The 57671-nt window shown below is 61.7% G+C and carries 47 protein-coding genes, 2 tRNA genes and 1 pseudogene (1 of these 50 running past the window's edge); 22 read left to right on the top strand and 28 right to left on the bottom strand.

What is annotated here, in order from left to right:
* From ACSBQQ_RS21040 to ACSBQQ_RS21015, 6 genes are all read left to right on the top strand, one after another.
* Positions 1-954, top strand: partial view of an autoinducer 2 ABC transporter substrate-binding protein gene (locus ACSBQQ_RS21040; RefSeq protein WP_060429265.1) — the 3' portion only. It extends 33 nt beyond the left edge of the window; the window shows 954 of its 987 coding nt (coding positions 34-987); the start codon falls outside the window, past its left edge; its stop codon occupies positions 952-954.
* Between the two features lie 104 nt (positions 955-1058).
* A complete protein-coding gene (locus tag ACSBQQ_RS21035; protein WP_033636380.1) occupies positions 1059-2558 on the top strand; it encodes a sugar ABC transporter ATP-binding protein in 1500 nt (499 codons plus the stop codon).
* On the top strand, positions 2551-3540 hold the full coding sequence (locus ACSBQQ_RS21030) for an ABC transporter permease (protein ID WP_015379367.1): 990 nt from the start codon (positions 2551-2553) through the stop codon (positions 3538-3540). The genes ACSBQQ_RS21035 and ACSBQQ_RS21030 overlap by 8 nt, the downstream gene beginning before the upstream one ends.
* A gap of 1 nt (position 3541) precedes the next feature.
* Entirely contained in the window at positions 3542-4495 is a 954-nt protein-coding gene (locus ACSBQQ_RS21025; RefSeq protein WP_033649382.1) for an ABC transporter permease, read from the top strand.
* Between the two features lie 10 nt (positions 4496-4505).
* Positions 4506-6143, top strand: a complete 1638-nt coding sequence (locus tag ACSBQQ_RS21020; RefSeq protein WP_033649383.1) for an FGGY-family carbohydrate kinase — start codon at positions 4506-4508, stop codon at positions 6141-6143.
* Positions 6143-6742 carry a KpsF/GutQ family sugar-phosphate isomerase gene (locus tag ACSBQQ_RS21015; RefSeq protein WP_039569018.1) on the top strand — a complete coding sequence of 200 codons (600 nt, stop codon included), beginning with the start codon at positions 6143-6145 and terminating at the stop codon, positions 6740-6742. Before ACSBQQ_RS21020 ends, ACSBQQ_RS21015 begins: the two co-directional genes overlap by 1 nt.
* A 28-nt stretch (positions 6743-6770) precedes the next feature.
* Here the strand turns inward: ACSBQQ_RS21015 and rsmJ are convergent, their stop codons facing one another.
* The 5 genes from rsmJ to ACSBQQ_RS20990 all read right to left on the bottom strand — a co-directional run bounded on the left by rsmJ (position 6771) and on the right by ACSBQQ_RS20990 (position 11679).
* Positions 6771-7517, bottom strand: coding sequence for a 16S rRNA (guanine(1516)-N(2))-methyltransferase RsmJ (gene rsmJ, locus ACSBQQ_RS21010; protein WP_033649385.1), 747 nt, complete (start codon positions 7515-7517; stop codon positions 6771-6773).
* Positions 7518-7525: 8 nt separating this feature from the next.
* Positions 7526-9568, bottom strand: coding sequence for an oligopeptidase A (gene prlC / locus ACSBQQ_RS21005; RefSeq protein WP_039569014.1), 2043 nt, complete (start codon positions 9566-9568; stop codon positions 7526-7528).
* Positions 9569-9686: 118 nt separating this feature from the next.
* Entirely contained in the window at positions 9687-10148 is a 462-nt protein-coding gene (locus ACSBQQ_RS21000) for an HIT family protein (protein ID WP_033649388.1), read from the bottom strand.
* A gap of 87 nt (positions 10149-10235) precedes the next feature.
* Positions 10236-10403 carry a hypothetical protein gene (locus ACSBQQ_RS20995; RefSeq protein ID WP_265094590.1) on the bottom strand — a complete coding sequence of 56 codons (168 nt, stop codon included), beginning with the start codon at positions 10401-10403 and terminating at the stop codon, positions 10236-10238.
* Positions 10404-10422: 19 nt separating this feature from the next.
* Positions 10423-11679: an amidase gene (locus ACSBQQ_RS20990; RefSeq protein ID WP_265094591.1), complete on the bottom strand. Its 1257-nt coding sequence runs from the start codon at positions 11677-11679 to the stop codon at positions 10423-10425.
* Between the two features lie 106 nt (positions 11680-11785).
* On the opposite strand from ACSBQQ_RS20990, the gene ACSBQQ_RS20985 reads away from it, so the two are divergent.
* The gene (locus tag ACSBQQ_RS20985) at positions 11786-12691 is read left to right on the top strand and encodes a LysR family transcriptional regulator (RefSeq protein WP_033649404.1); all 906 of its coding nucleotides are present in this window, start codon (positions 11786-11788) and stop codon (positions 12689-12691) included.
* Here ACSBQQ_RS20985 and ACSBQQ_RS20980 read toward each other — a convergent pair.
* The gene (locus ACSBQQ_RS20980) at positions 12686-13090 is read right to left on the bottom strand and encodes an ASCH domain-containing protein (RefSeq protein ID WP_033649389.1); all 405 of its coding nucleotides are present in this window, start codon (positions 13088-13090) and stop codon (positions 12686-12688) included. The genes ACSBQQ_RS20985 and ACSBQQ_RS20980 overlap by 6 nt on opposite strands.
* Before the next feature lie 135 nt (positions 13091-13225).
* Here ACSBQQ_RS20980 and ACSBQQ_RS20975 point away from each other — a divergent pair, with 135 nt between their 5' ends.
* From ACSBQQ_RS20975 to ACSBQQ_RS20960, 4 genes are all read left to right on the top strand, one after another.
* The gene (locus tag ACSBQQ_RS20975; protein WP_004931012.1) at positions 13226-14068 is read left to right on the top strand and encodes a 23S rRNA (adenine(2030)-N(6))-methyltransferase RlmJ; all 843 of its coding nucleotides are present in this window, start codon (positions 13226-13228) and stop codon (positions 14066-14068) included.
* Positions 14069-14198: 130 nt separating this feature from the next.
* On the top strand, positions 14199-15551 hold the full coding sequence (gene gorA, locus ACSBQQ_RS20970; RefSeq protein ID WP_025304617.1) for a glutathione-disulfide reductase: 1353 nt from the start codon (positions 14199-14201) through the stop codon (positions 15549-15551).
* Positions 15552-15707: 156 nt separating this feature from the next.
* Positions 15708-16202, top strand: a complete 495-nt coding sequence (locus ACSBQQ_RS20965; protein WP_033636391.1) for a molybdopterin-dependent oxidoreductase — start codon at positions 15708-15710, stop codon at positions 16200-16202.
* On the top strand, positions 16199-17983 hold the full coding sequence (locus ACSBQQ_RS20960) for an ATP-binding response regulator (RefSeq protein WP_033636392.1): 1785 nt from the start codon (positions 16199-16201) through the stop codon (positions 17981-17983). The genes ACSBQQ_RS20965 and ACSBQQ_RS20960 overlap by 4 nt, the downstream gene beginning before the upstream one ends.
* On the opposite strand, the gene ACSBQQ_RS20955 is transcribed toward ACSBQQ_RS20960, so the two are convergent.
* From ACSBQQ_RS20955 to ACSBQQ_RS20940, 4 genes are all read right to left on the bottom strand, one after another.
* Entirely contained in the window at positions 17973-18824 is an 852-nt protein-coding gene (locus ACSBQQ_RS20955; protein WP_033636393.1) for a helix-turn-helix domain-containing protein, read from the bottom strand. The genes ACSBQQ_RS20960 and ACSBQQ_RS20955 overlap by 11 nt on opposite strands.
* A 455-nt stretch (positions 18825-19279) precedes the next feature.
* Complete coding sequence (locus ACSBQQ_RS20950; RefSeq protein ID WP_435013474.1) at positions 19280-22306, bottom strand: autotransporter outer membrane beta-barrel domain-containing protein; 3027 nt, start codon at positions 22304-22306, stop codon at positions 19280-19282.
* 202 nt (positions 22307-22508) lie between these two features.
* Positions 22509-25532 (bottom strand): autotransporter serine protease, encoded by a 3024-nt coding sequence (locus ACSBQQ_RS20945; RefSeq protein ID WP_060429267.1) that lies wholly within the window; start codon positions 25530-25532, stop codon positions 22509-22511.
* A gap of 478 nt (positions 25533-26010) precedes the next feature.
* On the bottom strand, positions 26011-26649 hold the full coding sequence (locus ACSBQQ_RS20940) for a TetR/AcrR family transcriptional regulator (protein ID WP_033636396.1): 639 nt from the start codon (positions 26647-26649) through the stop codon (positions 26011-26013).
* 264 nt (positions 26650-26913) lie between these two features.
* On the opposite strand from ACSBQQ_RS20940, the gene ACSBQQ_RS20935 reads away from it, so the two are divergent.
* The gene (locus ACSBQQ_RS20935) at positions 26914-28131 is read left to right on the top strand and encodes a Tm-1-like ATP-binding domain-containing protein (RefSeq protein ID WP_060429268.1); all 1218 of its coding nucleotides are present in this window, start codon (positions 26914-26916) and stop codon (positions 28129-28131) included.
* A 94-nt stretch (positions 28132-28225) separates the two neighbouring features.
* On the opposite strand, the gene spy is transcribed toward ACSBQQ_RS20935, so the two are convergent.
* Positions 28226-28714 (bottom strand): ATP-independent periplasmic protein-refolding chaperone Spy, encoded by a 489-nt coding sequence (gene spy / locus ACSBQQ_RS20930; protein WP_033636398.1) that lies wholly within the window; start codon positions 28712-28714, stop codon positions 28226-28228.
* Between the two features lie 535 nt (positions 28715-29249).
* Between spy and pdeR the strand changes: the two genes are divergently transcribed.
* Complete coding sequence (gene pdeR / locus ACSBQQ_RS20925; protein ID WP_033654492.1) at positions 29250-31244, top strand: cyclic di-GMP phosphodiesterase; 1995 nt, start codon at positions 29250-29252, stop codon at positions 31242-31244.
* 16 nt (positions 31245-31260) lie between these two features.
* Here pdeR and ACSBQQ_RS20920 read toward each other — a convergent pair whose 3' ends face one another.
* Positions 31261-32127, bottom strand: a complete 867-nt coding sequence (locus ACSBQQ_RS20920) for a crotonase/enoyl-CoA hydratase family protein (protein WP_033636400.1) — start codon at positions 32125-32127, stop codon at positions 31261-31263.
* Between the two features lie 341 nt (positions 32128-32468).
* Between ACSBQQ_RS20920 and yhjD the strand changes: the two genes are divergently transcribed.
* The 3 genes from yhjD to ACSBQQ_RS20905 all read left to right on the top strand — a co-directional run bounded on the left by yhjD (position 32469) and on the right by ACSBQQ_RS20905 (position 36006).
* Positions 32469-33488, top strand: coding sequence for an inner membrane protein YhjD (yhjD, locus tag ACSBQQ_RS20915; protein ID WP_033636401.1), 1020 nt, complete (start codon positions 32469-32471; stop codon positions 33486-33488).
* A 327-nt stretch (positions 33489-33815) separates the two neighbouring features.
* The gene (locus ACSBQQ_RS20910) at positions 33816-35138 is read left to right on the top strand and encodes an MFS transporter (protein WP_039569733.1); all 1323 of its coding nucleotides are present in this window, start codon (positions 33816-33818) and stop codon (positions 35136-35138) included.
* 100 nt (positions 35139-35238) lie between these two features.
* Positions 35239-36006 (top strand): CDP-diacylglycerol diphosphatase, encoded by a 768-nt coding sequence (locus tag ACSBQQ_RS20905; protein WP_033654494.1) that lies wholly within the window; start codon positions 35239-35241, stop codon positions 36004-36006.
* On the opposite strand, the gene ACSBQQ_RS20900 is transcribed toward ACSBQQ_RS20905, so the two are convergent.
* Both ACSBQQ_RS20900 and pdeH read right to left on the bottom strand, forming a co-directional pair.
* Entirely contained in the window at positions 36007-38046 is a 2040-nt protein-coding gene (locus ACSBQQ_RS20900) for an AsmA family protein (protein ID WP_060429269.1), read from the bottom strand.
* A 90-nt stretch (positions 38047-38136) separates the two neighbouring features.
* On the bottom strand, positions 38137-38928 hold the full coding sequence (gene pdeH, locus ACSBQQ_RS20895; protein WP_033649972.1) for a cyclic-guanylate-specific phosphodiesterase: 792 nt from the start codon (positions 38926-38928) through the stop codon (positions 38137-38139).
* A 240-nt stretch (positions 38929-39168) separates the two neighbouring features.
* Between pdeH and ACSBQQ_RS20890 the strand changes: the two are divergent.
* From ACSBQQ_RS20890 to ACSBQQ_RS20880, 3 genes and pseudogenes are all read left to right on the top strand, one after another.
* Positions 39169-40103 (top strand): annotated as a pseudogene (locus ACSBQQ_RS20890) (sugar kinase).
* A gap of 66 nt (positions 40104-40169) precedes the next feature.
* Positions 40170-40349 carry a hypothetical protein gene (locus tag ACSBQQ_RS20885; protein WP_033649970.1) on the top strand — a complete coding sequence of 60 codons (180 nt, stop codon included), beginning with the start codon at positions 40170-40172 and terminating at the stop codon, positions 40347-40349.
* Positions 40346-41041 carry a LuxR family transcriptional regulator gene (locus ACSBQQ_RS20880; protein WP_060429270.1) on the top strand — a complete coding sequence of 232 codons (696 nt, stop codon included), beginning with the start codon at positions 40346-40348 and terminating at the stop codon, positions 41039-41041. The genes ACSBQQ_RS20885 and ACSBQQ_RS20880 overlap by 4 nt, the downstream gene beginning before the upstream one ends.
* Before the next feature lie 53 nt (positions 41042-41094).
* On the opposite strand, the gene ilvC is transcribed toward ACSBQQ_RS20880, so the two are convergent.
* On the bottom strand, positions 41095-42570 hold the full coding sequence (gene ilvC / locus ACSBQQ_RS20875; RefSeq protein ID WP_038874693.1) for a ketol-acid reductoisomerase: 1476 nt from the start codon (positions 42568-42570) through the stop codon (positions 41095-41097).
* Between the two features lie 168 nt (positions 42571-42738).
* Here ilvC and ilvY point away from each other — a divergent pair, with 168 nt between their 5' ends.
* Positions 42739-43629 carry an HTH-type transcriptional activator IlvY gene (gene ilvY, locus ACSBQQ_RS20870; protein WP_033636409.1) on the top strand — a complete coding sequence of 297 codons (891 nt, stop codon included), beginning with the start codon at positions 42739-42741 and terminating at the stop codon, positions 43627-43629.
* 8 nt (positions 43630-43637) lie between these two features.
* Here the strand turns inward: ilvY and ACSBQQ_RS20865 are convergent, their stop codons facing one another.
* The 10 genes from ACSBQQ_RS20865 to ACSBQQ_RS20820 all read right to left on the bottom strand — a co-directional run bounded on the left by ACSBQQ_RS20865 (position 43638) and on the right by ACSBQQ_RS20820 (position 53982).
* Positions 43638-44339, bottom strand: a complete 702-nt coding sequence (locus tag ACSBQQ_RS20865) for a DUF2461 domain-containing protein (protein ID WP_060388456.1) — start codon at positions 44337-44339, stop codon at positions 43638-43640.
* Positions 44340-44360: 21 nt separating this feature from the next.
* Complete coding sequence (locus ACSBQQ_RS20860; RefSeq protein WP_060429271.1) at positions 44361-44939, bottom strand: hypothetical protein; 579 nt, start codon at positions 44937-44939, stop codon at positions 44361-44363.
* Positions 44939-45934, bottom strand: a complete 996-nt coding sequence (locus ACSBQQ_RS20855) for a hypothetical protein (protein ID WP_033654501.1) — start codon at positions 45932-45934, stop codon at positions 44939-44941. The genes ACSBQQ_RS20860 and ACSBQQ_RS20855 overlap by 1 nt, the downstream gene beginning before the upstream one ends.
* Positions 45935-46046: 112 nt before the next feature.
* Positions 46047-47591 carry a threonine ammonia-lyase, biosynthetic gene (gene ilvA / locus ACSBQQ_RS20850; RefSeq protein WP_033649966.1) on the bottom strand — a complete coding sequence of 515 codons (1545 nt, stop codon included), beginning with the start codon at positions 47589-47591 and terminating at the stop codon, positions 46047-46049.
* 5 nt (positions 47592-47596) lie between these two features.
* Complete coding sequence (gene ilvD, locus ACSBQQ_RS20845; RefSeq protein WP_033649965.1) at positions 47597-49447, bottom strand: dihydroxy-acid dehydratase; 1851 nt, start codon at positions 49445-49447, stop codon at positions 47597-47599.
* Positions 49448-49524: 77 nt separating this feature from the next.
* The gene (locus ACSBQQ_RS20840; protein WP_033636413.1) at positions 49525-50451 is read right to left on the bottom strand and encodes a branched-chain amino acid transaminase; all 927 of its coding nucleotides are present in this window, start codon (positions 50449-50451) and stop codon (positions 49525-49527) included.
* Positions 50452-50474: 23 nt separating this feature from the next.
* The gene (gene ilvM / locus ACSBQQ_RS20835; RefSeq protein WP_060429272.1) at positions 50475-50732 is read right to left on the bottom strand and encodes an acetolactate synthase 2 small subunit; all 258 of its coding nucleotides are present in this window, start codon (positions 50730-50732) and stop codon (positions 50475-50477) included.
* Complete coding sequence (ilvG, locus tag ACSBQQ_RS20830; RefSeq protein ID WP_060429273.1) at positions 50729-52375, bottom strand: acetolactate synthase 2 catalytic subunit; 1647 nt, start codon at positions 52373-52375, stop codon at positions 50729-50731. The genes ilvM and ilvG overlap by 4 nt, the downstream gene beginning before the upstream one ends.
* 142 nt (positions 52376-52517) lie before the next feature.
* The gene (ilvL, locus tag ACSBQQ_RS20825) at positions 52518-52616 is read right to left on the bottom strand and encodes an ilv operon leader peptide (protein ID WP_013814970.1); all 99 of its coding nucleotides are present in this window, start codon (positions 52614-52616) and stop codon (positions 52518-52520) included.
* A gap of 133 nt (positions 52617-52749) precedes the next feature.
* Entirely contained in the window at positions 52750-53982 is a 1233-nt protein-coding gene (locus tag ACSBQQ_RS20820) for an MFS transporter (RefSeq protein WP_033654504.1), read from the bottom strand.
* A gap of 341 nt (positions 53983-54323) precedes the next feature.
* Between ACSBQQ_RS20820 and ACSBQQ_RS20815 the strand changes: the two genes are divergently transcribed.
* Positions 54324-55847: a YifB family Mg chelatase-like AAA ATPase gene (locus ACSBQQ_RS20815; protein WP_060429274.1), complete on the top strand. Its 1524-nt coding sequence runs from the start codon at positions 54324-54326 to the stop codon at positions 55845-55847.
* 27 nt (positions 55848-55874) lie between these two features.
* On the opposite strand, the gene ACSBQQ_RS20810 is transcribed toward ACSBQQ_RS20815, so the two are convergent.
* Complete coding sequence (locus tag ACSBQQ_RS20810) at positions 55875-56213, bottom strand: DUF413 domain-containing protein (RefSeq protein ID WP_004929946.1); 339 nt, start codon at positions 56211-56213, stop codon at positions 55875-55877.
* A 119-nt stretch (positions 56214-56332) separates the two neighbouring features.
* Between ACSBQQ_RS20810 and hdfR the strand changes: the two genes are divergently transcribed.
* Positions 56333-57160 carry an HTH-type transcriptional regulator HdfR gene (gene hdfR / locus ACSBQQ_RS20805; RefSeq protein ID WP_033636417.1) on the top strand — a complete coding sequence of 276 codons (828 nt, stop codon included), beginning with the start codon at positions 56333-56335 and terminating at the stop codon, positions 57158-57160.
* Between the two features lie 261 nt (positions 57161-57421).
* Here hdfR and ACSBQQ_RS20800 read toward each other — a convergent pair.
* Positions 57422-57497 (bottom strand) — tRNA-Trp (locus ACSBQQ_RS20800).
* Positions 57498-57548: 51 nt separating this feature from the next.
* Positions 57549-57625 (bottom strand) — tRNA-Asp (locus ACSBQQ_RS20795).
* Positions 57626-57671: the final 46 nt, after the last annotated feature.

Genomic DNA, 57671 nt, shown 5'->3' with positions numbered 1-57671 from the left:
GTGGTTTCTGCGTGCATGTTATCGACAACACCTGTGTTCGCCGCTGATAAATATGAGATTGCCGTAGTCGCCAAAGTGACCGGCATTCCGTGGTTCAACCGCATGGAAGTGGGCGTCAACGAAGCGGCGAAAAAACTCGACGTCAACGCCTACCAGACCGGCCCTTCTACCCCGGATCCGGCCGCGCAGGTCAAGGTGATTGAGGATCTGATCGCCAAGAACGTCAACGCCATCATCGTGGTGCCGAACGACGCCAAGGTACTGGAGCCGGTGCTGAAAAAAGCGCGCGACAAAGGCATCGTGGTGCTGACCCATGAATCCCCGGACCAGCAGATCGGCCAGTGGGACATCGAGACCATCGACAGCGAGAAATACGCGCAGGCCAACGTCGATGAGCTGGCGAAAGACATGGGCGGCAAAGGCGGCTACGCGATCTACGTCGGCTCGCTGACCGTGCCGCTGCACAACGCCTGGGCCGATTCCGCCATCAAATACCAGAAAGAAAAATACCCGGACATGTTTGAAGTCACCTCACGCTTGCCGGTGGCGGAAAGCATCGACAAATCCTACGCCACCACGCTGGATCTGATGAAAACCTATCCGCAGATGAAGGGCATCATCGGCTTCGGCTCGCTCGGCCCGATCGGCGCCGGCCAGGCGGTGGCCAAGAAACGCGCCAAGGACAAGATCGCGGTGGTGGGCATCGCCATGCCGGCGCAGGCCGCCCCTTACCTGATGCGCGGCGACATCAAAAAAGCGCTGCTGTGGGATCCGAAAGACGCCGGCTATGCGCTGGTGACGGTGGCCGACCAGCTGCTGCAGGGCAAGGAAGTGAACAAGGATCTGGCGATCGAGAGCCTCGGCAAGGCCGACGTCGATATGGAACACAAAGTGATTCGGTTTAACAAGATTTTGGAAGTCACCAAAGACAACGCCCAATCGCTTGGATTCTGATTTTTCGCGTAATTTCGCCACACCGGGAAAGTAGTTAAACCCTCGTAGGGGCGCAGCTTGCTGCGCCCAGGGCTTCGGCCGCTACGCAAGCACAGGTTAACGTTATGACAGCCTCCCCCGCATTTATCACCCTGGAGAATATCAGCAAGCGATTCCCAGGCGTGCTGGCATTAGACCAGATCAACCTGACGCTCAATATTGGCGAAGTGCACTGCCTGGCCGGGCAAAACGGCTGCGGCAAAAGCACCATCATTAAAATCATCTCCGGCGTCTATCAGCCGGAAAAAGGCGCCAACATTTCGCTTGAAGGCAAACTCTTCCACGCCCTGACGCCGCAGCTGTCCGGTTATTACGGCATACAGGTGATCTACCAGGACCTGTCGCTGTTCCCCAATCTGACGGTGGCGGAGAACATCGCCATCCACCGTTACCTGCCCGGCGGCCGTTTCTGGGTGCGCAAGCGGGTGATGCGCCAGACGGCGCTCGACGCCATGGCGCGGGTCGGCATACGCATCGATCCCGATAAAAAGGTGGAAAAACTGTCGATCGCCGATCGGCAACTGGTGGCGATTTGCCGCGCCATCGCCGCCGAGGCGCGGTTGGTTATCATGGACGAACCGACCGCCTCGCTGACCCGCCAGGAGGTCGACGGCCTGCTGCGGGTGGTCAACGAGCTGAAGGCGGCCGGCATCTGCGTGGTATTCGTCAGCCACAGATTGGATGAAGTGATGGAAGTCGCCGATCGCATCAGCGTGATGCGCGACGGCAAGCTGGTGGGCACCTGGCCGGCCAGCGAACTGGACAGCCACGAACTGGCGTTCCTGATGACCGGCCAACGCTTCCACTACAGCCCGCTGCCGCCGCTGCCGCCGGCTGAACAGGCGCCGCTGCTCGAGGTACGCAACCTCAGCCGCGGCGAGAAATACCGCAACGTCAATCTGGCGCTGCGCGGCGGCGAGATCGTCTCGATCGTCGGCCTGCTCGGCGCCGGCCGCACCGAACTGTGCCTCAGCCTGTTCGGCATGACGCGGCCGGACAGCGGCGAGATCCGCATCGAGGGCCAGGCGGTGCAGCTGCACAACAACCGCGAAGCGGTGCGCCACGGCATCGGCTATGTGTCGGAGGATCGTCTGACGCAGGGGTTGATCATGGAGCAATCGATCTACGACAACACCATCGTCACCGTCTTCGATCGGCTGCATACCTCGCTCGGGCTGCTGGATCACGCCAAAGCGACCGAGCTGGTCAACCGGCTGATCCGCGATCTGAACATCAAGGTGTCCGACAGCGCGCTGCCGGTGAAAACCCTGTCCGGCGGCAACGCCCAGCGCATCGCCATCGCCAAGTGGGTGGCGACCCAGCCGAAGATCCTGATCCTCGACTCGCCCACCGTCGGCGTGGACATCGCCAACAAAGAGGGGATCTACCAGATCGCCCGCGATCTGGCGCAGCTGGGCATGGCGGTGCTGATGATCTGCGACGAGATCCCGGAAGCCTATTACAACAGCCATCGGGTGATGGTGATGCGCAAGGGCGAGCTGATCGCCGAGTTTGCGCCGCACCAGAGTACCGAGCAACAGATCGCCGAGGTGGTGAATGGATAAGTCATTATTGGCCCGCCTGGCCGGGCGGCACGAGTTTTATCTCGGCCTGTTGGTGCTGCTGCTGGCGATCGGCCTGAGCGCCGGCACCGACGAGTTTCTGACGCTCGGCAACCTGACCGACGTCGCCACCAGCTACGCCATTCTCGGCATCCTGGCCTGCGGGCTGTTCGTGGTGCTGATCGCCGGCGGCATCGACATTTCGTTCCCGGCGGTCACCGCCATCGCTCAGTACGTGATGGCCAGCTGGGTGATCCAGCACGGCGGCAGCTTCCCGCTGGCGTTCGCCCTGGCGATTGGCGTTGGCCTGCTGCTCGGGCTGGTGAACGGTTTCCTGGTGTACTGGCTGAAAGTGCCGGCAATCATCATCACCATCGCCACCCTCAACCTGTTCTACGGCCTGCTGGTGTACGCCACCAACGGTACCTGGCTGTACGGCTTTCCGGACTGGTTCATGAACGGCATCAACTGGTTCTCGTTCCAGGGCGCCGACGGCTACGACTACGGCCTGACGCTGCCGCTGCTGTGCCTGTTGGCGACCATCGTCGTCACCGGCGTGCTGATGAACCGCACCCGGCTGGGGCGCCAGATCTACGCCATGGGCGGCAACCGCGACGCGGCGTCGCGCCTGGGGTTGAACCTGCTGCGGCTGCATTTTTGCGTCTACGGCTACATGGGCATTCTGGCCGGCGTCGCGGCGGTGGTGCAGGCGCAGATCACCCAGTCGGTGGCCCCCAACTCGCTGCTCGGCTTCGAGCTGACGGTATTGGCGGCGGTGGTGTTGGGCGGCACCAGCATGAGCGGCGGCCGCGGCTCGTTGACCGGTACCCTGCTCGGCGTGGTGCTGCTGGCCTTCCTGCAAAACGGGCTGACGCTGCTCAGCGTCTCGGCCTATTGGCACCAGGTATTCAGCGGCGCGATCATTTTGATCAGCATCAGCACCACTGCCTGGAACGAAAAACGCAAGCTGCTCAAGGAGATCTGACATGACGCAGTTAACTCGGTTGATCCCAAACGATCGGATCATTCGCCTGCAGGGCGCGATCATCATCGCGGTGGCGCTGCTGTTCGCCGGGCTGCTCGGATCGCGCTTCTTCAGCCTCGGCAACTTCCAGTCGATCGCCTCGCAGCTGCCGATCCTCGGCCTGCTGGCGCTCGGCATGGGCATCACCATGCTGACCGGCGGCATCAACCTGTCGATCATCGCCGGCGCCAACGCCTGTTCGCTGGTGATGGCGGCAATCATCGTCAGCCACCCCGACCAGCCGCTGTTCCTGGCGCTGGCGCTGGTGGCCGGCCTGCTGGTGGCGGTGGCGATCGGCGCGCTCAACGGCGCGCTGGTGGCCTGGATCGGCGTCTCGCCCATCCTCGCCTCGCTCGGCACCATGACCCTGATCACCGGCCTGAACATCCTGCTGTCCAACGGCGCGGTGATCTCCGGCTTCCCGGCGGCGATTCAATTTCTCGGCAACGGCGCCGTGCTCGGCGTGCCGGTGGCGCTGATCCTGTTCCTGCTGGTGGCGGCCGGGCTGTGGCTGCTGCTGGAGCACACCACGCTGGGCCGCAGCCTGTACCTGATCGGCTCCAACGAGCAGGCCACCCGCTTCAGCGGCGTGAACACCGCGCGGGTGCAGGTAGCGGTGTATATCCTGTCGGCGCTGCTCGGCTGGGGCGCCGCCCTGCTGATGATGGCCAAGTTCAACTCGGCCAAGGCCGGCTACGGCGAATCTTATCTGCTGGTGACCATTCTGGCCTCGGTGCTGGGCGGCATTAACCCGGACGGCGGTTTCGGCCGTATTCTGGGGTTGGTGCTGGCGCTGATCGTGCTGCAAATGTTGGAAAGCGGCCTCAATTTGCTGGGGGTTAGCAGCTACCTGACCATGGCCCTGTGGGGCGGCGTGCTGATCCTGTTTATCGCGTTACAGAATCGAAAAGCCTGAGGAGAAAATAATGGCGAGCTATTTTATTGGCGTAGATGTGGGCACCGGAAGCGCGCGCGCGGGCGTATTCGATCTCAATGGCCGCATGGTCGGCCAGGCCAGCCGGGCCATCGATCTGTACCGGCCGAAGGCGGATTTCGTCGAGCAGTCGTCGGATAACATCTGGCAGGCGGTGTGCAATGCGGTGCGCGACGCGGTCAACCAGGCCGACATCAACCCGATCCAGGTCAAGGGGTTGGGCTTCGACGCCACCTGTTCGCTGGTGGTGCTGGATAAAGAGGGCAAGCCGCTGACCGTCAGCCCCTCCGGCCGCACCGAACAGAACATCATCGTGTGGATGGATCACCGGGCGATCGCCCAGGCCGAGCGCATCAACGCTACCAAACACCGGGTGCTGGACTTCGTCGGCGGCATTATCTCGCCTGAGATGCAGACGCCGAAACTGCTGTGGCTGAAACAGCACATGCCCACCACCTGGGCCAACGCCGGCTACCTGTTCGATCTGCCGGACTTCCTCACCTGGCGCGCTACCCAGGACGCCACCCGCTCGCTGTGTTCGACGGTCTGCAAGTGGACCTATCTCGGCCACGAACAGCGCTGGGACAAGAGCTACTTCCAGCAGATCGGGCTGGAAGACGTGCTGGAACATGACGCGGCCAAGATCGGCAGCGACGTCAAAATGATGGGCGAGCCGCTGGGCCACGGCCTGACCCAGCGCGCCGCCGGCGAGATGGGGCTGATCGCCGGCACGGCGGTGAGCGTGTCGATCATCGACGCCCATGCTGGCACCCTCGGCACGCTGGGCGCCACCGGCGTCTCCGGCGAGGTGGCCGACTTCAACCGCCGCGTCGCGCTGATCGGCGGCACCTCCACCGGCCATATGGCGATGTCGCGCACCGCGCGCTTTATCGGCGGTGTCTGGGGGCCGTATTACTCGGCGATCCTGCCGGAATACTGGCTGAACGAGGGCGGCCAGTCCGCCACCGGCGCGCTGATCGACCACGTCATCCAGTCGCACCCGTGCTACCCGGAGCTGCTGGCGCAGGCGAAAACTCAGGGGCAGACCATCTATGAGGTGTTGAACGCCATTCTGCGCCGCATGGCCGGCGAGCCGGAGAATATCGCCTTCCTGACGCAGGACATTCATATGCTGCCGTACTTCCACGGCAACCGCTCGCCGCGCGCTAACCCGACGCTGACCGGCATCCTGACCGGGCTGAAGCTGTCGCGCACGCCGGAGGACATGGCGCTGCACTACCTGGCCACCATTCAGGCCATCGCGCTCGGCACCCGCCACATCATCGAAACCATGAACCACAGCGGCTACAGCATCGACACCATTATGGCCAGCGGCGGCGGCACCAAGAACCCGATCTTCGTGCAGGAGCACGCCAACGCCACCGGCTGCGCCATGCTGCTGCCGGAGGAGAGCGAAGCGATGCTGCTGGGCGGCGCGATGATGGGCACCGTGGCGGCGGGCGTGTTCGACACCCTGCCGGAGGCGATGAGCGCCATGAGCCGCATCGGCAAGACGGTCACGCCGCAGACCAACCAGATAAAAAGCTACTACGACCGCAAATACCGGGTATTCCACGAGCTGTACAACGACCACATGAAATACCGCCGGTTGATGCAGGAGGAGGCGTGATGCAGCAGGAATGGCGGCAGGCGGTGCAGGGTTGGCAAACCTACAGTCAGGAGCTGGCGCAGCTGGGCGAGCGCCTCGACGCGCGCACCTGGCAGCGGCTGCTGACGCTGCTGGCCGACTGCCGCGGTAAAATCGCCGTCACCGGCGTCGGCACCTCGGGGATTGCGGCGCGCAAGATAGCCCACATGCTGGCCTGCGTGGAACGGCCGGCGGTCTACCTCGACGCCACCGGCGCGGCGCACGGCGATCTGGGTTTTCTGCGCGCCGACGATCTGCTGATCCTGATCTCGCGCGGCGGCAATTCCGACGAGCTGACCCGCCTGCTGCCGACGCTGCAGGCCAAGGGCGTGACGATGATCGCGGTGACGGAAAACCCGCATTCCGCCATCGCACAGGCGGCGCAGTTGACGATCGCCACCGGGGTGCAAAAGGAGATAGATCCGCTGAACATGCTGGCCACCACCTCAATTGTGCTGGTGCTGGCGATCTTCGACGCCGCCTGCGCCTGCCTGATGGCGCGCAGCGGTTACGACAAGGACGCCTTGCTGGCGGTGCATCCGGGCGGCGGCGTGGGGAAAAGCTTGCGGGAGGAAAACTGAGGGCCCGACACGGCGGGCCCGGCAGACATTACAGCGGCATGTAGATATCGAAACGGTGGCTTTTGGTCAGCGTGGCGGCGTGCGCCGGCACGTCGGCCAGCGGCGGCGCGTAGTCCGGGCGTTTCACCACCACGCGCTTGGTCGCCAAACGGCGCGCCGGCTCCAGCAGGCCGTCGGCGTCATCGTCGCTGCCCACCAGCGATTGAAACACCCGCATCTCTTTCTTCACCAGCGCGCTTTTTTGCTTGTGCGGGAACATCGGATCGAGATACACCACTTCAGGGCGCGGGCTGAGATCCGCCAGCGCCGTCAGGCTGGAAGCGTGCAGCAGCGTCAGGCGCTCGCGCAGCCACGGGCCGATTTCCGCATCCTGATAGCCGCGCTGCAGGCCGTCGTCCAGCAACGCCGCCACCACCGGATTGCGCTCCAGCATCCGCACCCGGCAACCCAGCGCCGCCAGCACGAAGGCGTCGCGCCCCAGCCCGGCAGTGGCGTCCACCACGTCCGGCAGATAGCTGCCCTTGATGCCGACCGCTTTGGCCACCGCCTCGCCGCGGCCGCCGCCGAAGCGGCGCCGGTGCGCCATGGCGCCAGAGACGAAATCGACGTAGATCCCGCCGAGCTTCGGCTCGTCGCGCTTGCGCAGCTCCAGCCGCTGCGGGGTCAGTACCAGCGCCATCGGCGCGTCGTCGTCGGACGTCAGCTGCCAGCGCTGCGCCAAAACAGACAAGGCGCCGGGATCGGCGCCTGCTTCACACAATAAACACACGCTCACGTGTCGGGTTATCCTTTAATGCCGTAATGGCGCAGCATAGCATCCAGCTGCGGCTCGCGGCCACGGAAGCGTTTGAACAGCGCCATCGGCTCTTCCGAACCGCCGCGCGACAGGATGTTGTCGAGGAAGGATTTGCCGGTTTCGGCGTTGAAAATCCCCTCTTCTTCGAAGCGCGAGTAGGCGTCGGCCGACAGCACTTCCGCCCACAGGTAGCTGTAGTAACCCGCCGCATAGCCGCCGGCGAAGATGTGGCTGAAGGCGTGCGGGAAGCGGCCCCAGCTCGGCGAAGGCACCACCGCCACCATTTTCTTCACTTCCGCCAGCGTCGGCAGGATCTGCGCCCCTTTTTCCGGGCTGTATTCGAAGTGCATGCGGAAATCGAACAGGCCGAACTCCAGCTGGCGCAGGATGAACAGCGCCGCCTGGTAATTCTTGGCCGCCAGCAGCTTGTCGAGCATGGCCTTCGGCAGCGGCTCGCCGCTCTGGTAATGGCCGGAGATAAACGCCAGCGCTTCCGGCTCCCAGCACCAGTTTTCCATAAACTGGCTCGGCAGCTCGACCGCATCCCACGGCACCCCGTTGATGCCGGAGACGCCGGCGGTATCGATCTGCGTCAGCATGTGGTGCAGACCGTGGCCGAACTCGTGGAACAGCGTGGTCACTTCGTTATGGGTGAACAGCGCCGGCTGGTCGCCCAGCGGGCGGTTGAAGTTGCAGGTCAGGTAAGCGACCGGCTTTTGCAGCGTGCCGTCGGCCTTGCGCAGGCTGCCGACGCAGTCGTCCATCCAGGCGCCGCCGCGTTTGTTTTCGCGGGCGTACAAATCGAGGTAGAAGCTGCCGCGCAGCTCGCCGTCGGCGGCGAACAGATCGAAGAAGCGCACGTCCGGATGCCAAGTCTCCACGTCTTTACGCTCTTTGGCGGTGATGCCGTAGATGCGTTTCACCACTTCGAACAGCCCTTCCACCACCCGCTGCTCCGGGAAGTACGGGCGCAGCTGCTCGTCGCTGATGGAGAACAGGTGCTGCTTCTGTTTTTCGCCGTAATAGGTGATGTCCCAGGCGTCGAGCTCGTCCACGTCATAGTGCTGTTTGGCGAAGGCGCGCAGCTGCGCCAGCTCTTGCTCGGCCTGCGGGCGGGCGCGCTTGGCCAGATCGCTCAGGAAGCCGATCACCTGCTCCGGGCTCTCCGCCATTTTGGTCGCCAGCGACTTGTCGGCGTAGGTGTCGAAGCCCAGCAGCTGAGCCAGCTCGTGGCGCAGCGCCAGCGTTTCCGCCATCACTTCGCTGTTGTCCCATTTGCCGGCGTTCGGCCCCTGATCGGAGGCGCGGGTGGCGAAGGCGCGGTACATCTCTTCGCGCAGCGCGCGGTTGTCGGCGTAGGTCAGCACCGGCAGGTAGCTCGGCATGTCCAGCGTCAGCAACCAACCGTCCTGCTCTTTGGCCTGCGCCATCGCCTGTGCCTGCGCCAGGGCGCTCTCCGGCAGGCCGCTCAGCTCGGCTTCGTCGGTAATTAGTTTGCTCCAGCCCATGGTGGCGTCGAGCACGTTGTTGCTGTAGGTGGAACCCAGTTCGGACAGGCGCGCGACGATCTCGCCGTAGCGCTGCTGTTTATCCGCCGACAAGCCGATGCCCGACAGTTCGAAATCGCGCAGCGCGTTGTCCACCGCCTTGCGCTGCGGCACGCTCAGCGCCTCGAACGCCGCGCCCTCTTTCAGGCTGCGGTAGGCCTGGTACAGCCCTTCGTGCTGGCCAACCCAGGTGCCGTATTCGGACAGCAGCGGCAGCGCCTGCTCATAGGCGGCACGCAGCTCCGGGCTGTTTTTCACCGAGTTCAGGTGCCCGATCGGCGACCAGATGCGCGACAGGCGATCGTCCGACTCCGCCAGCGGCTGACACAGATTATCCCAGGTGAATGGCCCCGGCTGCGCGACCACGCGCTCTACCGCGGCGCGGCAGTCCGCCAGCGCGGATTGCACCGCAGGCACGATATCTTCAGGGCGGATCGCCGAGAACGGCGGCAGGGAAAACGGGGTCAGCAACGGATTTGTCATAGGGCAGTCCTGATTAGCGTTGGGGCCCGCCGCGGGGGCGAGCCTTAAAATGCGTATGAATCTCTAACATGGAGCCAGACAACAGGAAAATCAATGCCCGGCGTTGATCGTTCGTGCCTTAAACGGCGCTTTGGCGGATGCGGGCGGCCAGCGCCGCCAGCTGTTCGTCGTCGGCACGCGCGGCGTCGTGGGAGGAGATATAGCCCTCGTAACGTTCGAAAAACTTCGGCGAGGTCGATTCGATCGGCCGCCACTGCTCCAGCGACGCGGTGCCGTGCAGCGGGATCAGTTTGGCGTGCACATGGTCGACGCCGTAGCCCTCGAACACCATGCCGCAGCGGCCGACGTCGTCGAACGCGCGATCCAGCTGCTTCGCCACCCGCTTGCTCGCCAGCATCAGCGCGCTCAACACCTCGTCCGGCAGGTCAAAGGCATAGCTCGGGTGGTGCGCCTTGGGGATCACCACGCTAAAACCGTCGGTGTTGGGGAAGATGGACAGGAACGCCAGATGGTCGTCGTCTTCCCAGATTTTATGGCACGGCGCCTTGCCCGCCACGATGTCGCAAAAAATGCAGCTCATATCGCCTCCAGGGTGCAGCGTCGAGCCGACGGCCCGCCATCAAACACCTCTCGGCAACATAGCGGATATTTTGCTTTTTTACCGCTATTAAACGGCATTCCCCGCCCAAATCGCCGGACGCCGCCCATGCCAGGGCGCGGCGCGTTCCAGCTGTCCGGCCAGCTGCAACAACCGATCCTCACGGCCAAAACCGGCGACAAACTGCATGCCTATCGGCAGGTTGTGCTGCGCATCCTGGGCCAGCGGCACCGACATCGCCGGTACGCCGGCGACGTTAAATACCGGGGGTGAACGGTGAATGATCGAACAAATGCGCCGTCCATTCCAGCCCGTCCATATTCGCCGCATTCGCGCCATAACGGCCAAGCCGCCAGGGCAGGTCGGGTAGCGTCGGCGTCAGCAGCAGGTCGTATTGCTGGAAATAGGCGCCGACTGCGCGAGTCACCCGGTTGCGTACCTCGAGCGCACGCACCATATCCACCGCCCTGACCGCCTGGCCGTAGCGATAGCAGGCCAGCGTTTCCGGCTCCAGCGTTTCGCTTGAAATGGCCCGTCCGCTCGCTTGGCTCAGACCATCGACCCAGCCGACCAGATTGGCGCACCAGATTTGCGCATTGGCGAACACCAACTCTTGCCAACTGACGCCAATCGCCATTTCCGTTTCGCTGACCTGATGCCCCAACGCCGCCAATAACACCTCCGTTTCCGCCGTGGCGCCGGCGATGTTCGACTCGGTTTTTCCGCCGTTCCACGCCTCGGTCATCATGCCGATGCGCAGCCTGCCCGGTTGCCGCGTCACCTGCGATAACCAGCTGTGCGCCGGCGGCGCCGTGTAATACGGCTCGCCAACGTGAGGACGCTGCATCGCATCCAGCAACGCGGCGCTGTCACGCACCGTGCGGCTGAGCCCCAGCTGGACGCCAAAGCCGTTGAAGACCTCATCCATCACCGGGCCATGCGGCACCCGACCGCGCGTAGGCTTGAGACCAAATACCCCGTTTGACGAAGCCGGTACGCGAATCGAGCCGGCGGCGTCGGTGGCGTGAGCGATGGGCACCATACCGGCGGCAACCGCCGCACCGGCGCCACCGCTGGATCCACCGGCGCTGAAATCCAGGTTCCAGGGGTTGCGCGTGGCACCGTAAAGCACGGCCTCGGTGGTGGTGCTGAACGCCATTTCCGGCGTGCTGGTGCGGCCAAAGGTCACCAGCCCGGCCCGGCGGATATTACTCATCAGATGGCTGTCGGCGGCGGCGACGCTGCCCTGCGCCAACCGGCTGCCCAGCTCAACGCGCTTGCCTGCCATGCTGATGGCGATGTCCTTGATCAGGAAAGGCACGCCCGACAAAGGCCCGTCGTCTTGTTCCGGCGGCTGCTCCCAGTGTTCCACCACCGCGTTAATCGCCGGGTTCACCGCCTCGACGGCGGCCCGCGCCGCCTGTTGCAGCGCCGCTGCGCTGACCTCGCCACGCCGCACCAATTCGGCCAATCCCAGCGCATCGTAGCTCACGTATTCGCTCAATTTCATCATCGTCCCCCTCTCCGTTGCGGTTTCACCGGTCTGTTCCGGCGTCCGTTCCACGGTAGGGAGATCGGCGCTATAGTTGAAATTGATAGATTTAATTCGGGGAATAGTTATCAACAATTTAAAGCGGCTCGATCTCAATCTTTTGGTCACATTGGAAGCGTTGCTCAGCGAGCGCAGCGTGACGCGGGCGGCGGCGCGCCTCAATCTCAGCCAGCCTTCGGTCAGCATTCAGCTTGCCAAGCTGCGTGAGATCTACCGTGACCCGCTGCTGCTGCCGAACCCGCGCGGCATGCTGCCGACGGCGCGCGCGCTCGGCCTGTTGGCACCGCTGCGCCAAACGCTGGCCGATGTGGGCCGCCTGGTCGCGCCGGAGCAGCCCTTTGATCCGCGGCAGGCGGAAGTCACCTGGCAGCTGGCCGCCGCCGATGCCGCTGAATACGCAATTTTGCTGCCGATGCTGCCCCGTCTGCGGCTGGCGGCGCCGAAATCCCGTCTGGCGATCCGCGAAGCGGCGCCCAAACGCATGAGCCGCGATTTGGCGGACGGGGTGATCGATCTCGGTTTTCTGAGCCGGGAAGAAGCGCCGGCGGAGCTGCGCCATCGGCCGCTGTTTCACGAGAACTACCTGCTGGTCGGCCGCCGGGATCACCCGCTGTTGCAACGGCCGCCCTCACTCGAACAGTTCTGCCAGCTTGAGTTTGTGATGGTTTCGCAAGATGGCGGCGGTTTTCGTACCCAGATCGATACGCTGCTGGCCGCACAGGGGTTAACCCGACGGGTCGTAATGTCGGTGCCGCACTTCCTGTTTATTCCCGCGTTGCTGGCGAAGTCCGATATGGTCGCCATGCTGCCTTCGCGCATGCTGGGGGAACTGTTGGGGGAATTGCGCACCTGCGCGGCTCCGCTGGAGATGCCGGGTTACGACATGGTGATGGTATGGCATGAACGCTCCCATCTCGACCCGGCCCACAGTTGGCTGCGCGAGCAGGTGGTGGCCGCGCTGGGGCCGCTATAAAATCTCCACCAGCGCAAACTCTTCGAACACCAGCCACATGTCCGGCGCAAAAGTGCCCTCGCGGGTAAAGAACGCCTGATGCCCCTCGCGCCAAAACGCCAGGCTTTTGTCGCCTTCGCCCTCTTTGGCCGCCATCTCGGCGGTCACCTGGTCGTAGCGCACCAGGCGCAACGCCAGGGTTTTGATCACGCAGGCCGGTTCGCCGCGGCCGTCGAGAATAATGCTATCGTCGCCGATCATCGGCGTTTGCTCCCGGCGATAGCTCGCATAGGAGCTGCAGGTGGCGGTCTTTTCCCCGCTCAGCACCAACTGCAGCAGTTCATCGGCCAACTCGGGGCCGTCGCCGAACGCCCAGCGCGCCGCGTCGGGGTAGTTCGCCAAAATCGCCTGTTTGCTCATCGTCCTGTCCCTTTCTGTGAACGTCTGCGGCAACGGAGTCCGGTTTTTCCCGGCCAGACAGTTTATACTGTGCAGATTATAAGCCTTATTGCATTGAATGCTCCGCCTGCGGAGCACAAGGAACCGCCACCCGTCATGTTAAGTTATCGCCACAGTTTCCACGCCGGCAACCACGCCGACGTGCTCAAGCACACCGTTCAGAGCCTGATCATCGAGTCGCTGAAGGAAAAAGAGAAGCCGTTCCTGTATCTGGATACCCACTCGGGCGCGGGCCGTTATCAGCTCAGCGGCGAACACGCCGAGCGCACCGGCGAATACCTGGAAGGCATCGGCCTGCTGTGGCAGCGCGACGATCTGCCGGAAGAGCTGGCGGCCTACATGAGCGTGGTGCACAACTTCAACCGTTCCGGCACGCTGCGCTACTACCCCGGTTCGCCGCTGATCGCCCGCCAGCTGCTGCGCCCGCAGGACAAAATTCACCTGACCGAGCTGCACCCGAGCGACTACCCGCTGCTGCGCAGCGAGTTCCAGAAAGACGAGCGCGCCAAAGTGCAGCGCGCCGACGGCTATCAGCAGCTGAAATCCCAACTGCCGCCCCTGTCGCGCCGCGGCCTGATCCTGATGGACCCGCCGTATGAAATGAAGACCGATTACCAGGACGTGGTCAAAGGCATTCAGGAAGGCTACAAGCGTTTCGCCACCGGCACCTACGCGCTGTGGTACCCGGTGGTGATGCGCCAGCAGATCAAACGCATGCTGCGCGATCTGGAAGCCACCGGCATTCGCCGCATTCTGCAGATCGAACTGGCGGTGAAACCCGACAGCGATCAGCGCGGCATGACCGCCTCCGGCATGATCGTCATCAACCCGCCGTGGAAACTGGAACAGCAGATGAAAAACGTGCTGCCGTGGCTGCACAAGGTGCTGGTGCCGTCGGGCATCGGCCACCATCTGGTGAACTGGGTGGTACCGGAATAATCCCCGGCAGGGCGCGGTTCGCCGCGCCCTGCGTCCACCTATCGCAGCCATCGACGCAATCTTTGCGACAAACCCCGGTCAGGCGTTAAACTCTTACCCTCTTCAAATTCACAACTCATGGAAATCCCAGATGACGAAACATTACGATTATCTAGCAATTGGCGGCGGCAGCGGCGGTATCGCATCGATCAACCGGGCAGCCATGTACGGCCAAAAGTGTGCGCTGATTGAAGCCAAAGAGCTGGGCGGCACCTGTGTAAACGTGGGTTGTGTACCGAAAAAAGTCATGTGGCACGCGGCGCAGATCGCCGAGGCCATCCATCAGTACGGCCCGGACTACGGCTTCGACACCACCGTCAACGCCTTCGACTGGAAGAAGCTGGTCGCCAACCGTACCGCCTATATCGACCGCATCCACAACTCCTACGATAACGTGCTGGGCAAGAACAAGGTCGACGTGATCAAAGGCTTCGCGCGCTTCGTGGATGCGCACACCGTGGAAGTGAACGGCGAGACCATCACCGCCGACCACATCCTGATCGCCACCGGCGGCCGCCCGAGCCACCCGGCGATTCCGGGGGCGGAATACGGCATCGACTCCGACGGCTTCTTTGAGCTGGACGCCATGCCGAAGCGCGTCGCCGTAGTCGGCGCCGGCTATATCGCCGTGGAGATCGCCGGCGTGCTGAACGCGCTGGGCGCGGAAACGCACCTGTTCGTGCGCAAGCACGCGCCGCTGCGCAGCTTCGATCCGATGATCGTCGAAACCCTGGTGGAAGTGATGAACACCGAAGGGCCGAGCCTGCATACCGAATCGGTGCCGAAAGCGATCGTCAAGAACGCCGACGGCAGCCTGACGCTGCAGCTGGAAAACGGCAAGGCATTCACCGTCGACTGCCTGATCTGGGCCATCGGCCGCGAACCGGCGACCGACAACCTGAACCTCGGCGTTACCGGGGTGAAGACCAACGAGCAAGGCTATATTGACGTCGATAAGTTCCAGAACACCAACGTCAAAGGCATCTACGCGGTGGGCGACAACACCGGCGCGGTAGAGCTGACCCCGGTCGCCGTGGCCGCCGGCCGCCGCCTGTCCGAGCGCCTGTTCAACAACAAGCCGGATGAGCACCTGGATTACAGCAACATCGCCACCGTGGTGTTCAGCCACCCGCCGATCGGCACCGTCGGCCTGACCGAACCGGAAGCTATCGAGAAGTTCGGCGCGGACAACGTGAAGGTGTACAAATCCTCCTTCACCGCCATGTACAGCGCCGTGACGCAGCACCGCCAGCCGTGCCGCATGAAGCTGGTGTGCGCGGGTAAAGAAGAGAAGATCGTCGGCCTGCACGGCATCGGCTTCGGCATGGATGAAATCCTGCAGGGCTTCGCGGTAGCGGTGAAGATGGGCGCCACCAAGAAGGACTTCGACAACACCGTGGCGATCCACCCGACCGCGGCGGAAGAGTTCGTTACCATGCGCTAACCGCTGCGGTTAGCCCATTCTCAGGCCGGTAAACACCGGCCTGTTCTTTTTGTGCGGTTTACTATTCCCTTCGCGCCCGCCTGCTTTTTCTGCCATTATTCTGCCTGATAAATTAGCGGGACTGATACAACCTCCCCGCGCCTCTGGAGAACACCGATGCTGTTCAAACTATGCAAAACCCTCGCGATGGCCTGCGTGGCCCTGATTATCGCCCAGAGCAGCGCGCTCAGCTTTACCCTCGAAGTGGCGGGCAAGATCGACAACGTGACCGACCCGGTCAACAAAAGCTATCTGTTCACCGATAAGCAGCTGTTGGCGATGCCGGTGCGCAGCATCACCACCTCCACTTCCTGGACGCCGCAGAGAAAATTCGAAGGAATTTCGGTGGCCGATATCCTGGAGCGCGTCGGCGCCAAGGGCGAGACGCTGACCTTCTATGCGCTGAACGACTATTACATCGACGTGCCGCTGTCCGACGTCAAAAAGTACAACATGATCCTGGCCTATAAGATGGACGGGGAGATGCTGAAACTCAGAAACTTCGGCCCGCTGTTCCTGGTTTACCCGCGCGACGCCGCCGGGCCTGAACTGAACTCGCCGTTGTACAACTCGCGCTTTATCTGGCAAGTGGACAGGATCGTGATCAAATGAAGCTGACGACCTTTAAGAACGGCAGCAGGCTGGCGATCCCGGCCATTTTCGCCGCGCTGTTTTTAGTGGCTTCGACCGTCACGCTCTATTACTACAGCGCCACCCTGTCGAAGAAAGGGCTGTATGCCATCGCCGGCACGCAGGAGAACTACTCCTGGTCAATCGCCAAGTTCTCCATCAAGCTGGCGGAGTTCGACACGCTGGTCGAGCAGCAAAGCCACGCCGCGCAGGTGGACAACGACAACCTGCGGCTGCGGTTCGAAATCCTCTATTCGCGTTTTTACGTGCTGGAAACCGTCTCCGAATCGACCCAGCCGCTGTACGCCGAGCCGGGCTACCCGGAAGTGGTCAAACAGATGCGCCTGCAGATGGATCGCATCGATAAGCTGCTGAGCAGTCGGAAAATCGACTTCGGCCAGGTTTCCGCGGCCATGAGGGCCATCAAGCCTTACGCTATCGAAATGGCCAACCTGACCGACCACGCCGAGGTGAAGCAGCGCACCGCCGCCTATGAGGATTACATCGAGAAACGGCACATTATTTTCTATGGGCTGGTGATCGTCATGTTCTCGGTGATCGCACTGATCGCCATCACCCTGATCGTGTTCCGTCAGCAGCGGCTGACCATTCGCCAGCAGGCCAAGGCCATCGAGGCGGAGAAAGCGACGCGCACCAAAAACGCCTTCCTCGGCGCCATCGGCCACGAGCTGCGCACCTCATTGCAGAGCGTGATGTCGGCCATCGACGTGCTGGTGAATACCCGGGTGTCGGCTGAGCATGCGGACACCTTCCAGCGGCTGGAGACCGCCGCGCAGCAAATCGAAAGCCAGATGAAAGATCTGACCGACTACGCGCACCTCGACAGCGGCATGATGGAATTGCGCATCGTGCCGTTCGACGCGCAGAAGCTGATCGCGGAGACCGCCAACGAAATCGCCACCCTGACCCGCAAAGAGCAGGTCAAACTGAGCTGTGAAGTGGAATGCAGCCACCTGCTGGTACACTCCGATCCACTGCGCATCCGGCAGATTATCGTCAACCTGCTGACCAACGCCTACAAGTACACCGAAAGCGGCAGCATTACGCTGCACAGCTGCCTGCGCCGCCAGCCGGGCGGCAGTTCGTTGATTATCGAAGTGACCGACACCGGCATCGGTATCGAAAAAGACCAGCTCGATCAGATCTTCAAGCCCTTTACCCAGTTGGATCAGTCGCATACCAAGCAGTATGCCGGCGTCGGGATGGGGCTGGCGATCGTGCACGGCCTGGTGACATTGCTCGACGGCACCATCACGGTGTACAGCGAAATCAAGAAGGGCAGCACCTTTATCGTCAGCATTCCGGTGCAGATCAGTGAAGACGAACGCGCCGACGCGCCCGCCGCCGCCAATGCCTCTCTGCAGCAGAAGCCACAGCAGGTGCTGGTGGTGGATGACAACAAGTCGGTGGGTGACGCCTTTGCGGCGCTATTGGACAAGCTGGGCTACCAGCACGAACTGTGCGACTCGCCGGAGCGCGCGCTGCAGAAGCTGCTCAGACGCCCTTACGACGCGCTGTTGCTGGATCTGCAGATGCCGGGCATCGACGGCGCCGCCCTGGCCAGGCAGCTGCGCAACCGCCGCGGCCCCAACCGCCATGTGCCGATCATCGGCATCAGCGCCTACACGCCGGAGCAGCTGACGGCGGATCAGCGCGCCCTGTTCGATAACTACCTGATGAAGCCGGTTCGGCTGGATGCGCTGTCAAACGCACTGGCCGAGGTGTTCCCCGCTAAAGATTAAAACAGCGTTGCAGTGCGGCTTCGATCACATGGAGCCGCACCGGCTTTTCATAAGGGCCGAGCACGTCGTACTCGCGCATCGCCTGAGCGATTTCCGACTCGCGTCGGTCGGTGCCCAGTTCGCCGGTCAGCACCAGTACCGGCGCGTCCGGGTTATCGGAGGCGCGGATGGTGGCGATACAGCGATCCGCCGTTTCCTCACCGATCAGCCAGTCCACCACGTAGCCGTCGAACAGACTTTGCTGCAATGCCTGACAGAAACTGTCGACGTCGTAAAACGCCACCGCGTTGAAGCCGCAGCCGCCGAGATACTTGGCCAGCTCATCGGCCGCCTGATGCGAATCGTCCAATACCGCGATGCTCAGCCGCTCGTCGTCGCCGAAGCCGGGCCGGATTTCGATCAGATCGACGCCGTAACGCGGGCCTGCCGGTGCCTCATCGGCGCGATAGATACGCCACTGCCCTTCCACGCGCAGCGCCACAAATTCCGCCGGCCGCCCGGCAGGAAGCTCATCGCCAATGTGCCCGACGCAAGGCATCGCCACCCCCGCCACGAAAAAGATGGCATCGCGCGCCATGTTTGGCTCGGTGGTCTCGTGTTCGGCGCTCAAATCGGCGATCGCCGCCGGCGTTTCTCCCAACGCGGCCGCGACGCTGTTGATCTGTTCCAGCGTCCAGGGGCTTTGCCCTTTCAGTTTGCGGTGCGCATGTGAAAAACTCAGATCCAAGATGCGGCTGAGCTCGCGGGCATGCTGACGTTTTCCAATCCCGTAATGTAAAAACAGCTCCCTGACCCGATTGGCAATCGACTGTGAATCGAATTTTTGGTGATTGTTATCCATTTGTTCCTTCGATTTTTTTTACTGATTTATCAGTCGTTTTGATTATTTCCGCTGAAAAAGCCACATCTAAAACTGGCATCTCATGCAATTATGCGTTAAAAACGTTGCTTGACATACCATGTTGCATCGTCAAACATGGTATCAAAAGAGACATACAGCAATACACTATAAAAAATAACACCAGCACGTTTTTTAATAATAACCATAGTAACACCAGGGAAAATTTGTTCCGTTGCCGCTACTGAGACGATGAGCACATCGCTCGGACTGCGCAAATCAAACGGGGCTTGAGCCTTTAGCGCTAATCTGTTTTACCCACTTTTAAGCCGGGATCCGTCAGGGTCCCGGTTTTTTATTGCCCTGGCGCCGCGCCATCATACGGACTCACCCCGCAGCCGCAAATAAAAACGGAGCCGGCATGCCGGCTCCGTGGTCATTGCGATGATCGCTGAACGTCAGAAGCGCCAGGTAAAACCGGCGTTGACGCTGTTGTCCTGATGGTTCTGCGACAGCAGCCCGCCATAGCCCAGCGACAGCGTGGCGTTCTCGTTCACCGCCACTTCCGCCCCCGCCTTCAGCACCATCCCGTCGCGCGAGACCGGCACGCTGTCCACCACGAACGGCGCGTTGCCGCCGTTGAACCGCAGCCCGGTACCTCGTTCCAGCCCGCCGTACTGGTGTTGCCACCCCAGCTCGCTGCGCAGCGCCACCGTCGTGCCCGCGCTCACCTGCCATTCGGTGTCCGCACGCAGGCCCAGCGTCGATACCGTCGCGTCCGTGTGCTGCTTGTCGCCGCGCAATGCCGCCGCGCCGCCGCTTTCCGCGATGCCGTTGTTTTCGAAGTTCACGTACGCCAGGTTCACGAACGGCTCCAGGTTCAGCCACTCACCCCGCACGCTGTAGCCCGCTTCCGCGAACAGCTGCTCGGTGCGCGCGCTGTACTTCGCCGTGTCGCGGTCCGACTGCATCCCGTAGTTCACCGACCGCTTGGTGTCGATGCGGTGCCAGGTGTAGCCCGCCCCGCCGCGCAGCGCCAGCGCCCCGAACTGCTTGTCGCCGTACGCCGCCAGGTGGTAGTTGTCGCTGTCCGCCTTCGACCCGTACCCGCCGTGCAGCGAGGTGCGGGTGTAGCCGGTCGCTACCCCCAGCCGCCAGTCGTCCGCCGCCGCCGAGTCCAGCCCCACCAGCACCCCGTAGGTCGAGGCCTGATAGCCGGTAGCATTGGCGTCGCCCGACGCGTGGTCCCACGCCCCCAGCAGCTGCGCCCAGGCACCGCCCTCGTCCGCCTTGATGGCCGACGAGCTCGCCAGCCCTTCCGCCTGACGCAGGCGCCCGTTCAGCGCCTCACGCAGGTAGCGGCTGTCGTTCACCAGCGCCGAGGCGATGTCCGCATGGATTTGCCCCGACAGCTGGCGGAACGCCTGCCGCGCTTCGCCCGCCGTGCCGCTGCCGAGCAGGCTCTCGTACACCGGGTTGCCCGCCGCCAGCGCATCCGCCGCCGCCGCCACCGCCCGCTCGTTCGCCGTCTGCGCCACGCTGGCGAAGCTCGTGCCGTTGCGCCCGACGCTCAGTGTCACCCCGGTCGGCTGGTAGCTCAGCACGGTGCCGAGGAACAGGTAGTTCGGCGCCACCGCGTCAAACTGCCCGCTCACCCCCTGCTGCGCGCTCAGGATGGTGTACTGCTGGCCCAGCAGGCTGCGCACCTCGCTTTGCGTCAGCAGGTTGGGGCTGTTCTCCAGCGTCACCGCCACCTCGCCGCCGCCGATCGTCGCCGATCCGCTGCTCTGGATCCGATCGCTCTGGCCGTTCGGCCCCACTTCCACCGCGTAGCGCGAACCCGGCTCGAAGCTGACGTTGCCGGCCACGTTAAGGGTACCGATCGAGTTGCCCGGCGCCACGGTGCCGCCCTGACGGGCGGTCAGCGAACCGAGCGTGCCGCTGCCGCCGACGATGCCGCCGCTCTGCACGCTGACGGCCGAAGTGACCGAGCCGTTGACAGCCAACCGCCCCTGATTGACCAGCGTCGGGCCGGCATAGGTGTTGGCGCCGGTCATGACCAGCGTGCCCATCCCTTCTTTGGTCAGGCCGCCGTGGCCAGAGATGTTGTTGGAGTAGACTTCCAGTTCGCAGCTGATGTCATCACACTTTCTGGCGTGCAGCGTGCCGGCATCCACCTCGGCGCCCAGGCCCGGAATATTGGCGACAAACTGGGTCGGGCCGTAGGCCACGCCCGTCGGATCCGGGATGCGGAACTCCGCCGGAATATCCTCGACGGTATAGAACATGCCCGGGCCGTTAATGGCTTTGCCCAGGTTGATCATCCCCCAGCCGTAGAGCGCGTCGATGCCCGGCGCGCCCATGTCGGTGGCGGTAGTTTTCAGCACGTCGGCAATCTGCGCCGAACTCATGTACGGGAAACGCTGCAGCAACACCGCCACCGCGCCGGTGACGTGCGGCGTTGCCATCGAGGTGCCGTTTTTATTGCCGTAGTCCGACACCAGGTTGGCCGGATCGGAACCGTTGGCCACGGTGCTGTAGATTTTGCTGCCCGGCGACGAGACGCAGAAGCTGGCGGTATAGCCGCAGCGGGAAGAGAAGCTGCTGATGGTGTAAGGCACGCTGTTGGCCGAAGCCGCATCCTGCGCCACGCTGGCGACCGACAGCCAGTTCGGCGCGATGTCCGGCACGAAGTAGGCCAGCCCGCTGATCACATCCGGCTGGTTGTAGTTGCCGTCGTTACCGGCGGCAAACAGCACCAGAATATTTTTGCGCGCGGCGTCGATGGCGCCCTGATAGCCTGCGCCGGCCAGGCTGCCGAGCAGCGGTTTGACCTGATCGAATTGTTCCTGCGCATCCTTCAGCTCAAAGTGCAGCGCGTTAGGATCGCGGCCGCCGTCGGACAGAAAGTCGGGAATACTGACGCCCCAGCTGTTGTTGATCACCCGCACGCCGTTGTTGATCATCGCCTGCCAGCCGGCATTGGTGACGGCGCCGTCCAGGCCGAGGAATTCACCATAGGCCGGGCCGTCGTTGTCGTTATCGACGCTGATCACCTGCGAATCGAAAGCCACGCCGTGCATGCCGACGCAGTCGCGGTTGGCGGCGCTGATGCCCGCAACGTGCACCCCATGATTGCTCAGCATGCCCTGTGAGCCGCTGTAGAAGTGGAAGGTGCCGTCGAAGTAAAAGCGGTCGCCGGCGTTAATGCCCGGCCGGTGCGGATCGGTGTAGGCGCGATAGCCTTCGGTGACCACGTTGATCAGTTTGCCGTCGCCGGCGAACTCGGGATGGCGGTTGACCGGGGTATCGAAAATACCCACCTTCTGCCCTTTGCCGGTATAGCCAGCGGCGTAGGCCTCATCGGCGTGGATCGCCCCCAGCCCCCAGTTGGCGTTGAATTCGGCGTTGCGCCAGTTGGCCGGATCGCCGGCTTGGCCGTTCACCTCGTGCGGCGCCGCCTGCGCATACCCCGCCAGCGCCATGCAGCAGACCAGCGCGTTCAGCCGCCACGGCGAGCGGCGAGCATTTCCTTTGCTATCAAAACCCATTGTTGTTGTCATTTCCTTACCTTTTGCTTGTTATTGGCCGACGCCCCAGGTGCGCCGGGCTTTCATTAGCAGGATGTGAAAAAGGAACCGTCCGCAGACGGTTCCGGTACAAGGATTGAATCGATGGTGTTTGTGCTTAGAAGCGCCAGGTGAAGCCGGCGTTGACGCTGTTGTCCTGGTGGTTCTGCGACAGCAGCCCGCCGTAGCCCAGCGACAGCGTGGCGTTCTCGTTCACCGCCACTTCCGCCCCCGCCTTCAGCACCATGCCGTCGCGCGAGACCGGCACGCTGTCCACCACGAACGGCGCGTTGCCGCCGTTGAACCGCAGCCCGGTGCCACGCTCCAGACTGCCGTACTGGTGTTGCCATCCCAGCTCGCTGCGCAGCGCCACCGTCGTGCCCGGGGTCACCTGCCAGGCGGTGTCCGCGCGCAGGCCCAGCGTCGACACCGTCGCGTCCGTGTGCTGCTTGTCGCCGCGCAATGCCGCCGCGCCGCCGCTTTCCGCGATGCCGTTGTTCTCGAAGTTCACGTACGCCAGATTCACGAACGGCTCCAGGTTCAGCCACTCACCCTGCACGCTGTAGCCCGCTTCCGCGAACAGCTGCTCGGTGCGCGCGCTGTACTTCGCCGTGTCGCGGTCCGACTGCATCCCGTAGTTCACCGACCGCTTGGTGTCGATGCGGTGCCAGGTGTAGCCCGCCCCGCCGCGCAGCGCCAGCGCCCCGAACTGCTTGTCGCCGTACGCCGCCAGGTGGTAGTTGTCGCTGTCCGCCTTCGACCCGTACCCGCCGTGCAGCGAGGTGCGGGTGTAGCCGGTCGCCACCCCCAGCCGCCAGTCGTCCGCCGCCGCCGAGTCCAGCCCCACCAGCACCCCGTAGGTCGAGGCCTGATAGCCGGTAGCATTGGCGTCGCCCGACGCGTGGTCCCACGCCCCCAGCAGCTGCGCCCAGGCACCGCCCTCGTCCGCCTTGATGGCCGACGAGCTCGCCAGCCCTTCCGCCTGACGCAGGCGCCCGTTCAGCGCCTCACGCAGGTAGCGGCTGTCGTTCACCAGCGCCGAGGCGATGTCCGCATGGATTTGCCCCGACAGCTGGCGGAACGCCTGCCGCGCTTCGCCCGCCGTGCCGCTGCCGAGCAGGCTCTCGTACACCGGGTTGCCCGCCGCCAGCGCATCCGCCGCCGCCGCCACCGCCCGCTCGTTCGCCGTCTGCGCCACGCTGGCGAAGCTGGTGCCGTTGCGCCCGACGCTCAGCGTCACCCCGGTCGGCTGGTAGCTCAGCCCGGTGCCGAGGAACAGGTAGTTCGGCGCCACCGCGTCAAACTGCCCGCTCACCCCCTGCTGCGCGCTCAAAATGTTGTACTGCTGGCCCAGCAGGCTGCGCACCTCGCTTTGCGTCAGCAGGTTGGGGCTGTTCTCCAGCGTGACCGCCACCTCGCCGCCGCCGATCGTCGCCGATCCGCTGCTCTGGATCCGATCGCTCTGGCCGTTCGGCCCCACTTCCACCGCGTAGCGCGAACCCGGCTCGAAGCTGACGTTGCCGGCCACGTTCAAAGTGCCGATCGAGTTGCCCGGCGCCACGGTGCCGCCCTGACGGGCGGTCAGCGAACCGACCGTACCGCTGCCGCCGACGATGCCGCCGCTCTGCACGCTGACGGCCGAAGTGACCGAGCCGTTGACTGCCAACCGCCCCTGATTGACCAGCGTCGGGCCGGAATAGGTGTTGTTACCCGTCAGCACCAGCGTGCCGATGCCCTGCTTGGTCAGGCCGCCGTGGCCGGAGATGTCGTTACTCCAGAAGTCCAGGCCGCACAGCACATCGCTGCAGACGCGCTCGGTCGGTTTGCCCTTGTCCAGCACCGCGCCGACGCCCGGCAGATCCACCACGAACTGGGTCGGGCCGTAGGCCACGCCCGTCGGATCCGGGATGCGGAATTCTTCGGGAATATCCTCGACGGTCGCCAACATGCCAGGGCCGTTGATGGCTTTGCCCAGGTTGATCATCCCCCAGCCGTAGAGCGCGTCGATGCCCGGCGCCCCCATGTCGGTGGCGGTGGTTTTCAGCACTTCCGCCACCTGCGCGCCATTCAGATACGGGAAACGCTCCATCAGCACCGCGACGCTGCCGGCCACGTGCGGCGCCGCCATCGAGGTGCCGCTGTATTTGGCGTAGCCGGTCGTCAGATTCTCCACGCTGGTGCCTTCAATCACCGAGCTGTATACCCGGGTGCCCGGCGCCGAAACGCAGAAGCTGGCGGTGTAGCCGCAGCGGGAAGAGAAGGTGCTGATGCTGTAGTCGCCGCTATTAGAGGGATCCTGCAAGCTGGCGACCGACAGCCAGTTCGGTGCAATCTCCGGCACGAAATAGGCCAGGCCGGCCATGGCATCGGGGTTATTCAGATTGCCGTCGTTACCGGCGGCGAAGATGGTGACCACGCCGCTGCGCGCCGCGTCGATCGCGCCCTGATAGGCGCCGCCGGGCTTGGTGCCGAGGATCTGTTTGATCTGATCGAACTGCTTTTGCGCATCGTTTACCGTGAAGTGTGGATAAGCCGGGTCATAACCCCCCTCCTCAAACTTTTCGGTAATGCCGATGCCCCAGCTGTTGTTGATGATGCGCGCGCCGCTGGCCACCAGCGCATCCCAGCCGGCCTGGTACACCGCGCCGTCGTTGCCGAGGATGATGCCGTCCTCCGGGCCGGGATCGCCGTTTTCGGCGCTGATGATCTGCGCGTTGAACGCCACGCCGTGCATGGCGCCGCCGTCGCGGCTGCCGGCGGCGATGCCGCCCACGTGGGTACCGTGCGAACCGAGCGTGCCATCGGAGTCCACGCTCGGCGTACCGTCATAGCGGAAAGTGTCGCCTTTTTTCACCGGGATATAGGGATCGGTGTATTCGCGGATGCCTTCGGTGACCAAATTGATCACCTTATTCTCACCGGCAAATTCGGGATGCTTGGCGTAGACCGGCTGATCGAAAATGCCAAGTTTGATGCCTTTTCCGGTATAACCAGCGGCGTAGGCCTGGTCGGCGTGGATCGCCCCCAGCCCCCATTCCGCGTTGAACTCACTGCTGCGCCAGCTGGCCGGATCGCCCGCTTTGCCGTTCTCTATATAGCTGGCAGCCTGCGCCCCGCCGATCGCCGTCAGGCAGATCAGCATCGCGCTCCATTGTGCGCGATGAACTCCGATTTCAGGCCAGCCGAAGGCCGCCCGAGCGGATTTGACTCCTCTAAGTTTCTTCTCCATCCCAGATACCGTCCGTTGTTGTTTGCAAATGTTTTATAAGATTTTTTGTGTAACAGTTTGGTAACACCAAATAAATAAAGCACAACAATCTCAAGTGCGCTTAATGTGTCATCCGGCAGTTCGGCGGGAGGAGAGAAAGTTTCAGGGGTGAATCAGGCCAGCGACGATAAGAAATGACAATGACGCTTGGCGGTATCGGAGCGGCGATAGCACGTGAGGGAATAAATATTAATTAACTGATAAATAAAAATATAATTCAGGGGTAAATGAAGGGTGTGGCCGCCTGAAAAGTGCTTAACAGGCGTCTTTTATCACTTTAAATTATAAATTTTGCCAATATTCACTCAGTGAATTATGCTGGTTTTTCAGTCAGGCATCGGCAAAAATTGGATTATCCTGCTGATGTTTTTTTGCGGTTCGTCGCGTCCTCTTCCGCCTGACGAAGGATGGCTTTGGCCATCCATTGCGTGACGTCCTGAATGCTCTCAAGCTCCAGCCCCCAGATATCTTTCAGCACCAGGAACACCTCCGAGCCGTAAATCAGCGAGAAAGCATGAATCACTCTCTGCAGAGAGTCCGGCGGCAATTTGCCCTGCAGCGGTTCTACCGCCAGCGCCAACAGACGCTTGCGGTTGCCGCGCACGAATTTTTCGCCCGGCGTCGCGTGCGCCCACTGCTGCAAAGAGAGCTGCAACGCCGCGCGCAACGCCCCCTCGTGCCGTTCCATCTGAGGATAGGCGAAGGTCAGCAACTGCTGGATGCGCTTCAGGGCATCATCGTCTTGCGGGCGCCATTCCAGAATAGGCCCCAGGCTTTCCGCCACCACGGCGCTAATCAGCGCACTCTGGGTCGGAAAGTAGCGGTAGGCGGTCGCACGCGATACCTGCGCATACGCCGCCAGTTCGGTGATCGAAGGAAACGCGCCTTCGTCATACAGCGCCATCGCGCTGGCCAGCAACAAACGGTAGGTTTTTGCCCGGGTGGACGTCAGTGAAGGATCGAACGGGGTGGGAAAAGCATTTATCGGCACTTAAACCTCATACATCTGTACATGCTTGCGCGGCTGGAGATACGCCACTGCCGACAGGTTGACGACAAAGGCTCGGCCGCGCAAAAAGCTCAAAAATGAGACAGAAGTCCCATTTTGCACTGAGCTGCCCTTGCAAAAATGATACTGCCGTCTCATTATATAAATACATTAATCAATTTAATTTAAATGCCAACACCAGGGCACCTAAAAAAAATATAATGCATTAATTTTTAAAATAAAAATTAGAAGCGCCTCGGAAAACCCATGAAAGATACTTCAAATTTTGTCTATATTGCTACCACAGCAGATACGAAAGGACAAGAGTTGGAGTATGTGCGGCGGCTGATTGCCAGCCTGGATTTACCCACGCGAACCGTCGATCTCTCCACCCGTAGCTTGCCGTTTGACTCCCCGGCCGATATCGGCCCAGAGGAGGTCGCTCGCCACCATCCGGCGGGCGCCGGCGCGGTCTTCTGCGCCAGCCGCGGCCAGGCGATCGCCGCCATGGCGACCGCTTTCGAACGCTTTATCCTGACGCGCCGCGATATCGCCGCCCTGCTTGGCCTGGGCGGCTCCGGCGGCACCGCCATCATCACGCCGGCCATGCAGCAACTGCCGATCGGTCTGCCGAAAGTGATGGTCTCGAGCATAGCGGCGGGTGACGTTTCCGCCTATGTCGGCGCCAGCGATATCAGCATGCTGTATTCGGTCACCGATCTCGCCGGCCTGAATCGCATCTCGCGACGGGTGCTGGGCAACGCGGCGCGCCAGATAGCCGGCGCAGTCCGCTTCGCCGCCGTCGACTCTCACGACGACAAGCCGGCGATCGGCCTGACAATGTTTGGCGTCACCACGCCCTGCGTTCAGGCGTTGATTGCCGAGTTGGGATCGCTATGGGATTGTCTGACGTTTCATGCGACCGGCAGCGGCGGCAGAGCGTTGGAAAAACTGATCGATAGCCGCCAACTGCACGGCGCCATCGATTTGACCACCACCGAAGTGGCCGATCACCTGTTTGGCGGCGTGCTGCCCTGCAATACCGATCGTTTCGGTGCCATCGCGCGTACCGGCATCCCGTGCGTGCTCTCCTGTGGCGCGATCGACATGATCAACTTCGGCGCGCCGAACACGGTGCCGGCTCACTATGCCAACCGTCTGCGCCACCCTCACAACCCGCAAGTGACGCTGGTGCGCACCAGCGCGCGGGAGAATGCGTTAATGGGGCGTTGGATGGGCGAAAAAATCAACGCCTGCGCGGGCGAAGTGCGTTTCATTATCCCGGCGGGCGGCGTATCGGCTCTGGACGCGCCCGGGCAACCGTTCTGGGATCCGGCGGCGCTGGCCGCCTTTACGCAAGCGCTGGAAGAAACGGTGCGCGCCACCGACAAACGCCGGTTGATAAAAACGCCTTATCATATTAACGACCCGCGCTTTGCTCAGGCCGTTGCCGAGCAGTTCCGGCACATGGTCGGCGGAGAATGATTATCACTCACTGCATAGCCTGCCAGTGATAACGCCAAATAGAAAAAGGGCCAGACAAATAGTCTGGCCCTTTATTATTCACCGCGAGCGGATATTACTGATCGGAGGACATCTGCGCCTTCATTTTATTCATGTGGTCCATCATCTTTTGCTCACGTTTCTGATAATTCTCATTGTATTGTTTTTTCTGCTCAGGGGTCAGCAGGTTATACATTTTATTTTCCGCTTTGGCGCGCTCCAGCATGCGTTCGGATTGCGCTTTGCCAATCGCGTCAATTTGCGCCTTCGCCTTCGCTTCGTCAAAGCTGTCGGAAGCGACCAGATTGTGCAGCGCCTGGCGCTCCTCTTTCATGCCCGGCCCACGCTTCTGGTGCGACTCTTTCATGATATCGCGCATCTGCTGGCGCTGCTGCTCGGTCAGGTTCAGCCCGGCGAACGGGCCGCCTTTGCCTTCACCCTTGTGATGCATCATTTTCATCGGCGCCGCATCCGCCGCCGGGGCAGTGGTGTCTGCAGCGAACGCCGCGGAAGCAGAACCCAGGGCCAGCGTGGAAGCAATAAATAAAGCCGTCAATTTACGCATAATCATTTCCTTAAAAGTTTTTCTTCATCAGGAGCGCTGTACGTTAACAGGCTCATTCGTCGTCGGAGATAATAATAGGCTGATAAATTTCAAGTAATGCGAGGGTGTGTAAACTTTTTAAAACCCGTCTCGGATTTATTCACCAATTATGAGAAAACTATGAAGATGGCGTTTATTTGATGGAAATTTTAATTTCCCGGCAACAATCCCCTCGGTGGAGTTATTTTTCCGCTTTCCCCTTACCGCTATAATTTACTCGCCTGCACGGCAACCTTGCATCAACCGTTTTCCGATAACGGGGGAAGTCAGTACCAGCATCACAGGATCCGATGTTCTCCTACACTTTAAGACAACCGGCCGCCGGGCGACGTTTACACCGCAAAACTAATCATTGCTTATATAATAGTTCCCATCACCCGCTCAGCCTGTGAAAACCTGTTATATGATGCACAGATGCGTACGGCGATCGCTTTCGGGCCAACAGGCTGCCCGGAGCTGTGCTGACCGGCCGCCCGTGCTCTTTTGAGGAATCATCATGCCCGCAGACCAAGGCCCTGAGCTTCTTAACGCCCACTTCGGCACCCAAAGCCCCCACTGGCGGCTGGCGTTTGACAGCAATGCCCTGGAGCTGTCCGCCGTTAAAGGCAAAGCCCACGTCGCGGTGGCGCTCAGCGCCATGGAAGCGGCGAAAATCCGTCGCCTGACCGGCGTCACCGCCAGCCTGGAGCTGACCATTACGCTAGCCGGTGCACCGCTGCATCTGCATCTGGTCGGGCGCCGCGTCAACAACCTCGAATGGGCGGGCACCGCTTCCGCCTTCAGCGACACCCAATCTGTGGCGCGCGACCTGGTGCACGGCCTCTCCTTCGCCGAGCAGGTGGTGTCCGAAGCCAACTCGGTGATCGTGATCGTCGATCAACACGGCCGCATTCAGCGTTTCAACCGGCTGAGCGAGGAGTATACCGGGCTGCACGAACACGAGGTGATCGGCAAAAACGTTTTCCAGCTGTTTATGAGCCCAGAAGAAGCCGCCGCTTCGCGGCGCAACATCGCCGGCTTCTTCCGCAACGGTTCGTCCTATGAGGTGGAACGCTGGGTAAAGACGGTCAAGGGCGAACGGCTGTTCCTGTTCCGCAATAAGTTCGTGCACAGCGGCAGCGGCAAAAACGAAGTCTTTCTGATCTGCTCCGGTACCGACATCACCGAAGAACGCCGGGCGCAGGAGCGGCTGCGGGTGCTGGCCAACACCGATCTCATCACCGGCCTGCCGAACCGTAACGCCATCCAGGACAAGATCAATCACGCCATCGCCACGCGCGGCGAAGAGAGTTTCGGCCTGGTGTACCTCGATCTGGACAACTTCAAAAAGGTCAACGACGCCTACGGCCATATGTTCGGCGATCGGCTGCTGGTCGAGGTCGCGCTGGCGATCCTCGGCTGCCTGGGCCCGGACCAGGTGCTCGCCCGCCTCGGCGGCGACGAATTCCTGGTGCTGGCACCGCAAGCCGATCGCGAGCGCCTGCAAACGCTGGCGCAGCGCATCATCGACAGGCTGAAAACCCCTTTCCGCATCGGCCTGATTGAGGTGTATACCGGCTGTTCGATCGGCATCGCGCTGTGCCCGGAGCACGGCAACGATCTCGACAGCCTGATCCGCAGCGCCGATACCGCCATGTACGTCGCCAAGGAGCACGGCAAACGTACCTATACCGTCTTCTCGCCGGAGATGAATAAACGCGTCGCCGAATACATGTGGCTGGACACCAATCTGCGCAAAGGGCTGGAGCAAAATCAGCTGGTGCTGTATTACCAGCCGAAAATCGACGCGCGCAGCGGTGAAGTGCACAGCGTGGAAGCGCTGGTGCGCTGGGATTCGCCGGAGCGCGGCCTGATCCCGCCGCTGCAGTTCATTTCCTACGCCGAGGAGTCCGGCCTGATCGGCCCGCTCGGCCAATGGGTGCTGCAGACCGCCGCCGGGCAGGCGGCGCAGTGGCAAGAACAGGGCTTGAATCTGCGGGTGGCGGTCAACCTCTCTGCCCGTCAGCTGGCCGATGACAGCATCGTCAACGACCTGCTCGGGGTGCTGCGCCGTCACCGCATGGCCCCCTGTCTGCTGGACTTCGAGTTGACCGAAAGCAGTCTGATTGAAGACGAGAACCGCGCGCGCGCGTTGATCACCCGGCTGCGCGAACTGGGCGCGCAGGTGCATCTCGACGACTTCGGCACCGGCTATTCGTCGCTGGCGCAGCTGGCGCGCATTCCTCTGGACGCCATCAAGCTGGATAAAAGCTTCGTGCGCGGGGTGAATTTCAACCCGGTATCGCAATCGTTGGTGCGCGCGATCGTTGCGGCGGCGGAGGCGTTGGCGTTCCGGGTGATCGCCGAAGGGGTGGAGACCGAGAGCGAAAACCACTTCCTCGACGAGGTCGGCGTGGACGAAAAACAGGGCTTTCTGTTTGCGCGGCCAATGCTCCCGGAACAGCTGGAGCATTGGCTGCAGTCCTATCGCCCGCGCTCACCCTCCGCATGAGGCGGGCGCGTTAAGGTTAGCCGGCACGACGCAGGTTCAGGGTATGGCGATCCTGCAACATCACCAACCGCTCGATGTAGGCGCGGTCTTTTTCCTCAATGGTAAAGGCCGAGTGCACCCAATCTTCGGTAATGTCCATCAGCTCGGAACGCGTCAGCTGCAATACGCGCTGACGCGCCCGCAGCATGGCGCGCATGCCGTTGAGCTTCGGCCGGATAGTATCGATGAAGGTGCGCGTCGCCATGTAGGCGTCGCCGGGCTGGAACAGCTGATCCACCAGCCCGCGGCTCTCGAACCACTCTGCGGTATGCGACTCGCCGCCCCAAATCAGCTCCTCGGCCAAGCGCATGCCCGCCTTGCGCGCCACCAGCGAGTAACCGCCCATACCGGGAAACAGATTGAACGCGATCTCCGGAAACCCCATGCGGGCATTGTTCTGCGCCAGCACGAAATGGTGCGCCAACGCCGCTTCAAAGCCGCCCCCCAGCGCGCTGCCTTCGACCATCGCAATGCTGACCGCGCCGGTGTCGAAACCGCGAGCCGCCGCATGCACGCAGTCGATGCAGGCGCGCGCGTAGGCCATCATCGCCTCGCGCTTGCGGTTTTTGATCGCGTCGGCGAAGAACTGCAGATCGCCGCCGACGTTGAACATGTTCGGCACCAGCGAGCCGGTGACCCAGAAATCGAACCGCAGCGAAGATTCCTTCGCCGCCTGCGCCAGCGTCATGATGTCTTCGATCAGCGCCTGGTTGAAGCAGGGGCGCGGCGCGGCGCGCAGCAGCATCCACATGATGTGCCGCCCCTCTTCATAGTAGGCGGACAGCTGCGACAGATTGCCCGCTTCGGTAAACGGGCGGCAGGTGGGGTGATTAAGCAATTTCATAAGACCTTCCAGTTTTTCTGTTGATGACGGATGAGACCGTTCCAGCCCCTACGGGTGCAGCGGAGCGGCGAGCGGCAAAGCGCAACGCCACATCATGAGTAAACGCTTTCTCGCCGACGAAACAGATAAAAATTGGAGGTAGGAAAGTGAAAAAAACTGAGGCGCCACGGGGTTTTCATAGGAATTTTACCTATCGCGCCATCGTCGGCATTTCATGCCGGGCGCTAACGCGCTAAGCTCGGAAAATGACCGTTTGCCGCCCCGGCGCTCAAAACGCCGCGGGGCTTTGGCTATAATCAATGCTGAAACATGCCGTTTAACGTTAAGGAAATCGTGAAGTAATGCCTACAGGACCAGACCAGGAACGCCGCCAGCCCGCACAAGACACGCCGCCGAAGCCGCTTATCGCCATCAAGACCGGCCATGAGACCCTCGACCGCCGCATCGGTGGTTTTTCACGTCTGATTGAACGTATCAAAGCCTGGCCGAGCGTGGCGCACCTGCTGCGCGCGGCCGAACGCTTTAACGATCGGCTGGGTAGCCAGTTCGGCGCCGCCATCACCTATTTTTCATTCCTCTCGCTGATCCCGATCCTGATGGTGTCGTTTGCCGCCGCCGGCTTCGTGCTGGCCTCCAATCCGGATCTGCTGGCCCGCTTGATCAATCGGATCGTCGGCAGCATCAGCGATCCGACGCTGGCCAGCACGCTGAAGAACACCGTCAATACCGCCATTCAGCAGCGCACCACCGTGGGGTTGACCGGTCTGGCGCTGGCACTCTATTCCGGCATCAGCTGGATGGGCAATCTGCGCGAGGCGATCCGCGCGCAGTCGCGCGATGTCTGGGAGCGCAATCCGCAGGATCAGGAGAAAATCTACTTCAAATACACCCGCGACTTCATCTCGCTGACCGGCCTGGTGGTCGCGCTGATTATCACGCTGTCGCTGACCTCGGTCGCCGGGTCGGCGCAGGCGGCAATCGTCAACGCGCTGGGGCTGGACGGCATCGAATGGCTGCGGCCGGCGCTGACGACGATCGCGCTGTCGATCTCGATCTTCGCCAACTATCTGCTGTTCCTGTGGATTTTCTGGATGCTGCCGCGCCACAAACCGAAGAAAAAAGCGCTGCTGCGCGGCACCTTGCTCGCCGCCATCGGCTTTGAAGTGATCAAGTTCGTGATGACCATGACGCTGCCGCAGGTGGCGAAGTCGCCTTCCGGCGCGGCCTTCGGATCGGTGATCGGGCTGATGGCGTTCTTCTACTTCTTCGCTCGTTTGACGCTGTTTTGCGCCGCCTGGATCGCCACCGCCGACTACAAAGGCGACAAAGCGTTGCCGGAACGCGAGCCGCCAGCGCGCTGAAGCCATGCAATCGTGCCGGTGTTATCGCACACACCGGCACGTTCATCTGGTTAACAGCCAAAAAACCAGTCAATACATCTGAATCGCGCGGTGCGCCATCCGGAAACCAGCATAACAAACTGCCCAGTCACTTTTCTTTGCCGTTTTTACAGCCATTCCCTCTGCGCGAACTCCATTTCTCAACGTTTAACGCTGCAGAAAAGAAGCCCGGTAAAACATTAGTCTTTTTAACCGGTTAGGAGCGGCGTTGCCCAAAGCTCCCGCGTTGAAAAGGCCGCATGCTGTCACTAAGATGGATTTTTACCCCCTCTAACGATAAGAAATATTATGCAAGCCACCATCGCACCCCCACTCGACGCCGACGAGGCGTCCACACCGGTGAACTCCCGCGGGAAAGTCATCGTCGCCTCGCTGGTCGGCACCGCCATCGAGTTCTTCGACTTCTACATCTACGCCACCGCCGCGGTGATCGTGTTCCCGCACATCTTCTTCCCGCAGGGCGACCCGACCACCGCGACGCTGCAGTCGCTGGCCACCTTCGCCGTCGCCTTTGTCGCGCGCCCTATCGGCTCTGCGCTGTTCGGCCACTTCGGCGATCGGGTAGGGCGCAAGGTCACGCTGGTCGCCTCGCTGCTGACCATGGGGATTTCCACCGTGCTGATCGGCCTGCTGCCAAGCTATGAAACCATCGGCATCTTCGCCCCTATCCTGCTGGCGCTGGCGCGCTTTGGGCAGGGTCTGGGGCTGGGCGGCGAATGGGGCGGCGCCGCCCTGCTGGCGACGGAGAACGCGCCGGCCAAAAAGCGCGCGCTGTACGGCTCCTTCCCGCAGTTGGGCGCGCCGATCGGCTTCTTCTTCGCCAACGGCACCTTCCTGCTGCTCTCCTGGCTGCTGAGCGACCAGCAGTTTATGGATTGGGGCTGGCGCGTGCCGTTCATCCTCTCCGCGGCGCTGGTGCTGATCGGCCTGTACGTTCGGGTATCGCTGCATGAAACACCGGTGTTCGCCAAAGTGGCCAAGGCCGGCAAACAGGTGAAAGTGCCGCTCGGCACGCTGCTGAGCAAGCACCTGAAAGCCACCATCCTCGGCACCTTCATCATGCTGGCGACCTACACGCTGTTTTATCTGATGACGGTGTATTCGATGACCTACGGCACCGCGCCGCAGCCGCTGGGCCTCGGCTACTCCCGCAACAGCTTCCTGTGGATGCTGATGGTGGCGGTGATCGGCTTCGGCGTGATGGTGCCGATCGCCGGCCTGCTGGCGGATGCGTTCGGCCGCCGCAAGACCATGATCGCCATTACCCTGCTGATGATCGGCTTCGCGTTCCTGTTCCCGCCCCTGCTGGGTTCCGGCAATCAGGCGCTGGTGATGGGCTTCCTGCTGTGCGGCCTGAGCATCATGGGGCTGACCTTTGGCCCGATGGGCGCGCTGCTGCCGGAGCTGTTCCCTACCGAAGTGCGCTATACCGGCGCGTCGTTCTCCTACAACGTCGCGTCGATCCTCGGCGCGTCCGTGGCGCCTTATATCGCCACCTGGCTGGCTGCCCACTACGGGCTGTTCTACGTCGGCATGTACCTGGCGGCGATGGCCGGGTTGACGCTGCTGGCCCTGCTGTTGATGAAAGAAACCCGCCACCGGTCGCTGTGATCCCCTGCGGCCCCCTCACTGCGGGGGCCGCACGCGTTGTTCGTTTACTGTCATAAAACCGGGCTATGCTGGATGTTTCTCTCGGTAACAGGATCGGCCGATGTCTCTGCGTCGTGGGGTATTTGTCTGCGTTGCGCTGCTGGCGGCTCTCGCCATCGCGCTCTATTACGGGTTGAAGCCTGATCATCCCGATGCGCTGTGGCGCATCGTCAGCCAGCAATGTCTGCCCAATCAGCAAGCGCATGACAACCCGGCGCCCTGCGCGCAGGTAGATGTGCCGGCCGGCTTCGTGGTGTTTAAAGATCGCAACGGGCCGCTGCAATACCTGCTGATGCCCAGCGCCAAAATCACCGGGATAGAAAGCCCGGCAGTGCTGGACGCCACCACGCCGAATTTCTTCGCCCAGGCCTGGCGCGCGCGCCACGTGATGGCGGAACGCTATGGCAAGCCGATCGACGATGGCGATATTTCACTGGCGATCAACTCGGAATATGGCCGCACGCAAAACCAGCTGCACATTCATATCTCCTGCCTGCTGCCGGCGGTAAAACAGCGGCTGGCGCAGATCGGCCCCGATTTTATCGATCAATGGCAACCGCTGCCCGGCGGCCTGTTGGGGCATGACTATCTGGGGCGGCGGGTGACCCCCGCCGAACTGGAACAACAGGGCGCCTTCCGCCTGTTGGCTTCCGGCCTGCCGCGCGCCGAAGGGCGCATGGGCAGCTTCGGCCTGGCGATGACCGCGCTGCCGGACGGCGATTTCCTGCTGCTGGCGACCGAGCGCAGCCTGCTGCCGTTTACCCTGGCCTCGGCGGAAGAGATCCAGGATCACGACTGCCGGCTACTCACGCCGCCGCCGCACGCCTGACTATTTTTTGCCTTTCATCTCCCGCAGGATCTGCCCGCACTGGTTCTCCTCGCCGCCTTCACTGGGTGAAACCAGCGCCAGCAGCGCCGCCGCCGGCGTCAGCACCGCCCCCAACGCCACCGCCGCCGCACCGCGCGCGATCAGCGGCCCGGCTTTCACCCCGGCGTCGGGGTGCTTGAAGGTGCCTTTCACGTACAGCGGCGAGCGCAGGGTCAGCACGCGCATCCCCTTGCTTTCCGGATCGATGGACAAATCCAGCCGTTCGGTGGCGAGGTTGGTGTTGCCGGTGATGTTGATCACCGCGTTCTCGGTGTCGAACACGAACAGCCGCGGCGCGGCGACGCCGCTGCGGATGCCGACGTCCGCCGCGGCGCAATTGATGCCCACCACGTCGTCGCCGAACAGCTGCGCCACCAGATAGTTGCCGACGTTCAGGCCGAGGATCTCCATCAGGCTACGGCTGATCACCCCGTTATTGATCAACAGGCGCAGGTCGCCGTTGCTGGTCGCCAGCAGCTCGGCCACCGAATTGCCGCTGCCCGTCAGCCTGGCGTCGCCGTTCATCTGCCCGAGGCTGCGCTTCATCGCCGCCACGTTCGGCAACAGCTGTTTGAGCTGGAGTTTGCGCGCATGCATATCCACCTGGCCGCGCATCGGCTTTTTGCCGCCGTCGAGGCGCACCACGGCGTTCAGGCTGCCGCCCGCCATGCCGAAGCGCAGCGGATCCAGGCGCAGTTCGCCATTGTTCAGCTTCAGATGCGTGGCCAAATCGCTCAGCGGCAAATCGCTGCCGCGTTCGATACGCGCGGCGGCAAACTTCACGTCCGCATCCATCTTGCGCCAGCTTTGCGTATCGAACTGTTCGACCGGCAGCACCTTATCCGCCGGCTGGCGGCTCTTCTCGCCGCGCCCGGCTTTGGCGGCGTTGGAGTCCGCGCCGATCAGCGGCGCCAGATCCGCCAACCTCAGCTGCCGGGAGCTCACCGCGCCGCTCAGCGTCGGCCGCGGCTTACCGGCAACGTATTTCAAATCGCCGTGAATGTCGCTGTCACCGATTTTGCCGTCGAATTTCTGATATTCGAACACGGCGCCGCCCGGCTGATGCAGGCGGGCAATCAGATGGCCATCGGTCGCATACGGCGGCGTGTTCGGCAGCAGCACGCCGGTCAAGCCATAGAGATTACCCAGGCTTTCGCCGGAAAATTTCAGCTGCACGTCCAGCCCGCCGAGGTTCAGCGGATCGGTCAAGGTGCCCGCCACCGCCACACGGGTGCTGCCGGAGCGCACGTCGGCCTGCAGCGGGAACGGCAGATCGGCGCTCTGCAGCGACAGCATGCCGCCAATCTTGCCGCTGCCGCTCAGCGGCTCGCCGTTGTATTTGCCCTTGACCTGCCAACCGAAGACGTAGTCAGGAGTGGCGGCCTTGCCGCTGCTCTGTTTGCCGGTCACTTCACTGAACGGCAGCGGTTTGCCGAGCGGATCGATGACGGCGCGGAAGTCCGCCTTCAGCGTGGCGTCTTTAAAGGCGATCTGCCCCTTGTCGAACACGATGTCGTGAACGGTGAACGACCAGTCGGAAGGCGGTTGCTGCGGATCCTGGCCAGCGGCCAGGTCAAACGTCCAGTTGTTGTCGCCGTTGGCCAGGCGTTGCAACGACGCATTCGGCTGCTTGAGCCAAATGCGCGGGATCAGCAGTTCTTTCTTCAGCAACGCCAGCGGTGCGATGCTGGCGTCGACGCGCTGCAGCGTCACCATGCTGTCGCCGGGCATGTTTTTCGGGTTACCCAGCCACACGTCTTCGGCGTGAATATGCGGCCAGGGCACCCAGGCGCGCCAGCCGCCCTCATCCCGGTTACGCGACCAGTCGACGCCCAGATCGCCGCGGATGGCGAACGGCCGCCGCAGTTCGGCCGACACTTTGTCGTTGATGGTGGGCTTGAGTCGATTCCAGTCGAAGGTAGCGATGAAGATCGCCAGCGCGGCGATCGCCAGCAGCACAATGCCGCCCAGCCAGCTGAAAACCTTTCCTGTTCTTGTCATAGGGCTCCCTCAGCACATAAACCGGGCTGCCGAATGAAAGGAAAAGGAATGAGCAGCCCCGTTTAAGATTAGCTGAGGATAGGCCGGAGTTCACGCCGGCGCGCCGGGCGCGGCGAACAGCGTCGGTACGCTGTGTAAAGTTTCAAAGCATGCCGGGCGGGAAAGATAGTAACCCTGCGCGGCCAACGCGCCGGAACGCTGCACCAGCCGCCACTCCTGCTCGGTTTCCACGCCTTCGACGATCACCCCGTCGCTGTACTGGTTCATCATCTTGATCAGGGTGCCGAGCAGCTGCACGCCCTCTTCAGACTGTTTAAGCAAGGTGAACAATTCGCGCGCTACCTTGATGTATTGATAGCGCCAGGCGCCGACGGCGGAGAAGTTGGCCAGCCCGCTGCCGAAATCGTCCAGCCACAGCCGTTCGCCGCCGACCATCTGGTGCAACGGGCGGTTTGACGCCGTTTCGGCGTGCTCCACCAGTTCGAAGCGCAGATAGGGCATCTCGGCGATCTGCCGCTGCAGCTCGCTATGGCGCTGCAACGCTTGCAGCGCCATGCCGTCGATATTGACCGACACCATCAACGCGTGGCGAATGAACAATGCCTGCCAGCGCTGCAACAGCGCCAGCTGTTCCTGGATCACCCGCAAACGCTGGGCGACGCCGAGCGAGGAAAAATACTGTTCCGGGGATTGCCGTTTGTCCGGTTCATTCGGGTGATATACCGCCGTCAGCAGTTCCACCGCCAGCAGCGCGCCGCTGGTGCGATAAATCGGCTGGAAGGTATACAAGCGCCGGCATTGCCGCCAGTAGCGCCGCGATTTGGCGCAGGCATAGAGGGCAAAACAGGGCGCCAGCAGACCCGAGATCAGGTTGGTTATCATCGGTACTATCGCCGTGGCGGGGAAGTGAGAGCGCTGCCGCTGTTTCTTTACCCAGCTTATCGGCCGCGCCGCGCAAAACTTTAAGCACGAATTGCCGCACGGTTTCTTCTTCACCCTGTTTTGGCATGGGCCGATCGCGATCATAAAAAATCAAAACACCGTTTTAATTTATTGACTCCCTCACCGCCTTGCGTGGAGACTGGCGGTTGTTGCTTCTTCTTTAGCCAGGGCTTATTGACGATGACTATCCGAAATCTCGCCGTGATCGGCGAATGCATGATCGAACTGTCGCAGCAGGGCGCACAGCTGACGCGCGGCTTTGGCGGCGATACCCCCTCAACACCGCCGTCTACCTCGCCCGCCAAATGCCGGAACAGACGCTGCAGGTGCATTACGTCACCGCGCTCGGCACCGACAGCTTCAGCGACGAGATGCTGCAGGCCTGGCGGCAGGAGAAGATCGAGACCGGGCTGATTCAGCGGTTGGAAAACAAACTGCCGGGCCTGTACGTGATCGAAACCGACGCCGCCGGCGAACGCACCTTCTACTACTGGCGCAACGACGCCGCCGCCCGGTATTGGCTGGCGGGTCCCCAGGCCGACGCACTGTGCGCCCGGCTGGCGCAGTTCGATTACCTGTATCTCAGCGGCATTAGCCTGGCGATCCTCGCGCCTGCCGACCGCACGAAGCTGCTGGCGCTGTTGCGCCGCTGCCGCGCCAACGGCGGCCAGGTTATCTTCGACAATAACTATCGCCCGCGCCTGTGGCACAGCCGTGAGGAAACGCAGCAGGCCTACCGTGAGGTGCTGGCCTGCACCGACATCGCCTTCCTGACGCTGGATGACGAAGAGCTGCTGTGGGGCACGCAGCCGGTTGAACAGGTGGTGGCGCGCACGCAGGCGCTCGGCGTCGGCGAGATCGTTATCAAACGCGGCGCGGATGCCTGTCTGGTGTTCAGCGTGGAGGGAGAGCGGCTTGAGGTGCCGGCCATCGCGCTGCCGCCGGAGCGCGTGGTGGATACCACCGCGGCGGGCGACTCTTTCAGCGCCGGTTACCTGGCGGTACGCCTGAACGGCGGCAGCGCCCAACAGGCGGCGCAGCGCGGCCACCAGCTCGCCGCAACGGTGATCCAACACCGCGGCGCCATCATTCCCGCAGCGGCGATGCCCGCATAGCCAATAAGGCGGCGGCGAGGTAGCCTCGCCGCCCGCACAATAGATCCCAGAAGCATTGATGAGAGGATGATTGAAAGAATTTCCCTGGCGTTGGCTTATTTCCGCCCAGAGCTGCTAAGCTCGGGTCTTGGCATTGCTGCCTTTTTGAATTTATTAGCCGAGTATAAATTTCAATCCGCCGCACTGACTAGCTGGACTTTGGTGCAGGTCGGGCTGAGCCGCGAACGACAGGGAGGTTACCAATGACCGTCACATTCGCCAACGCCGTCGCCGCAAGACTGCATCTTGACGGCCGACTGCACGCCTTCAGCCAATTCAAATACGCTTATTTGACCTTCAACAAACACCTTCCCGATCGCCATCTGCTGGTCTCGAGCTACCCGCAAGAATGGCTGGACATCTACAGCGCCAATCGCTATCAGCGCATCGATCCCGTCGTGCGCGCCGCCCATAGTCGCTGCGCGCCCTTTATGTGGCACGACACCCCCGTCACCACCGCGGATCGGCATTACCGGAAGATCTTCAGCCAGGCGCGGGAGTACGACATCGTGCACGGCTGCAGCTTTGTTTTGCACGATCACGACAACAACCTGGCGATCTTGTCGATCAGCGCCACGGCAGCCGATGACGCCGAACTGCGGCAGCTGATGGAAGACGAGAGGGCCAGCCTGCAGATGGTATTGGTCGATACCCACCAGCACGCTCTGGCCTTGGCCAACGCCGAGGCGAGCCGGACAGACCGGCTCTCGCCGCGCGAAGGGGAAATCCTCTACTGGGCCAGCCAGGGCAAAACCTACCATGAGATCGCGCTGATCCTGGGGATAAAAACCGGCACGGTGAAGTTTCACATCGGCAATGCGGTGCGTAAGCTGGGGGTCGCCAACGCCAAACACGCGATCCGGCGCTGCCTCGAACGGCAATTGATCACGCCACCGTAGGCATAAAAAAGCCGGCATCGCTGCCGGCTCTGTGTGCTTTGCCTTGCGGGAAATCAGCCCGCAACGGCGATGCGTTTCATGTCGGTCATGTAGCCACGCAGTTTGCGGCCGACGGTTTCGATAGGGTGGCTGCGTACCGCTTCGTTCACGTCACGCAGCTGCGCGTTGTCCACCGCCGTACCCGCCGCGGCTTTACCCAAATCGCCCGCCTGCAGGGTGGTCATGAAGTCCTTCAGCAACGGCACCGCCGCGTTGGCGAACAGGTAGTTGCCGTACTCTGCGGTATCGGAGATAACCACGTTCATTTCATACAGACGCTTACGCGCAATGGTGTTGGCGATCAGCGGCAGCTCGTGCAGCGATTCGTAGTAAGCCGACTCTTCGATGATGCCGGCATCGACCATGGTTTCGAACGCCAGCTCAACGCCCGCTTTCACCATCGCCACCATCAGCACGCCGTGATCGAAGTACTCTTGCTCGCTGATTTTGCCTTCAAACTGCGGCGCATTCTCGAACGCGGTTTTGCCGGTCTCTTCGCGCCAGGTCAGCAATTTCACGTCGTCTTCCGCCCAGTCGGCCATCATGCCGCTCGAGAAAGCGCCGGAGATGATGTCGTCCATGTGCTTCTGGAACAGCGGCGCCATGATGGTTTTCAGCTGTTCGGACAGCGCATAGGCGCGCAGCTTGGCCGGGTTGGACAGGCGATCCATCATCAGGGTGATGCCGCCCTGCTTCAGCGCTTCGGTGATGGTTTCCCAGCCGAACTGAATCAGTTTCTCGGCGTAAGCCGGATCGGTGCCCTCAGCAACCAGCTTGTCGAAGCACAGCAGCGAACCCGCCTGCAGCATGCCGCACAGAATGGTCTGCTCGCCCATCAGGTCGGATTTCACTTCGGCGACGAAGGAGGACTCCAGCACGCCGGCGCGGTGGCCACCGGTCGCCGCCGCCCAGGCCTTGGCGATCGCCATGCCTTCGCCTTTCGGATCGTTTTCCGGGTGAACCGCAATCAGGGTCGGCACGCCGAAGCCGCGCTTGTACTCTTCGCGCACTTCGGTGCCCGGGCATTTCGGCGCGACCATCACCACGGTGATGTCTTTACGCACCTGCTCACCCACTTCAACGATGTTGAAGCCGTGGGAATAACCCAGCGCCGCGCCGTCTTTCATCAGCGGCTGCACCGCGCGCACCACGGAAGAGTGCTGCTTGTCGGGCGTCAGGTTGACCACCAGATCCGCCTGCGGGATCAGGTCTTCGTAGGTGCCGACCTTGAAGCCGTTTTCGGTCGCCTTGCGCCAGGAAGCGCGCTTCTCGTCGATCGCTTCTTTGCGCAGGGCATAGGCGACGTCCAGGCCGGAGTCGCGCATGTTCAGCCCCTGGTTCAGGCCCTGGGCGCCACAGCCGACAATCACCACTTTTTTACCTTTCAGGTAGCCGGCTTCGTCAGCAAATTCGTCGCGCGCCATAAAGCGGCATTTACCCAATTGCGCCAACTGCTGACGCAGGTTCAATGTGTTGAAATAGTTAGCCATGGTGGTACTCCGGTTTGATGTTGTCTTGCATTGTTATTTTCATTCCCCGCCCTGTCTGTGCGGAGATTCGTTAAACTCAATGTATAACAGGAAATGCGTTGCTTAAATTGATATATTGAGAACGTGATATTGCAATTTTTGCAACACTCTCACTGCGAGCGTATCGATATGGATTTACGTGATTTAAAGCTGTTCCTGCATCTGGCCGAAAGCCATCACTTCGGGCGCACCGCCAAGGCGATGCACGTCAGCCCGTCGACGCTCTCCCGCCAGATCCAGCGGCTGGAAGAGATCCTCGGGCAGCCGCTGTTCCTGCGCGATAACCGCACCGTGCAGCTGACCGACGCCGGCGAACAGCTGAAAGAATTCGCCCAGCAAACGCTGCTGCAATATCAGCAGCTGAAGCACTCGCTCGGCCAGCACGGCCCTTCGCTCAGCGGCGAACTGCGGTTGTTCTGCTCGGTGACCGCGGCGTACAGCCACCTGCCGCCGATCCTCGATCGCTTCCGCGCGCAGCACCCGCTGGTGGAGATTAAGCTGACCACCGGCGACGCCGCCGACGCGGTCGACAAGGTGCAATCCAACGAGGCCGATCTAGGCATCGCCGGCCGGCCGGAAACGCTGCCCGCCAGCGTGGCGTTCACCAAAATCGGCGAAATCCCGCTGGTGCTAATCGCGCCAGCGCTGCCCTGTGCGGTGCGCAGCCAGGCGTTCGCCGACAGGCCCGACTGGGCCGAGATCCCGTTCATCCTGCCGGAGCACGGCCCTTCGCGAAAACGCATCGAGCTGTGGTTCCGCCGCCACCGCATCAGCAATCCGCTGATTTACGCCACCGTCGGCGGCCACGAAGCCATCGTGTCGATGGTCGCTCTGGGCTGCGGCATCGCGCTGATCCCGAGCGTGGTGGTGGACAACAGCCCGGAGCCGGTACGCAACCGCATCTCGCAGCTGGATAACATCTCGATGGTCGAACCGTTCGAGCTGGGGGTCTGCGTCCAGAAAAAGCGCCTCAGCGATCCGCTGATCGACGCCTTTTGGCGCTTGCTGCATCCCCGCTGACGCGGGGTTTACAGATCCGCCGGATCGACCTGCTTCATCGTCTCTACCTGCATCAGCCAGTGGTAGAGCGGCTCAAGCTGCAAAAATGCCCCGGCCAGCAGCGGCGCCAGATCGGCGCTGAACAGCTTTTCCACTTCGCTGTCGGTCACCATCACCGCGAACGATTTGCGGTTGTACCAGGTCGCGATCTCCGCCGCCTGTTCCTTCACCAGCGGGCGCTTGTAGCTCTCACCCACCAGCTCGAACGGCGGCCGGCAGCAGGCGGCCACCTCAAGGAAAGGCTGCGGCCGCTGCCTCAGCGTATGGCGGAACAGATCCATGGTCGGCTTGTTGGCGCTGTAGTAGCCGAGCCCATAGCGCAGCATGTCCGGCCCCAGTTCGAAAAAGTAGACCGGCGCGTCTTTCCAGTCTTTGCTCGGGCGCTTGAACGTCAGCCACATGCGGCTGCGGTAGCGCGATTTGTCATGTGAAAAGCGCGTATCGCGATGAATGCGCGACAGCGTTTTGCCGATCGCCGGGCGAGTCTCGAACTGCGGGTCGATCGCCAGCATGCCGGGAGCCAACTGCTCCACCAGCGCGCGAAACGGCGCCAGCAGCTCGCGATCGTAGATGTCGCGGTTGCCGTCGAACCACGCCTTATCGTTCTCGATCCGCACCTGCTGCAGGAAATTCAGACCCTGCTGGCTAAAGCCGGAGAAGGGTTGCGTCATAAGTTTTTCCGTTCTGACGGTTTATCGGGTGTTGCGCAGATCTTCTCTCTGCCAACGGCGTTTGATAAATACGCGCCGACGCGTGCGAAAATAAGCGACATAGAGATAGAACGCCGCCCGGTTGCTGAATAGCGCCCCGCCAACCACGCCCCCCAGCAGCATGGCGACAGTGGCGATGCCGGTCATCCCCGCCGCCGACGCCGCCGCGGCGCCAAGGCAAAACAGGCCGAGCATGCCAAGGTAATATTGCAGCAATACCACCCCGCTGTTTTTACCCTGCACCAGTTGGAACAGGATCAACGTCATCCACACCGCCACGATCGCGCCGCTGCCCATGAGAACGGCAGCGGAAGTCTTGCCGCTCCAGGCGGCCGCCACGTCCGTGGCCAGACCCATCACGCCCGCCAGCCCCAGCGCCAGGCAAACCATCAGCAACATGACATTGCCGACGCCCGGCGGCGACAGCCGCTGGCCCGGCGTCAGGAAATGCTGCTCGAGCTGCGCATCCACACCGGCGAAAAGCGCGCCATCGCGCGCCGCGATTTGGCGTTCCATTTCCCGGCCCTGCGCGATCAGGCGTTTAATCATCCAGTCCGCCATTACCTCACCATCTGCGGCAATTTCTGCATAATGCCCACAAAATACTGCCCGGTGGTTTTCACATTCACCGGCGCAGACAGGGTGCCGCTGATGCCGCTGCCCACGAACGTCAATGAGTTATTGAGCGCCGAATGCAATTGCTGGCGCAGCCCGTTTTGGATCGCTTCCGTCGGGTAGCGCTTCGGGTATAAGCCGTTCTTCACCATCTCTTTCAAGACGTTATTGGAAATTCCCGGATTTTCCGCCCGAATGATGTTTTCGGTCAGCCGCTTCCTTTCGCTACGGGGCATGCTTTTCAGCCATTCCGTCGCCTTGCGCGCCGAAATGCGGCGCATGGCGCGGTAGGTCATCGTCGCTTCCTTCAGGGCAGCCCCGGCACTGGCCAGCGAGATCACATCTAGCACGGTACTGGTAGCGATATACCACTGTTCTGAGTCGAGCTGAGCCAGTTCATCGCCTTTCCCGTCATAAAGCTTGTTGACGCGGTACAGCCCATTGCCGCACTGCAACGCGCTGGCGGCCATGCCGGCATAGCCCAGATAAGCCACCGCCGAGCTGGTGCCGCCGGTAAACGGCACGGCGACGCTGCCCGACGCCAGTAAAAATACCGATACCAGCAGCGTTCCGCACGACAGCGCGGCCGAGGCCAACTCTTTGCTGACGCTGGGTTTGCTCAACGCTTCCGACAGCGTATTGGTCGCGGCAACGCGTGAAGTATGAGCCACCGTTTTGCTGATGACCACGTGGGTAACCTGCGAAGCGTTTGAGTAACCGGTGTGCTGCGTCGGGCGGACTAAAAATGAGTTCTGCCCGTCGGAAAAAATAATGCCCACGCCATGAAAGGCGAGGCTGCAGTCCAGCGAGTCCTGCAAGGCTTGCAGATTAATATCGCGATAGAATTCTTGTACGCCGGTATTGCCCAACAGGCGGGCAAACTCGGCGTTGGTCAAATCGTCTTCGGGGGAACCGAACGGCGTAGAAAAAGCGGTTTTCATTGTCGTGCATCCCTATACGTCAGAAGTCTTGGCAGTATAAAAATGCACGACAAAATCACAACCATGCAACCCATAAACTGACTAACGCGTCACGGTTGCTTATCAATCCGACTCACCCCTGCAAAAAGAAGCGGAACGCCGGGTTGTCGGTTTCGTCGTGGCAATCGTAGCCCAGCGCCTGCAGGTGACGCTCGAATTCCGGCTCGCTTTGCGCCAGCTCGAAGGCCGCCAGCACCCGGCCGAAGTCGGTGCCGTGGCTGCGATAGTGGAACAGCGAAATGTTCCAGTGCGTGCCCAGCGTCTGCAAGAACTTCAGCAGCGCGCCCGGCGACTCCGGAAACTCAAAGCTGTACAGCCGTTCGCGCAGCGGCTTCGACGGACGCCCGCCCACCATGTAGCGCACGTGCAGCTTGGCCATCTCGTCGTCCGACAGATCCACCACTTGATAACCGTCGGCGTTGAGTTCGTCGATGATCTCCCGCCGTTCTGCGTGGCCGCGCGTCAGACGCACGCCGACGAAAATGCAGGCGTTATCGGCATCGGCGTAGCGGTAGTTGAATTCGGTCACCGAGCGGCCGCCCAGCAGTTGGCAAAACTTGAGGAAGCTGCCCTGCTGTTCCGGAATGGTTACCGCCAACAGCGCTTCGCGTTGTTCGCCCAGTTCGCAACGTTCGGAAACGTAGCGCAGCCCGTGGAAGTTGAGGTTGGCGCCGGACAGCACGTGCGCCAAACGCTCGCCCTGAATGTTGTGCTGCTGCACGTACTTTTTCAGCCCCGCCAGCGCCAGCGCGCCGGAAGGTTCGGCAATGGCGCGCACGTCCTCGAACAGATCTTTGACCGCCGCGCAGATGGCGTCGCTGTCCACGGTGATCACGTCGTCCAGATACTCACGGCACAGGCGGAAGGTTTCGTCGCCGATGCGCTTCACCGCCACGCCTTCAGCGAACAGCCCGACGCGCGCCAGATCCACCGGATGGCCGGCATCCAGCGCCGCGCGCAGGCAGGCGGAGTCTTCCGCTTCGACGCCGATCACTTTGATCTGCGGCATCAGCTGCTTGATCAGCACCGCCACCCCGGCGGCCAGGCCGCCGCCGCCGACCGGCACGAAGACCCGATCCAGATGCGCGTCTTGCTGCAGCAGCTCCATCGCCAGCGTGCCCTGCCCGGCGATCACCGTCGGGTGATCGAACGGCGGCACGAAGGTCATTCCTTGCTGTTGGGAAAGCTCGATCGCCTTCGCCTTGGCCTCGTCGAAATTGGCGCCGTGCAGCAGCACTTCGCCGCCGAAACCGCGCACCGCATCCACCTTGATGTCCGCGGTGGACACCGGCATCACGATCAGCGTTTTGAGCCCCAGCCGTTTACCGGAGAAGGCGACGCCCTGCGCGTGGTTGCCGGCCGAAGCCGTTACGACACCGCGCGCCTTCTGCTCTTCGTCCAGCCCGGCGATCATCGCATAGGCCCCGCGCAGCTTGAAGCTGTGCACCGGCTGGCGATCTTCGCGCTTCACCAAAATGGTGTTGCCGAGGCGCGAAGAGATTTTGCTCATGGCCTGCAACGGGGTGACCTGCGCCACCTCGTAGACCGGCGAGCGCAGTACCGCTCGCAGATATTCCGCGCCGCAGGGGGCGCTGGGTAGGGGTTGAGAGACCGCCATACTGCTTATCCCCCCAGTTTGCTCTTGTCGCGCACTGCGCCTTTGTCGGCGCTGGTGGCCAACGAGGCGTAAGCGCGCAGCGCGAAGGACACCTGACGTTCACGGTTTTTCGGCGTCCAGGCCGCGTCGCCGCGCGCCAGTTCCGCCTCATGCCGCGCCGCCAGCTCCTGCTCGCTGACGTCCAGCTGGATGCCGCGATGCGGAATGTCGATCGCGATCATGTCGCCGTCCTGCACCAGGGCGATCAGGCCGCCGTTGGCCGCCTCCGGCGAGGCGTGGCCGATGGACAGCCCGGAGGTGCCGCCGGAGAAACGCCCGTCGGTGATCAGCGCACACGCCTTGCCCAGCCCCATCGATTTCAGATACGTGGTTGGGTAAAGCATTTCCTGCATGCCCGGCCCGCCTTTCGGCCCTTCGTAACGGATAACGACCACGTCGCCCGCCACCACTTTGCCGCCGAGGATAGCTTCTACCGCATCATCCTGGCTTTCATACACTTTGGCCGGGCCGCGGAAGGTGAGGATTTCCTTGTCTACGCCGGCGGTTTTGACGATACAGCCGTTTTCCGCCAGGTTGCCGTACAGCACCGCCAACCCGCCGTCCTGACTGTAGGCGTGCTCACGGGTGCGGATGCAGCCTTCCTTGCGGTCGGTGTCCAGCGAATCCCAGCGGCAGTCCTGAGAGAATGCCTGCGTGGTGCGGATACCGGCCGGCCCGGCGGAGTACATTTTCTTGACGCTTTCGTCGCGGGTCAGCATCACGTCGTAGGCTTCCAGCGTCTGCGGCAGGGTCAGCCCCAGCACGTTGTTCACCTCGCGGTTCAGCAAACCGGCGCGATCCAGCTCGCCGAGGATGCCGATTACGCCGCCGGCGCGGTGCACGTCTTCCATATGATATTTCTGCGTGCTCGGCGCCACCTTGCACAGGTGCGGCACTTTGCGCGACAGGCGGTCGATGTCTTCCATGGTGAAGTCCACCTCGCCTTCCTGCGCCGAAGCCAGCAGGTGCAGTACGGTGTTGGTCGAGCCGCCCATGGCGATATCCAGCGTCATGGCGTTTTCAAACGCCGCCTTGTTGGCGATATTGCGCGGCAGCGCGCTTTCGTCGTCCTGCTCGTAATAGCGTTTGGTCAGCTCGACGATGCGCTTGCCGGCGTTGAGGAACAGCGCTTTGCGATCGGCGTGAGTCGCCAACAGCGAGCCGTTGCCCGGCTGCGACAGGCCCAGCGCTTCGGTCAGGCAGTTCATCGAGTTAGCGGTGAACATGCCGGAGCAGGAACCGCAGGTCGGGCAGGCGGAACGCTCGATCTGCTCGCTGTCGGCGTCGCTGACGTTCGGGTTCGCGCCCTGGATCATCGCGTCCACCAGATCCAGCTTGATGATCTGATTGGAGAGTTTGGTCTTGCCGGCTTCCATCGGGCCGCCGGAGACGAAGATCACCGGGATATTCAGGCGCAACGCCGCCATCAGCATGCCCGGGGTGATCTTGTCGCAGTTGGAGATGCACACCATCGCGTCGGCGCAGTGGGCGTTCACCATGTATTCGACCGAGTCGGCGATCAGTTCGCGCGACGGCAGGGAATAGAGCATGCCGCCGTGGCCCATGGCGATGCCGTCATCCACCGCGATGGTGTTGAACTCTTTGGCCACGCCGCCGGAGGCTTCGATCTGTTCGGCGACCAGTTTGCCCAGATCGCGCAGATGCACGTGGCCCGGCACGAACTGGGTAAAGGAGTTGACCACGGCGATGATCGGCTTGCCGAAATCGGCGTCGGTCATCCCGGTCGCGCGCCACAATGCGCGGGCACCCGCCATATTGCGGCCGTGGGTGGTGGTGGCGGAACGGTACTTAGGCATGCTCTTTTCACTCCAAATGTATTTATGACAGGCGGCGAACGAACCGCCTGGATATTCTTATCTTGTCTGTCTTGTCGTTACGGATTGACCGGATCCAGCCAGCCGTATTTGTCTTCTGTCTTGCCGCTGAACAGGCCGAAGAACGCCTGCTGGATCTGTTTGGTCACCGGGCCGCATTTGCCGATGCCGACCTGAATGCCGTCCACGCTGCGCACCGGCGTGATTTCCGCCGCGGTGCCGGACATGAACACTTCGTCGGCCAGGTACAGCGATTCGCGCGACAGCACCTGCTCACGCACTTCGAAGCCCATGTCTTTCGCCAGCTTGATGATCGCGTCGCGGGTGATGCCCGGCAGCGCCGAAGAGGTGAACGGCGGGGTGTAAATCACGCCGTCTTTCACTTCAAACAGGTTCTCGCCCGCCCCTTCGGAAATGTAGCCGTGCACGTCGAGCGCAATGCCTTCCTGATAGCCGTGGCGACGCGCTTCGCTGCCCACCAGCAGAGAGGAAAGATAGTTGCCGCCGGCCTTGGCCGCGGTGGGGATGGTGTTTGGTGCGACGCGGTGCCAGGAGGAGACCATCGCGTCGATGCCTTGATCCAGCGCTTCTTCACCCAGATAAGCGCCCCAAGGAAACGCCGCGATAATCACGTCCGTTTTGTAACCGGCCGGCGGGTTGACGCCCATGCCGACATCGCCGACGAACACCAGCGGGCGGATGTACGCGCTGACAAGGTTGTTCTTGCGCAACGTGGCGCGGCAGGCTTCCATCAGTTCGTCAACGCTTTGCGAAACCGGCATGCGGTAGATTTTCGCCGAATCGTGCAGGCGCTGCATATGCTCGCGATGACGGAACACTACCGGCCCCAAGTGCGAGTCGTAGCAGCGCACCCCCTCAAATACCGACGTGCCGTAATGCAGCGCGTGCGACATCACGTGCACTTTGGCCTCGGCCCAGGGAACCATCTCACCATTGAACCAAATGTAATCGGCTTTCTTTGTCATTGTTATTTATCCTTCTCGGCGCCTCAGGCGCGTATTTGTTGTGATGTTGGCTGCTGGATCTCGACGCAGGAGACGTCCATCAGTTTGCTTAATTGAGATGACAACAGGGCAACCGGACGCGGGCTGGCAACGGTCAATTCGATATTGATGCTGTCGGCGTTGGCCGGGGAAACCATATTCATAGCACAAACCTGAAAGCCGCGATGACGCACGACCCGCAATACGCGCTCTAACATTTCGGGGCGAAAACGCGCCTGGATCAAGAGTTGATGCTGCATCATGATATTTCCTCCAACATGGTTTCGTTGCCGGCGCCCGGCGGCACCAGCGGCCAGACGTTTTCGAGTTCGTCGATAGAGACCTGCAGCAGATAAGGGCCTGCGGTGTTGAACAGCGCCTCGAGCGCGCCCTCCACCTGATCCTTGCGGCTGATGCGCTGGCCGGGAATGCCGAAGGCGGCGGCCAGCATCAGGAAGTCGGGGTTATCGGACAGGTTGGTTTCACTGTAGCGGCCGTCGAAGAACAACTGCTGCCATTGACGCACCATTCCGAGGCGCTGGTTGTCCAGCAGCACGATCTTCAGCGGCAGCTGTTTGCGCTTGATGGTGCCCAGTTCCTGCACGTTCATCATGAAGGAGCCATCGCCCGAGACGCAGATCACCGTATCTTGCGGGCGCGCGATCTGGGCCCCTACTGCCGCCGGCACGCCGAACCCCATGGTGCCGAGGCCGCTGGAGGTGATGAAATTCTCCGGGCGTTCGAACGTCATGTGCTGCGCGCTCCACATCTGGTGCTGGCCCACGTCGGTAGTCACTACGCTGTTGGCCGGCTTGCGGGCGGACAGCTGGCGCAAGAACAGCGGCGCGTAGATCGGCTGGCCGGGGTGATCGTAGCGACAGGCGTGGTCGGCTTTCAGCGCCGTCACCTGCTGCTGCCAGGGGGCGATGTTCAGCGGGCGCTGCAACGCCGGCAGCAACGCTTTCAGATCGCCCTGCAGGGCCACATGCGCCTGGCGCAGCTTGCTCATTTCCGCCGGGTCGATATCCATGTGGATCACTTTGGCGTGCGGTGCGAAGGCGTTCAGTTTGCCGGTCACGCGGTCATCGAAACGCGCGCCGACGGCAATCAGCAGATCGCACTCCTGCACCGCCAGGTTGGCAGCCTTGGTGCCGTGCATGCCCAACATGCCGAGGTACAGCGGATCTTGCGCATCCGGCGCGCCCAGCCCCTTCAGGGTGGCGACGTTCGGCATGCGGGTCACGGCGATGAACTCGCGCAGCGCCGGCACCGCCTGCGCCATGCCCACGCCGCCGCCGACGTACAGCATCGGTTTGTGCGCCTGCGCCAGCAGCTCGGCCGCCTCCGCCAACGCCGCCGCCGGGAATGCCGGCACTTCATCGACCGGTATCAGATGCGGGTGCAAGTCGCCCTGCGCCAGCTGGATGTCTTTCGGGATATCGATCAGCACCGGGCCAGGGCGGCCACCGGCGGCGATGGCGAAGGCTTCCGCCATGATGCCCGGCAGCGCGTCCAGCGATTCCACCAGGAAGCTGTGTTTGGTGCAGGCCAAGGACAGGCCGAGAACATCGATCTCCTGAAAGGCATCGGTGCCGATCAGCGCGGAACCCACCTGACCGGTGATGGCGACAACGGGAACGGAATCGAGCAGCGCATCAGCCAGGCCGGTGATCAGGTTGGTGGCGCCGGGGCCGGAAGTGGCGATGCAAACGCCGACTTTGCCGGTGGCGCGGGCGTAGCCGATGGCGGCCATCGCGGCGCCCTGTTCATGGCGGCACAGCAGGTGTTCCACGCCGCCGTCGTACAGCGCATCGTACACCGGCATGATTGCCCCGCCCGGATAGCCGAATACGGTATCCACACCCTGCGCACGCAACGCTTGAACTACCCACTGAGCGCCATTCATAGTTATTTCCCCGCCTTACTTCGACAACTGCAGGATTTTGTTCTGTTTTTCATGTTATGACCCTTGCTCCACTTTTCTCTTGCCAATAAAAAACCCCCGGACCTGACGGTGCGGGGGTTCTCTTGCGATTCCGGCTTGTTTGCTAAGCCTTTCTTCGTCCAAGTGCAGCCCCGCACGGTGGGATAATAATCACCACCACGCTAATCACGACTAGGCTAATCACTTGGGCAAAGGCTTTCATAATGGGTTTGTTCACTGTGCTCATTCAGAACTAATGCTTACAGAGGTACCATAGTCGCGCGCGGCATGACAACACTTTTTTTGCGTTATTATTCGGCGCAATCTGGTCATACCTCACGCGAATCGCCCGGATTTCACACGTTGGCGCGCACGCCCGGATTTCTCACCGCGTCTGTGATCGCCTTGCCGCGCGTATCCTTGCCGAAGAACACCAACAGGGCGATCGCCAGCGCCACCGTACCGGCGACGATCGCCATCGCCAGGCCGTAATTATGCCCATGATGTTCGGCGATGGTGGCTTGCAGCGTGGCGTTGACCGAAGCGATCAGGTTACCCAACTGGTACACGAACCCCGGCAGCACCGCGCGGGTGTTGGCCGGCACCAGCTCAGTCAGGTAGGTCGGCACCACGCCCCAGGCGCCCTGCACCATGAACTGCATCAGGAAAGCGCCGATCCCCAACATCAGCGAACCGCTGGAAAATGCCCACAGCGGGATCACCGGCAGCGCCAGCAGCGCGGCGATGATGATCGCTTTTTTGCGGCCGATCTTTTCCGATAACGAACCGAAGAAGACGCCGCCGATAATTGACGCGATATTGTAGCTAATAGCGATAATACTGACGGTTTTTGGATCGAAACCGTGCTGAACTTTCAGAAACACCGGATACAGATCCTGCGTGCCGTGGGAGAAGAAATTGAACGCCGCCATCAGCAGCACCAGATAGCAGCACAGCTTCCAGTGGCTCTTCAACACCGGCAGCAAGGCAGAGCTTTCCTTGCGTTCACGCGCCGCCAGCCACACCGGCGACTCCTGCACGCAATAATAAATAAACGGCAGCAGCAGGATCGGCGCCGCGCCGATGACAAACATGCCGCGCCAGCCGACCGTTTCGAACAACAGGCCGTACACCACCGCCGCCAGCAGATAACCGAACGGATAGCCGGCCTGGAAAATGCCCGACATCAGGCCGCGCGAGCGGTCCGGTATGGTTTCCATCGCCAACGACGACGCCACGCCCCAGATGCCGCCCATCGCAACGCCGTACAACACCCGCAACAGCAAGAAGACCGTCAGCGAGGGCGCGGCGGCGGAGAGCAGCTCAAACACCGAGAAGAAGACGATATTCAGCATCAGGATCGGCTTGCGGCCATATTTTTCCGCCGCACGCCCGAAGATCAGCGCGCCAATCGGGCGCACCGCCAGCGTGAGCAGAATCGCCAACGTCACCTGTTCCAGACCGACGTGAAAGGATTGCGCGATGTCACTGAGTAAGAATACCAGCACGAAAAAATCGAAAGCGTCGAGCGTCCAGCTTGAAAAGCTGGCGATTGCCGCGTTGCGTTGCAGCGGGGTCCAACCAAACATAGTGTTATCCCTACCGTAGAGTACGAAGTCAGGAGGTTTAGCGGCTGCCGGGCAGAATGCGGCGGCGGTCGGGGTTTGTTAAATACGTGATTTTTCTTTTAATCAATTGTTAAATACACCCGTTAACCCTATGATTGCAATGCGTATGGACCGCTAATGTGTTGCAGCCTTCAGCGAATTGTTAATGGGTATTGCCGCAGGTTGCGAGGCGGCTCGCACAACCTCATTTATTTCGATGAAAATCAGCGATTACTCTGCTAAATGCATCGAAAAACCACCAATAACGCCGCGCAATGCCCGGATGAATCACGCATCATGTCGCCCTTAGCAAGGAGAGCGATATGTCACTGGCGGTAATCTATAGCCGCGCCATCATCGGCGTTCAGGCCCCTTCCGTGACGGTGGAGGTGCATATCAGCAATGGCCTGCCCGGCCTGACGCTGGTCGGCCTGCCGGAAACCACGGTAAAAGAGGCGCGCGATCGGGTGCGCAGCGCCCTGATCAATAACGGTTTCACCTTTCCCGCCCGGCGCATCACCGTCAATTTGGCGCCCGCCGATCTGCCGAAAGAAGGCGGGCGTTACGATCTGCCGATAGCGCTGGCGATCCTCGCCGCCTCCGAGCAATTGCCCCTCGCACCGTTGGCGCGCTACGAGTTTCTTGGCGAGCTCGCGCTGTCCGGCTCACTGCGCGCGGTCAGGGGCGCGATCCCGGCGGCGCTGGCGGCGGCTGATGCCGGGCGGCAACTGATTCTCTCAACGGACAACGCCGCCGAAGTCGGCCTGATCGCGCAGTCGCACTCCCATACCGCCCGGCACCTGTTGGAAGTCTGCGCCTTTCTGCTCGGCCAGGGCGAACTGCCGGTGGCGGCCACGCCTCCCGCTGCGGACACCGCCTGCGACAGCGCCGATCTGCGCGATATCATCGGCCAGGAGCAGGCCAAGCGGGCACTGGAGATCGCCGCCGCCGGCGGGCATAACCTATTGCTGATTGGGCCGCCGGGCACCGGTAAAACCATGCTGGCCAGCCGCCTCACGGGCCTACTGCCACCGCTCACGGAGCCTGAGGCGCTGGAAAGTCTGGCGGTCGCCAGCTTGCAGCATCACATTCCCACTGCCCTACCATGGCGCCAGAGGCCGTTTCGCGCACCGCACCACAGCGCCTCGATGGCGGCATTGGTCGGCGGCGGCTCACTGCCGCGACCGGGCGAGATCTCGATGGCGCATAACGGCGTGCTGTTTCTGGATGAACTGCCGGAATTCGAGCGTAAGGTACTGGATGCGCTGCGTGAGCCGTTGGAATCCGGCGAGATCGTGATTTCACGCGCCAACGCCAAGGTCTGTTTCCCCGCCAGAGTGCAGCTGATCGCGGCAATGAACCCCAGCCCGACGGGGCACTATCAGGGGTTGCACAATCGCGCCTCACCGCAGCAGGTGTTGCGCTATCTGGCCCGGCTGTCAGGGCCTTTTCTCGACCGTTTCGATCTGTCTATCGAAGTGCCGCTGTTGCCGCCGGGAACACTCAGTCATCGGAAAACACACGGAGAAAGCAGCGAACAAGTGCGGAAAAGAGTGCTGCTGGCACGCGCCCGGCAACTTGAACGCGCCGGTAAAGTCAACGCGCTGCTGAGCAACCGCGAAGTGGAACGGGATTGCGTTCTGCAGGCGGCAGACGCCGAGTTTTTGGAGGCGACATTAAACGCGCTGGGGTTATCGGTTCGCGCCTGGCAGCGCATCTTGAAAGTGGCGCGCACGCTGGCGGATTTGGCGGGAGATGCTGAGCTCGACAGGCGCCACCTCAGCGAAGCACTGGGCTATCGCAGCATGGACCGCCTGCTGTTACAACTGCATCGTAGTCTGGAATGAAAATGGGGCCCGCAGGCCCCATCGTCTTTAGTCTTCGCTGTCGCTGTAATCTTCTACTGCGTCAGCCTGCGGTTTACCGCCGGACAGAGTATGGAATTTCTTCGGGCGACGTGTGCGCGCCAGATATTTAGCCCATACTTTTTCCTGTTCGGTAGCCGCTTCGCGCTCACCGCGGCACACTGCGACGAACAGTTGTTCTTCTTCAGTGGCCGGCTGGCGTTTGCCCGAGTCCAGCTCGTTAAACGCGTAGCCGAAGCGCTCTAGCAATTGCGCCTCTTTAATGGTGAAATCGCCGTGACGGGAGAACCCGCGAGGGTAATGTTTATTATCAAAAAAACGATTGGTCGTGGTGAAGCTATCCGCCATCTGACACGCTCCTAATTCTCTTATGGCCGTGCTGTTTATGGCGCGGAGTATTAGATAGGCTTGACAGCGTGTAAAACAAAACATTTAAATCTTAACGACAAATTTTTTTGGAGATAGGTGTGGATACCGAATTACTGAAAACCTTTTTGGAGGTCAGTAGAACGCGTCACTTTGGCAGAGCCGCAGAATCTTTGTACTTAACGCAGTCCGCGGTCAGTTTCCGCATCCGTCAGTTAGAAAACCAGCTGGGCGCCAATTTATTTACCCGTCATCGCAATAATATCCGCCTGACGCCTGCCGGCGAGCGGCTTCTGCCCTATGCCGAGAGCCTGATGAACACCTGGCAGCTGGCGAAAAAGGAGGTCGTGCGTTCGCTGCAACACACCGAGTTGTCGATCGGCGCTACCGCTTCGCTGTGGGAAGCCTATCTGACCCCTTGGCTACAGGCGCTCTATCAACAACGCGAAGCGCTGCAGCTAGAAGCCAGGGTGGCATTAAGGCACTCTTTGGTAAAACAACTGCATGAAAGGCAGCTCGATTTACTGATCACCACTGAACCGCCTAAGATGGATGAATTGGCCAGCCAGCAACTGAGCAATTTCTCATTACGCCTGTTCTCATCCGCTCATCGTGACAAACAGGCCCCCATGCCCTACATCAAGCTGGAATGGGGAGCCGACTTCCACCAACAGGAAAGCCGCATGCTGGAAGGCGATAACGTGCCGGTGCTTACTACCACCTCCGCTCACCTGACGCGTCAGCTGTTGGAAACCACGGGTGGATGTGCTTTCCTGCCCAGCCAGTGGGAAAAAGAGTATCCACAGTTGGTGGCCGCCACCGAGATCCCGCCGATTATCCGCCCACTGTATGCCGTCTGGTTGCAAAACAGCGATCAACAGCCTTTGATTCGGCAATTACTTAAAATACCTTTAAATACCGCAGCCTAAAGCGTTATGGCGGCCTTAAACGCCGTCATCGTGGTCATGCCTGTCTATCACGCCAAAACGCGCTCATCGCCTTCTGAGAGAAGATAATGCAAAACGAGATAAGAATCAGGAGGCCGGCAGGATAGAGTTCGGAGGAACATGAAGCAACCAGGATCGGGCAAACATCGGCATATAGCGTCAAAAGCGCTCTATTCCAAAGCGGTAAGGAAGAAAAATGATAGGCAAAAAAAAACCCTTTGCTTTCGCAAAGGGTTCTTAATATGGCAGGGGCGGAGAGACTCGAACTCGCGACACCCGGTTTTGGAGACCGGTGCTCTACCAACTGAGCTACGCCCCTAAATCTCGCTTAACATTATGCCTGCTAATAAAGCAGGCATAATTAAATAAGTGGCGGAACGGACGGGGCTCGAACCCGCGACCCCCTGCGTGACAGGCAGGTATTCTAACCAACTGAACTACCGCTCCACCGATTCTTTTACGTTGCATCTTTCGATGCCGGCAATATCGCGCT

Source organism: Serratia sp. G204Y (assembly GCF_051172435.1).
Taxonomy (GTDB): domain Bacteria; phylum Pseudomonadota; class Gammaproteobacteria; order Enterobacterales; family Enterobacteriaceae; genus Serratia; species Serratia sarumanii.
This window is presented reverse-complemented; position numbering and strand designations above follow the sequence as displayed.

Excerpts from the sequence above, each read along its gene's own strand:
- ACSBQQ_RS21035 (WP_033636380.1), top strand. The coding sequence starts at position 1,059 with ATGACAGCCTCCCCCGCATTTATCACCCTGGAGAATATCAGCAAGCGA.
- ACSBQQ_RS21030 (WP_015379367.1), top strand. The coding sequence starts at position 2,551 with ATGGATAAGTCATTATTGGCCCGCCTGGCCGGGCGGCACGAGTTTTAT.
- ACSBQQ_RS21025 (WP_033649382.1), top strand. The coding sequence starts at position 3,542 with ATGACGCAGTTAACTCGGTTGATCCCAAACGATCGGATCATTCGCCTG.
- ACSBQQ_RS21020 (WP_033649383.1), top strand. The coding sequence starts at position 4,506 with ATGGCGAGCTATTTTATTGGCGTAGATGTGGGCACCGGAAGCGCGCGC.
- ACSBQQ_RS21015 (WP_039569018.1), top strand. The coding sequence starts at position 6,143 with ATGCAGCAGGAATGGCGGCAGGCGGTGCAGGGTTGGCAAACCTACAGT.
- prlC (WP_039569014.1), bottom strand. The coding sequence starts at position 9,568 with ATGACAAATCCGTTGCTGACCCCGTTTTCCCTGCCGCCGTTCTCGGCG.
- ACSBQQ_RS21000 (WP_033649388.1), bottom strand. The coding sequence starts at position 10,148 with ATGAGCTGCATTTTTTGCGACATCGTGGCGGGCAAGGCGCCGTGCCAT.
- ACSBQQ_RS20995 (WP_265094590.1), bottom strand. The coding sequence starts at position 10,403 with ATGTCGGTGCCGCTGGCCCAGGATGCGCAGCACAACCTGCCGATAGGC.
- ACSBQQ_RS20990 (WP_265094591.1), bottom strand. The coding sequence starts at position 11,679 with ATGATGAAATTGAGCGAATACGTGAGCTACGATGCGCTGGGATTGGCC.
- ACSBQQ_RS20980 (WP_033649389.1), bottom strand. The coding sequence starts at position 13,090 with ATGAGCAAACAGGCGATTTTGGCGAACTACCCCGACGCGGCGCGCTGG.
- ACSBQQ_RS20975 (WP_004931012.1), top strand. The coding sequence starts at position 13,226 with ATGTTAAGTTATCGCCACAGTTTCCACGCCGGCAACCACGCCGACGTG.
- gorA (WP_025304617.1), top strand. The coding sequence starts at position 14,199 with ATGACGAAACATTACGATTATCTAGCAATTGGCGGCGGCAGCGGCGGT.
- ACSBQQ_RS20965 (WP_033636391.1), top strand. The coding sequence starts at position 15,708 with ATGCTGTTCAAACTATGCAAAACCCTCGCGATGGCCTGCGTGGCCCTG.
- ACSBQQ_RS20960 (WP_033636392.1), top strand. The coding sequence starts at position 16,199 with ATGAAGCTGACGACCTTTAAGAACGGCAGCAGGCTGGCGATCCCGGCC.
- ACSBQQ_RS20955 (WP_033636393.1), bottom strand. The coding sequence starts at position 18,824 with ATGGATAACAATCACCAAAAATTCGATTCACAGTCGATTGCCAATCGG.
- ACSBQQ_RS20950 (WP_435013474.1), bottom strand. The coding sequence starts at position 22,306 with ATGGCGCTGGCGGGGTATGCGCAGGCGGCGCCGCACGAGGTGAACGGC.
- ACSBQQ_RS20945 (WP_060429267.1), bottom strand. The coding sequence starts at position 25,532 with ATGCTGATCTGCCTGACGGCGATCGGCGGGGCGCAGGCTGCCAGCTAT.
- ACSBQQ_RS20935 (WP_060429268.1), top strand. The coding sequence starts at position 26,914 with ATGAAAGATACTTCAAATTTTGTCTATATTGCTACCACAGCAGATACG.
- spy (WP_033636398.1), bottom strand. The coding sequence starts at position 28,714 with ATGCGTAAATTGACGGCTTTATTTATTGCTTCCACGCTGGCCCTGGGT.
- pdeR (WP_033654492.1), top strand. The coding sequence starts at position 29,250 with ATGCCCGCAGACCAAGGCCCTGAGCTTCTTAACGCCCACTTCGGCACC.
- ACSBQQ_RS20920 (WP_033636400.1), bottom strand. The coding sequence starts at position 32,127 with ATGAAATTGCTTAATCACCCCACCTGCCGCCCGTTTACCGAAGCGGGC.
- yhjD (WP_033636401.1), top strand. The coding sequence starts at position 32,469 with ATGCCTACAGGACCAGACCAGGAACGCCGCCAGCCCGCACAAGACACG.
- ACSBQQ_RS20910 (WP_039569733.1), top strand. The coding sequence starts at position 33,816 with ATGCAAGCCACCATCGCACCCCCACTCGACGCCGACGAGGCGTCCACA.
- ACSBQQ_RS20905 (WP_033654494.1), top strand. The coding sequence starts at position 35,239 with ATGTCTCTGCGTCGTGGGGTATTTGTCTGCGTTGCGCTGCTGGCGGCT.
- ACSBQQ_RS20900 (WP_060429269.1), bottom strand. The coding sequence starts at position 38,046 with ATGACAAGAACAGGAAAGGTTTTCAGCTGGCTGGGCGGCATTGTGCTG.
- pdeH (WP_033649972.1), bottom strand. The coding sequence starts at position 38,928 with ATGATAACCAACCTGATCTCGGGTCTGCTGGCGCCCTGTTTTGCCCTC.
- ACSBQQ_RS20885 (WP_033649970.1), top strand. The coding sequence starts at position 40,170 with ATGATTGAAAGAATTTCCCTGGCGTTGGCTTATTTCCGCCCAGAGCTG.
- ACSBQQ_RS20880 (WP_060429270.1), top strand. The coding sequence starts at position 40,346 with ATGACCGTCACATTCGCCAACGCCGTCGCCGCAAGACTGCATCTTGAC.
- ilvC (WP_038874693.1), bottom strand. The coding sequence starts at position 42,570 with ATGGCTAACTATTTCAACACATTGAACCTGCGTCAGCAGTTGGCGCAA.
- ilvY (WP_033636409.1), top strand. The coding sequence starts at position 42,739 with ATGGATTTACGTGATTTAAAGCTGTTCCTGCATCTGGCCGAAAGCCAT.
- ACSBQQ_RS20865 (WP_060388456.1), bottom strand. The coding sequence starts at position 44,339 with ATGACGCAACCCTTCTCCGGCTTTAGCCAGCAGGGTCTGAATTTCCTG.
- ACSBQQ_RS20860 (WP_060429271.1), bottom strand. The coding sequence starts at position 44,939 with ATGGCGGACTGGATGATTAAACGCCTGATCGCGCAGGGCCGGGAAATG.
- ACSBQQ_RS20855 (WP_033654501.1), bottom strand. The coding sequence starts at position 45,934 with ATGAAAACCGCTTTTTCTACGCCGTTCGGTTCCCCCGAAGACGATTTG.
- ilvA (WP_033649966.1), bottom strand. The coding sequence starts at position 47,591 with ATGGCGGTCTCTCAACCCCTACCCAGCGCCCCCTGCGGCGCGGAATAT.
- ilvD (WP_033649965.1), bottom strand. The coding sequence starts at position 49,447 with ATGCCTAAGTACCGTTCCGCCACCACCACCCACGGCCGCAATATGGCG.
- ACSBQQ_RS20840 (WP_033636413.1), bottom strand. The coding sequence starts at position 50,451 with ATGACAAAGAAAGCCGATTACATTTGGTTCAATGGTGAGATGGTTCCC.
- ilvM (WP_060429272.1), bottom strand. The coding sequence starts at position 50,732 with ATGATGCAGCATCAACTCTTGATCCAGGCGCGTTTTCGCCCCGAAATG.
- ilvG (WP_060429273.1), bottom strand. The coding sequence starts at position 52,375 with ATGAATGGCGCTCAGTGGGTAGTTCAAGCGTTGCGTGCGCAGGGTGTG.
- ilvL (WP_013814970.1), bottom strand. The coding sequence starts at position 52,616 with ATGAAAGCCTTTGCCCAAGTGATTAGCCTAGTCGTGATTAGCGTGGTG.
- ACSBQQ_RS20820 (WP_033654504.1), bottom strand. The coding sequence starts at position 53,982 with ATGTTTGGTTGGACCCCGCTGCAACGCAACGCGGCAATCGCCAGCTTT.
- ACSBQQ_RS20815 (WP_060429274.1), top strand. The coding sequence starts at position 54,324 with ATGTCACTGGCGGTAATCTATAGCCGCGCCATCATCGGCGTTCAGGCC.
- ACSBQQ_RS20810 (WP_004929946.1), bottom strand. The coding sequence starts at position 56,213 with ATGGCGGATAGCTTCACCACGACCAATCGTTTTTTTGATAATAAACAT.